Annotated in this window: 63 protein-coding genes (1 of these 63 running past the window's edge); 26 read left to right on the top strand and 37 right to left on the bottom strand. The window is 64.1% G+C overall.

Annotated features, from left to right (window positions below; genetic code table 11):
* Positions 1–323: 323 nt before the first annotated feature.
* Together dapB and dapA are read right to left on the bottom strand one after the other, a co-directional pair.
* Positions 324–1,073: a 4-hydroxy-tetrahydrodipicolinate reductase gene (gene dapB / locus NDI54_RS14925; RefSeq protein WP_310897233.1), complete on the bottom strand. Its 750-nt coding sequence runs from the start codon at positions 1,071–1,073 to the stop codon at positions 324–326.
* Positions 1,070–1,990, bottom strand: a complete 921-nt coding sequence (dapA, locus tag NDI54_RS14920; protein ID WP_310897232.1) for a 4-hydroxy-tetrahydrodipicolinate synthase — start codon at positions 1,988–1,990, stop codon at positions 1,070–1,072. The genes dapB and dapA overlap by 4 nt, the downstream gene beginning before the upstream one ends.
* Positions 1,991–2,439: 449 nt before the next feature.
* Between dapA and NDI54_RS14915 the strand changes: the two genes are divergently transcribed.
* Complete coding sequence (locus NDI54_RS14915; RefSeq protein ID WP_310897231.1) at positions 2,440–2,937, top strand: LabA-like NYN domain-containing protein; 498 nt, start codon at positions 2,440–2,442, stop codon at positions 2,935–2,937.
* A gap of 138 nt (positions 2,938–3,075) precedes the next feature.
* On the opposite strand, the gene NDI54_RS14910 is transcribed toward NDI54_RS14915, so the two are convergent.
* The gene (locus tag NDI54_RS14910; protein ID WP_310897230.1) at positions 3,076–3,258 is read right to left on the bottom strand and encodes a hypothetical protein; all 183 of its coding nucleotides are present in this window, start codon (positions 3,256–3,258) and stop codon (positions 3,076–3,078) included.
* A gap of 591 nt (positions 3,259–3,849) precedes the next feature.
* On the opposite strand from NDI54_RS14910, the gene NDI54_RS14905 reads away from it, so the two are divergent.
* A complete protein-coding gene (locus NDI54_RS14905; protein ID WP_310897229.1) occupies positions 3,850–4,317 on the top strand; it encodes a PUA domain-containing protein in 468 nt (155 codons plus the stop codon).
* Between the two features lie 36 nt (positions 4,318–4,353).
* The gene (locus tag NDI54_RS14900) at positions 4,354–4,806 is read left to right on the top strand and encodes a hypothetical protein (RefSeq protein ID WP_310897228.1); all 453 of its coding nucleotides are present in this window, start codon (positions 4,354–4,356) and stop codon (positions 4,804–4,806) included.
* Here NDI54_RS14900 and NDI54_RS14895 read toward each other — a convergent pair whose 3' ends face one another.
* On the bottom strand, positions 4,807–5,757 hold the full coding sequence (locus NDI54_RS14895; RefSeq protein WP_310897227.1) for an AEC family transporter: 951 nt from the start codon (positions 5,755–5,757) through the stop codon (positions 4,807–4,809).
* A 146-nt stretch (positions 5,758–5,903) separates the two neighbouring features.
* Between NDI54_RS14895 and NDI54_RS14890 the strand changes: the two genes are divergently transcribed.
* The 4 genes from NDI54_RS14890 (at position 5,904) to NDI54_RS14875 (ending at position 7,692) form a co-directional block, all read left to right on the top strand.
* Positions 5,904–6,299, top strand: a complete 396-nt coding sequence (locus NDI54_RS14890) for a nascent polypeptide-associated complex protein (protein WP_310897226.1) — start codon at positions 5,904–5,906, stop codon at positions 6,297–6,299.
* A gap of 1 nt (position 6,300) precedes the next feature.
* On the top strand, positions 6,301–7,023 hold the full coding sequence (locus tag NDI54_RS14885) for a methyltransferase domain-containing protein (protein WP_310897225.1): 723 nt from the start codon (positions 6,301–6,303) through the stop codon (positions 7,021–7,023).
* 76 nt (positions 7,024–7,099) lie between these two features.
* Positions 7,100–7,309 carry a hypothetical protein gene (locus NDI54_RS14880; protein ID WP_310897224.1) on the top strand — a complete coding sequence of 70 codons (210 nt, stop codon included), beginning with the start codon at positions 7,100–7,102 and terminating at the stop codon, positions 7,307–7,309.
* Positions 7,310–7,311: 2 nt separating this feature from the next.
* Positions 7,312–7,692 carry a hypothetical protein gene (locus NDI54_RS14875; RefSeq protein ID WP_310897223.1) on the top strand — a complete coding sequence of 127 codons (381 nt, stop codon included), beginning with the start codon at positions 7,312–7,314 and terminating at the stop codon, positions 7,690–7,692.
* Here NDI54_RS14875 and NDI54_RS14870 read toward each other — a convergent pair.
* The 3 genes from NDI54_RS14870 to NDI54_RS14860 form a co-directional block, all read right to left on the bottom strand.
* On the bottom strand, positions 7,673–8,284 hold the full coding sequence (locus tag NDI54_RS14870) for a hypothetical protein (protein ID WP_310897222.1): 612 nt from the start codon (positions 8,282–8,284) through the stop codon (positions 7,673–7,675). The two genes, NDI54_RS14875 and NDI54_RS14870, sit on opposite strands and share 20 nt — an antisense overlap.
* 9 nt (positions 8,285–8,293) lie before the next feature.
* Positions 8,294–8,620, bottom strand: a complete 327-nt coding sequence (locus NDI54_RS14865) for a transcription factor S (protein ID WP_310897221.1) — start codon at positions 8,618–8,620, stop codon at positions 8,294–8,296.
* Between the two features lie 106 nt (positions 8,621–8,726).
* Complete coding sequence (locus NDI54_RS14860; RefSeq protein WP_310897220.1) at positions 8,727–9,833, bottom strand: DUF7139 domain-containing protein; 1,107 nt, start codon at positions 9,831–9,833, stop codon at positions 8,727–8,729.
* 156 nt (positions 9,834–9,989) lie between these two features.
* Here NDI54_RS14860 and NDI54_RS14855 point away from each other — a divergent pair, with 156 nt between their 5' ends.
* The gene (locus NDI54_RS14855) at positions 9,990–10,277 is read left to right on the top strand and encodes a DUF5789 family protein (RefSeq protein WP_310897219.1); all 288 of its coding nucleotides are present in this window, start codon (positions 9,990–9,992) and stop codon (positions 10,275–10,277) included.
* 444 nt (positions 10,278–10,721) lie between these two features.
* Here NDI54_RS14855 and NDI54_RS14850 read toward each other — a convergent pair whose 3' ends face one another.
* From NDI54_RS14850 to NDI54_RS14815, 8 genes are all read right to left on the bottom strand, one after another.
* Positions 10,722–10,886 (bottom strand): hypothetical protein, encoded by a 165-nt coding sequence (locus NDI54_RS14850; protein WP_310897218.1) that lies wholly within the window; start codon positions 10,884–10,886, stop codon positions 10,722–10,724.
* Between the two features lie 89 nt (positions 10,887–10,975).
* Positions 10,976–11,140, bottom strand: coding sequence for a hypothetical protein (locus tag NDI54_RS14845; protein ID WP_310897217.1), 165 nt, complete (start codon positions 11,138–11,140; stop codon positions 10,976–10,978).
* A gap of 101 nt (positions 11,141–11,241) precedes the next feature.
* Positions 11,242–12,012, bottom strand: a complete 771-nt coding sequence (locus NDI54_RS14840) for a creatininase family protein (protein ID WP_310897216.1) — start codon at positions 12,010–12,012, stop codon at positions 11,242–11,244.
* A gap of 61 nt (positions 12,013–12,073) precedes the next feature.
* The gene (locus NDI54_RS14835; protein ID WP_310897215.1) at positions 12,074–13,798 is read right to left on the bottom strand and encodes a glycoside hydrolase family 13 protein; all 1,725 of its coding nucleotides are present in this window, start codon (positions 13,796–13,798) and stop codon (positions 12,074–12,076) included.
* Positions 13,799–13,803: 5 nt separating this feature from the next.
* Complete coding sequence (locus NDI54_RS14830) at positions 13,804–15,507, bottom strand: alpha-glucosidase (protein WP_310897214.1); 1,704 nt, start codon at positions 15,505–15,507, stop codon at positions 13,804–13,806.
* Positions 15,508–15,594: 87 nt separating this feature from the next.
* Positions 15,595–16,677 (bottom strand): M24 family metallopeptidase, encoded by a 1,083-nt coding sequence (locus NDI54_RS14825; protein ID WP_310897213.1) that lies wholly within the window; start codon positions 16,675–16,677, stop codon positions 15,595–15,597.
* A gap of 131 nt (positions 16,678–16,808) precedes the next feature.
* The gene (locus tag NDI54_RS14820) at positions 16,809–17,768 is read right to left on the bottom strand and encodes a nucleoside hydrolase (RefSeq protein ID WP_310897212.1); all 960 of its coding nucleotides are present in this window, start codon (positions 17,766–17,768) and stop codon (positions 16,809–16,811) included.
* 127 nt (positions 17,769–17,895) lie between these two features.
* Positions 17,896–18,957 (bottom strand): polymer-forming cytoskeletal protein, encoded by a 1,062-nt coding sequence (locus NDI54_RS14815; protein ID WP_310897211.1) that lies wholly within the window; start codon positions 18,955–18,957, stop codon positions 17,896–17,898.
* A gap of 196 nt (positions 18,958–19,153) precedes the next feature.
* On the opposite strand from NDI54_RS14815, the gene NDI54_RS14810 reads away from it, so the two are divergent.
* Positions 19,154–19,999: a DUF7537 family lipoprotein gene (locus NDI54_RS14810; protein WP_310897210.1), complete on the top strand. Its 846-nt coding sequence runs from the start codon at positions 19,154–19,156 to the stop codon at positions 19,997–19,999.
* Positions 20,000–20,022: 23 nt separating this feature from the next.
* On the opposite strand, the gene NDI54_RS14805 is transcribed toward NDI54_RS14810, so the two are convergent.
* Positions 20,023–21,477, bottom strand: coding sequence for an alpha,alpha-trehalose-phosphate synthase (UDP-forming) (locus tag NDI54_RS14805; RefSeq protein WP_310897209.1), 1,455 nt, complete (start codon positions 21,475–21,477; stop codon positions 20,023–20,025).
* A gap of 339 nt (positions 21,478–21,816) precedes the next feature.
* On the opposite strand from NDI54_RS14805, the gene NDI54_RS14800 reads away from it, so the two are divergent.
* On the top strand, positions 21,817–22,509 hold the full coding sequence (locus tag NDI54_RS14800) for a 6-hydroxymethylpterin diphosphokinase MptE-like protein (protein WP_310897208.1): 693 nt from the start codon (positions 21,817–21,819) through the stop codon (positions 22,507–22,509).
* 15 nt (positions 22,510–22,524) lie between these two features.
* Here the strand turns inward: NDI54_RS14800 and NDI54_RS14795 are convergent, their stop codons facing one another.
* Complete coding sequence (locus NDI54_RS14795; protein WP_310897207.1) at positions 22,525–23,523, bottom strand: TIGR04024 family LLM class F420-dependent oxidoreductase; 999 nt, start codon at positions 23,521–23,523, stop codon at positions 22,525–22,527.
* A 252-nt stretch (positions 23,524–23,775) separates the two neighbouring features.
* On the opposite strand from NDI54_RS14795, the gene NDI54_RS14790 reads away from it, so the two are divergent.
* Positions 23,776–24,108 (top strand): DMT family transporter, encoded by a 333-nt coding sequence (locus NDI54_RS14790; RefSeq protein WP_406600191.1) that lies wholly within the window; start codon positions 23,776–23,778, stop codon positions 24,106–24,108.
* Positions 24,109–24,194: 86 nt separating this feature from the next.
* Here NDI54_RS14790 and NDI54_RS14785 read toward each other — a convergent pair whose 3' ends face one another.
* Together NDI54_RS14785 and NDI54_RS14780 are read right to left on the bottom strand one after the other, a co-directional pair.
* The gene (locus NDI54_RS14785) at positions 24,195–24,521 is read right to left on the bottom strand and encodes a DUF5615 family PIN-like protein (protein ID WP_310897309.1); all 327 of its coding nucleotides are present in this window, start codon (positions 24,519–24,521) and stop codon (positions 24,195–24,197) included.
* A 13-nt stretch (positions 24,522–24,534) separates the two neighbouring features.
* Positions 24,535–24,816, bottom strand: a complete 282-nt coding sequence (locus NDI54_RS14780; RefSeq protein ID WP_310897205.1) for a DUF433 domain-containing protein — start codon at positions 24,814–24,816, stop codon at positions 24,535–24,537.
* A gap of 117 nt (positions 24,817–24,933) precedes the next feature.
* Between NDI54_RS14780 and NDI54_RS14775 the strand changes: the two genes are divergently transcribed.
* The gene (locus NDI54_RS14775; protein WP_310897204.1) at positions 24,934–25,614 is read left to right on the top strand and encodes a haloacid dehalogenase type II; all 681 of its coding nucleotides are present in this window, start codon (positions 24,934–24,936) and stop codon (positions 25,612–25,614) included.
* A gap of 120 nt (positions 25,615–25,734) precedes the next feature.
* Here the strand turns inward: NDI54_RS14775 and NDI54_RS14770 are convergent, their stop codons facing one another.
* Positions 25,735–26,388: a potassium channel family protein gene (locus NDI54_RS14770; RefSeq protein WP_310897203.1), complete on the bottom strand. Its 654-nt coding sequence runs from the start codon at positions 26,386–26,388 to the stop codon at positions 25,735–25,737.
* 212 nt (positions 26,389–26,600) lie between these two features.
* Between NDI54_RS14770 and NDI54_RS14765 the strand changes: the two genes are divergently transcribed.
* On the top strand, positions 26,601–28,055 hold the full coding sequence (locus NDI54_RS14765) for an APC family permease (RefSeq protein ID WP_310897202.1): 1,455 nt from the start codon (positions 26,601–26,603) through the stop codon (positions 28,053–28,055).
* A 3-nt stretch (positions 28,056–28,058) separates the two neighbouring features.
* Complete coding sequence (locus NDI54_RS14760; RefSeq protein ID WP_310897201.1) at positions 28,059–28,712, top strand: TrkA family potassium uptake protein; 654 nt, start codon at positions 28,059–28,061, stop codon at positions 28,710–28,712.
* A gap of 130 nt (positions 28,713–28,842) precedes the next feature.
* Here the strand turns inward: NDI54_RS14760 and NDI54_RS14755 are convergent, their stop codons facing one another.
* Positions 28,843–30,000, bottom strand: coding sequence for a dihydropteroate synthase (locus NDI54_RS14755; RefSeq protein WP_310897200.1), 1,158 nt, complete (start codon positions 29,998–30,000; stop codon positions 28,843–28,845).
* Positions 30,001–30,122: 122 nt separating this feature from the next.
* On the opposite strand from NDI54_RS14755, the gene NDI54_RS14750 reads away from it, so the two are divergent.
* Together NDI54_RS14750 and NDI54_RS14745 are read left to right on the top strand one after the other, a co-directional pair.
* A complete protein-coding gene (locus tag NDI54_RS14750; RefSeq protein ID WP_310897199.1) occupies positions 30,123–31,310 on the top strand; it encodes a sensor histidine kinase in 1,188 nt (395 codons plus the stop codon).
* A 68-nt stretch (positions 31,311–31,378) separates the two neighbouring features.
* Positions 31,379–32,395 (top strand): phosphotransferase family protein, encoded by a 1,017-nt coding sequence (locus NDI54_RS14745; RefSeq protein WP_310897198.1) that lies wholly within the window; start codon positions 31,379–31,381, stop codon positions 32,393–32,395.
* Here the strand turns inward: NDI54_RS14745 and NDI54_RS14740 are convergent.
* The gene (locus NDI54_RS14740) at positions 32,392–33,270 is read right to left on the bottom strand and encodes a carbohydrate kinase family protein (protein WP_310897197.1); all 879 of its coding nucleotides are present in this window, start codon (positions 33,268–33,270) and stop codon (positions 32,392–32,394) included. The two genes, NDI54_RS14745 and NDI54_RS14740, sit on opposite strands and share 4 nt — an antisense overlap.
* Before the next feature lie 168 nt (positions 33,271–33,438).
* Here NDI54_RS14740 and NDI54_RS14735 point away from each other — a divergent pair, with 168 nt between their 5' ends.
* From NDI54_RS14735 to NDI54_RS14725, 3 genes are read left to right on the top strand one after another with little or no spacing between them, the layout of a single operon-like run.
* On the top strand, positions 33,439–34,932 hold the full coding sequence (locus tag NDI54_RS14735; protein WP_310897308.1) for a COG1361 family protein: 1,494 nt from the start codon (positions 33,439–33,441) through the stop codon (positions 34,930–34,932).
* Complete coding sequence (locus tag NDI54_RS14730; protein WP_310897196.1) at positions 34,929–35,612, top strand: ABC transporter ATP-binding protein; 684 nt, start codon at positions 34,929–34,931, stop codon at positions 35,610–35,612. The genes NDI54_RS14735 and NDI54_RS14730 overlap by 4 nt, the downstream gene beginning before the upstream one ends.
* Entirely contained in the window at positions 35,602–36,735 is a 1,134-nt protein-coding gene (locus NDI54_RS14725; protein ID WP_310897195.1) for an ABC transporter permease, read from the top strand. The genes NDI54_RS14730 and NDI54_RS14725 overlap by 11 nt, the downstream gene beginning before the upstream one ends.
* Here the strand turns inward: NDI54_RS14725 and NDI54_RS14720 are convergent.
* The 12 genes from NDI54_RS14720 to NDI54_RS14665 form a co-directional block, all read right to left on the bottom strand.
* Positions 36,732–37,244, bottom strand: coding sequence for an HTH domain-containing protein (locus NDI54_RS14720; RefSeq protein WP_310897194.1), 513 nt, complete (start codon positions 37,242–37,244; stop codon positions 36,732–36,734). The genes NDI54_RS14725 and NDI54_RS14720 overlap by 4 nt on opposite strands.
* Positions 37,245–37,875: 631 nt before the next feature.
* Positions 37,876–38,949 carry a methionine synthase gene (locus NDI54_RS14715; RefSeq protein WP_310897193.1) on the bottom strand — a complete coding sequence of 358 codons (1,074 nt, stop codon included), beginning with the start codon at positions 38,947–38,949 and terminating at the stop codon, positions 37,876–37,878.
* 4 nt (positions 38,950–38,953) lie between these two features.
* On the bottom strand, positions 38,954–39,952 hold the full coding sequence (locus NDI54_RS14710) for a 5-methyltetrahydropteroyltriglutamate--homocysteine methyltransferase (RefSeq protein WP_310897192.1): 999 nt from the start codon (positions 39,950–39,952) through the stop codon (positions 38,954–38,956).
* Between the two features lie 62 nt (positions 39,953–40,014).
* Complete coding sequence (locus NDI54_RS14705; protein WP_310897191.1) at positions 40,015–40,647, bottom strand: HemK2/MTQ2 family protein methyltransferase; 633 nt, start codon at positions 40,645–40,647, stop codon at positions 40,015–40,017.
* A gap of 1 nt (position 40,648) precedes the next feature.
* Complete coding sequence (locus NDI54_RS14700; protein ID WP_310897190.1) at positions 40,649–41,506, bottom strand: 16S ribosomal RNA methyltransferase A; 858 nt, start codon at positions 41,504–41,506, stop codon at positions 40,649–40,651.
* A gap of 38 nt (positions 41,507–41,544) precedes the next feature.
* Entirely contained in the window at positions 41,545–42,117 is a 573-nt protein-coding gene (locus tag NDI54_RS14695; protein WP_310897189.1) for a DUF655 domain-containing protein, read from the bottom strand.
* Between the two features lie 164 nt (positions 42,118–42,281).
* Entirely contained in the window at positions 42,282–42,638 is a 357-nt protein-coding gene (locus NDI54_RS14690) for an RNA polymerase Rpb4 family protein (protein ID WP_310897188.1), read from the bottom strand.
* Positions 42,635–42,925 (bottom strand): 50S ribosomal protein L21e, encoded by a 291-nt coding sequence (locus NDI54_RS14685; RefSeq protein WP_310897187.1) that lies wholly within the window; start codon positions 42,923–42,925, stop codon positions 42,635–42,637. The genes NDI54_RS14690 and NDI54_RS14685 overlap by 4 nt, the downstream gene beginning before the upstream one ends.
* 113 nt (positions 42,926–43,038) lie before the next feature.
* On the bottom strand, positions 43,039–43,305 hold the full coding sequence (locus NDI54_RS14680) for an elongation factor 1-beta (RefSeq protein ID WP_137682410.1): 267 nt from the start codon (positions 43,303–43,305) through the stop codon (positions 43,039–43,041).
* A 2-nt stretch (positions 43,306–43,307) separates the two neighbouring features.
* Positions 43,308–43,487, bottom strand: coding sequence for an HVO_2753 family zinc finger protein (locus tag NDI54_RS14675; protein WP_137682409.1), 180 nt, complete (start codon positions 43,485–43,487; stop codon positions 43,308–43,310).
* Positions 43,488–43,561: 74 nt separating this feature from the next.
* Positions 43,562–44,161 (bottom strand): DUF2391 domain-containing protein, encoded by a 600-nt coding sequence (locus NDI54_RS14670; protein WP_310897186.1) that lies wholly within the window; start codon positions 44,159–44,161, stop codon positions 43,562–43,564.
* On the bottom strand, positions 44,158–45,030 hold the full coding sequence (locus NDI54_RS14665; protein WP_310897185.1) for a 3-hydroxyacyl-CoA dehydrogenase family protein: 873 nt from the start codon (positions 45,028–45,030) through the stop codon (positions 44,158–44,160). The genes NDI54_RS14670 and NDI54_RS14665 overlap by 4 nt, the downstream gene beginning before the upstream one ends.
* A 141-nt stretch (positions 45,031–45,171) precedes the next feature.
* On the opposite strand from NDI54_RS14665, the gene NDI54_RS14660 reads away from it, so the two are divergent.
* Both NDI54_RS14660 and NDI54_RS14655 read left to right on the top strand, forming a co-directional pair.
* Positions 45,172–46,140 (top strand): sugar phosphate isomerase/epimerase family protein, encoded by a 969-nt coding sequence (locus tag NDI54_RS14660; RefSeq protein ID WP_310897184.1) that lies wholly within the window; start codon positions 45,172–45,174, stop codon positions 46,138–46,140.
* A gap of 94 nt (positions 46,141–46,234) precedes the next feature.
* Positions 46,235–46,948, top strand: coding sequence for a TIGR00266 family protein (locus NDI54_RS14655; RefSeq protein WP_310897183.1), 714 nt, complete (start codon positions 46,235–46,237; stop codon positions 46,946–46,948).
* A 34-nt stretch (positions 46,949–46,982) separates the two neighbouring features.
* Here the strand turns inward: NDI54_RS14655 and NDI54_RS14650 are convergent, their stop codons facing one another.
* A complete protein-coding gene (locus tag NDI54_RS14650; protein WP_310897182.1) occupies positions 46,983–47,363 on the bottom strand; it encodes a CBS domain-containing protein in 381 nt (126 codons plus the stop codon).
* Between the two features lie 102 nt (positions 47,364–47,465).
* Between NDI54_RS14650 and NDI54_RS14645 the strand changes: the two genes are divergently transcribed.
* Positions 47,466–48,575, top strand: coding sequence for a Gfo/Idh/MocA family protein (locus NDI54_RS14645; RefSeq protein WP_310897181.1), 1,110 nt, complete (start codon positions 47,466–47,468; stop codon positions 48,573–48,575).
* A 45-nt stretch (positions 48,576–48,620) separates the two neighbouring features.
* Positions 48,621–49,802 (top strand): redox-regulated ATPase YchF, encoded by a 1,182-nt coding sequence (locus tag NDI54_RS14640; protein WP_310897180.1) that lies wholly within the window; start codon positions 48,621–48,623, stop codon positions 49,800–49,802.
* A 30-nt stretch (positions 49,803–49,832) separates the two neighbouring features.
* Here NDI54_RS14640 and NDI54_RS14635 read toward each other — a convergent pair whose 3' ends face one another.
* Positions 49,833–50,759, bottom strand: coding sequence for a hypothetical protein (locus NDI54_RS14635; RefSeq protein WP_310897179.1), 927 nt, complete (start codon positions 50,757–50,759; stop codon positions 49,833–49,835).
* 77 nt (positions 50,760–50,836) lie between these two features.
* Here NDI54_RS14635 and hisD point away from each other — a divergent pair, with 77 nt between their 5' ends.
* Together hisD and NDI54_RS14625 are read left to right on the top strand one after the other, a co-directional pair.
* Positions 50,837–52,108: a histidinol dehydrogenase gene (hisD, locus tag NDI54_RS14630; protein WP_310897178.1), complete on the top strand. Its 1,272-nt coding sequence runs from the start codon at positions 50,837–50,839 to the stop codon at positions 52,106–52,108.
* 96 nt (positions 52,109–52,204) lie between these two features.
* Entirely contained in the window at positions 52,205–52,579 is a 375-nt protein-coding gene (locus tag NDI54_RS14625; RefSeq protein ID WP_310897177.1) for a HesB/IscA family protein, read from the top strand.
* On the opposite strand, the gene NDI54_RS14620 is transcribed toward NDI54_RS14625, so the two are convergent.
* Positions 52,580–52,780: a dodecin gene (locus NDI54_RS14620; RefSeq protein ID WP_004593332.1), complete on the bottom strand. Its 201-nt coding sequence runs from the start codon at positions 52,778–52,780 to the stop codon at positions 52,580–52,582. It lies immediately after the preceding gene.
* Positions 52,781–53,392: 612 nt separating this feature from the next.
* Between NDI54_RS14620 and NDI54_RS14615 the strand changes: the two genes are divergently transcribed.
* A protein-coding gene (locus NDI54_RS14615; RefSeq protein WP_310897176.1) for a DUF7282 domain-containing protein crosses the window boundary here: on the top strand, positions 53,393–54,428 show its 5' portion. It continues 410 nt past the right edge of the window; 1,036 of the gene's 1,446 nt are visible here — the first part of the coding sequence; its start codon is at positions 53,393–53,395; its stop codon lies beyond the right edge, outside the window.

Below are 54,428 nucleotides of genomic sequence, written 5' to 3'. Positions count from 1 at the left end.
CCGGTTACCACGCCGGGGGCTTACCTATCGGGGGTTCGAGTTGGCTATGCTACTGTGACTCATTCCGCTGGTCGCGGCCCGCTCTTAGTCTGACCCGCGGCCGGGGATGTAGCCGCATTCGTGGCACATGCTGATTCGTGGGGCCGTTGCTTCGAATTCACTGGAACATCGCGGGCAGTCGGTCGCCGGCAATTGTACGTTTTGGTTCGTAGCCATACGAGAGAATCAGCAATTCCAACAGATAAGGCTACCCGTAATATTGAGAGAGGTGTTCGTGAGTGTATTATCGCATATTAATTTTCGCCGGATTCTGATTCGCGCTCTCAGGCGTCGACAACGTCACCGAAAGCGTACCAGCCGGCGTCGCGGCCGACGAGCCACGTCGCCGCGTCCAGCGCGCCGGCGGCGAACACACCGCGGTCCTCGGCCCGGTGGGACAGCGAGAGGACTTCGTCGTTGCCTGCTAGCACGAGTTCGTGTTCGCCGCGAATGTCGCCGGCCCGGCGGGCGAACACGCCGATTTCGTCCTCCTCGCGTGGGGCGTGTCCTTCCCGGCCGTACACTGGTTCCACGTCACGCTCCTCCTGAATGACCGCAAGGATGCTGTTGGCGGTGCCCGACGGCGCGTCGACCTTCCGGTTGTGGTGGGTCTCCATCAGTTCAAGGTCGTAGTCTTCGAGCGTCCCGACGGCCTCCCGGACGAGTCGCTGGAGGACCTGAATCCCCTGGGAGAAGTTGGCCGCCTTCAGCAGTGGAATCGAATCGCTGGCGTCGTTCAGGCGGGCCATCCCGTCCTCGTCGAAGCCGGTGGTTCCGACGACCATCGGGACGCCCGCCTCGACACAGGCCTCGGCGACAGTCAGTGCACCGTCGGGGATGGCGAAATCGACCACGGCGTCCACGTCGTACTCCCGGAGCGCCGCGGCGGCATCGGCCGGGTGGACGACCGGGACGCCGTCGACCGTGTCCGTATCGCTGGTCGCAAATCCGACCACGACTTCGCTGTCGGTGGCGGCCTCGATGACGGCCCCGCCCATCTGCCCGGTGACGCCGTTGACCGCCACCCGCGTCATCGCTCGGCCTCCGCGTACTCGTCTTCGAGGTCCTCGGTTTCGAGGCTCGCCAGCACGTCACGCAGGTGGTCGAGGTGTTCGTCAGACAGCCGAGTCAGCGGCGAGCGGAGGTACGCCGGCCCGTAGCCCCGAATCCGCATTGCCTCCTTGACTGGGATGGGGTTCGTCTCGACGAACAGCGCGCGGAACAGTGGGCCGAGTTCGTGATGGATCTGGCGGGCGCGCTCGAAGTCGCCCGACAGCGCCGCACCGACCATCGCGCAGGTGCGCTCCGGTTCGATGTTGGCCGAGACGGAGATACAGCCGGCCCCGCCGACCGACAGCATCGGCAGCGTCATGCCGTCGTCGCCGGACAGCACCGCGAAGTCCTCGTCCCGGGTGCGTTCGATGATCTCGGAGATCTGGTTCATGTCGCCGCTCGCGGCCTTGTAGGCCCGGATGTTCGGGTGCGAAGCGAGTTCGACTGCCGTCTCGGGCTCGATGTTCTGGCCCGTCCGCGAGGGGACGTTGTAGACGATCTGTGGCAGGTCGACGGCATCGGCCAGCGTCGTGTAGTGGTCGATGAACCCCTGCTGTTCGGGCTTGTTGTAGTACGGCGAGATGAGCAACAGGGCGTCAGCGCCCGCCTCAGCGGAGCGCTGGGACAGTTCCAGCGCTTCCTTGGTGTTGTTCGAGCCCGAGCCGGCGATGACCGGCACGTCGTCGACGGCGTCGATGACCGCCTCGACGGCCTCGATGTGTTCGTCGTGGGAGAGCGTCGCCGATTCGCCGGTCGAGCCGACGGGGACGAGGCCGTCAACGCCAGCGGATTCGAGCCGTTGTGCGTCCTCTTGGAGTGTTTCGAAGTCGATACTGCCGTCCTGATGGAACGGCGTGCACATCGCCGGGAACACGCCGCGGAAGTCGATTGCTGTCATTGCTGAGTGTGTGGTGTCGCTGTGGGTTAGGTTGTCCGGTCGGAGTCGGTACGGTCGCCGGCCGATGCCAGCGGCTGTTGTCTGTCAGGTGATCCGACCCGGGACGGAGTCGCCACGTCCGCCACGAGCCACTAAAACGTCGGTTTGCGTTTCGCGCGGACGACGCACTCACCGGGTGGCCACGGGGCAGTTCCGGACTGGCAGCGCCGTCGCATGGTCGAGATACCTCGTGTGACCGACTTAGCTTTTGTGTTCCCGCTGTGGCATATCGCTACCAGCAACGAAATCTGGACGTGAGGCCTGTCACATCGACACCATAGCAGTCCGTCTCAGGATCCCGAAACACCAGCGGTAGTGTGCCCGCAGGAACAGTTGCCTGAATTATAGTTATGCCTATATTCCACTTTTATATCCCGAAAGCATATTCCGGCCGATAGCCAACACCTGATATGACAGTTTCCCAGCCGGGACAGCGTGTGGCCGTACTGGCCGACGCGCAAAACCTCTATCACACTGCCCGGAGTCTCTACTCGCGGAACATCGACTACGACGCACTGCTGCAAGAGGCCGTCGACGACCGCGAACTGACCCGCGCTATCGCCTACGTCATCCGAGCGGATTCGCCCGAAGAAGAGACCTTTTTCGAAGCGCTGGTCGACATTGGCTTCGAGACGCGCATCAAAGACATCAAAACGTTTCAGGACGGGTCGAAGAAGGCCGACTGGGACGTGGGGATGAGCCTCGATGCCGTCTCGCTGGCGAATCACGTCGACACGGTGGTGCTCTGCACCGGCGACGGGGACTTCGCTCGCGTCTGTCGGTACCTCCGCCACGAGGGCTGTCGCGTCGAAGCGATGGGCTTCGAGGAGTCGTCCTCGGAGGACCTCAAAGCGGCCGTCGACGGGTTCATCGACATGAGTGACGACTCCGACCGGTTCCTCCTGTAGCGCGCCACTGCTGGGCGGTCGCTTTCTCCCGTGCCTACCTTCGGCCTGACTGTTTCGCAGAATCAGCTATTTTCGGTTGGCAGACGCACGGCTGGCCGTGTGTTGTGTGTCGGCAAAACAGTAGAACGCTAGCAGCGGTTAGACCGGGCGACCGCCTTCGGACGTTCCAATGAGGAGCGCCCCCGCAGCCATCCCCAGCGCTGCCAGCGCCCCGGCGGCGGCCGGGATGCCGATGTCGATTGCGCCTGTGCCAAGAATGAGCACGGTGCTGACTGCCAGCAGCACAGCGCCCAGAATCACTTTTCGCGTGTCCGTAGCCATATCACCCTTCTCTTGGGAGTCATCCGGTATAAATTTCCCCAAAACCACCCGAAACGAATGTGTTACACACCACCAACCCACACACAAATCCCTCCGAGACCGCGCCGGTCCGGCCCAGCCGAACGGGTTTCGCGGTCCACCTGCATAACTGAAGCAGCATATACATCCGCCCGTAGGGCTCCCCTTCAGTTGGGTCACACAGGTGACGTGTCGTCGCTTGCTGATGAAACACGTCGTGTCGGGATACCCTCACGGCTGACCGTCACGGGACAGCCGTGAGACGGAGACCCACCGCAGTTCCAGGCATCGTGGGCGATCCGTGACTGTGAAACGGACAGAGGCACACGCCCCGCATACTCGGGACGGGGCAATCGACGGAGCGAACCAATGGCATTCCGGTTCATGCTCCGTCATCTGGCACTCACAGCGCCGAGCCGTTGATTCGGTTCGGCCGGGGGGAGTGGCATTCCGGATCGTTTGATTCTCTGGCTCGTCTGTGGTTCAAGTAACACGGTCGGGCACAGTTCTCATTTCAGACACTGCGGGGACAGAACCGAAAGGCGGTTTATCACCCGGCATCGAACACGGGCCATGAGTGACGACGAGTTCCGTGGGCTCAGGCGCGCGGCCGACTACCAGTTCGGCGGCGGTGGCGGGACGGCGCTGTTCGCCGGCTCCGACGCCCTCGACGTAACACACACGAGTTCTGGCCGCCCGCGCCAGATCCACACCGCGGACGGCCGCGTCGCCACGTACGGCGACGACGGACGGTTCCGACTCGGCCTCGCCGGTGGGAGCCGACTCCTCGATGCCTTTGACGCACCGCGCCACCGTGTGGTCGTCGGCGACGAGAGCGAGCCGTTCATCCGCGAGGGCCGCAACGCCTTCGCGAAGTTCGTGCAGTCAGCCGACAGCGCCCTCCGACCGGGCGACGAGGCCCTCGTCGTCCACGCGGACGGCTATCTGCTCGCCGTCGGTCGGGCGGAACTGCCCGGCAGCGGCATGGACGACTTCGAAACGGGAATGGCCGTGAAGGTCCGGCAGGGCGCAGAGGACTGACAGAAAGCACTTGCCGCTCCCTTCGAGACGGACGATATGCGCCGCCGCACGTTCCTCGCCGCGCTTGCGCTCTCCCCAATCACCGGCTGTGCCGCGCCCAGCCAATCTGCCACGACATCGAGCGAGACGCCAGCAACATCCCCGACCACCACAGCGAAATCGTCGACAACGCCGACGGTGACGCCGCCCCCAGACGACCCGATTCTGTTCGTCGTCCACAACCCTACAGAGAGCGACCTGACCGTCTCCGTTACCCTCACGCACGACGGGACTTCGTTGATCGATGAGACGGTGGCGCTAGCGGCTGACGAAGCCGTGGAGTACGACCCCGGGATCCACACGCCCGGTGCGTACACGCTAACCGTCGCTGTCGACGGCGGGCCAACGAAGACCCGCGATCTCCCTATCGAGCGGTTCGACGTTGGGGCGGGGTCGAACCACTACGTAGAGATCTACGCGGACGAGATCCAGATCTTTGCGGAGGAGTAGTCACAGCACCAGCCCGGACTGCAAGAGCCAGACCAACACTGTGACCGTCACCGCGCTGGCGACGGTCGTCAGGAACACCGCCGCGCTGACGAGTTCGCCCGGTGAGTTCTCTCCAGTCTGGTGACTGAACGCGCCGACGAGGATGAGCGTCGTCACGCCGGTCGGCGTCGCAAGCAACAGGACGACCACCCGGGCGACCGTCTCGTTCTGGAAGCCGACGACGAGCACTGCGGCGAACGCGACCACCGGGGCCAACAGGAGTTTCATCGCGCTGGCGATGCCAACCGACCGGAAATCGCTGTCGCCGTCGACGTTCGACAGCTGAATCCCGAGAATGAGCAACATCACCGGAATCGAGGCATTGCCAAGCAGTTCGAGGGTCTGCATCACCGTCGATTCCGTGGGCGGCACTGCGCCGACCCATCGGAGCGCGAGCGCGACGACGACGGCGTAGACGAGTGGGACGCCGAACACACGGCGCATGTCCGCGAGCGGGCTGCTGCCGCTGCCCCGGGCGGCGATGTAGATGCCGACGGTGTAGAGCAACACGCCCTGTAGCGCGGTCACGAGGACGGCCGTACTGCGCCCGGTCGGACCGAAGGCGAAATCCGCCAGCGGGATGCCGAAGTTCCCGGTGTTGGGAAAGATACAGACGAGGACGAACGCGCCAAGCAGGGGTTCCGAATGTCCCGTGAGGCGGCCCACGCCCTCCGCGAGAAGGAGCATCGCCGCGGTGAACAGACCGACAGCGAAGACGACGCTCAGGATCGTACTGCCGGCCAGTGTCGACGTGGTCAGGCTGTGGACGACGAGCGCGGGCGCGAGGACGTACACCGTGATGGTGTTGAGCGCGTCTGGGTCCGTGCCTTTGACCCGGCCGAGCGCGAAGCCGGCCGCGGCGACCACGACGACCGGGAGGATGGCCGTGGCGAAGATAGACAGCAGTGACACGGCGGGGATGGACGGCCGAGCCTTAGAATCGTTACGAAGCACCGCGGGTGTGCCGGTTTCGACCGCACGACAGCTTTGGACCGCACCGAGCGCCGGCCCGAGCCCGGGTCGCTACGCTTTTCTGCCCTGCCCCGCCAGTCTTACGTATGTTTGGCGGAGGCGGCGGGATGAACCCGCGCAAGATGAAGCAGATGATGGAACAGATGGGCATCGACATGGACGACATCGATGCACAGGAAGTAATTATCCGCACACCGGACGAGGAACTCGTCTTCGACGACGCGGAGGTCCAGCTGATGGAAGCCCAGGGCCAGAAAACGTACCAGGTCGTCGGTGACCCCGAAAGCCGCGAACTCGGCTCCGGCGAGGGCTCGACCGCGGCGGCCGAGGACGATACCGACGAAAGCGGCAGCGACTCGGGCGTCGACGAGGACGACGTTGAACTCGTCGCCATGCGGGCCGGCGTCGACGAAGACACCGCGCGAGAGGCGCTGGAAGCCAACGACGGCGACCTCGCGGACGCGGTCGACGAACTGGAGTAACGTGGCGTATCTCTTCGTCCACGAGGACCGCGAGTACCTGCTGGACCCCGGCGAGCGGTTCGAATCCGATCTCGGCATTCTGGAGGTGCCCGAGGACGTGGAACCGGGCGACGTTGTCGAGACGCATCTGGGTACCGGTTTCACCGTCCGCCGGCTCCGCGGGCCGGACCTGTTTACCCACCTCGAACGGACCGGCGCGCCGATGATGCCCCGCGACGTTGGACTGGTCGTCGGCAAGACCGGGGTGGCCGCCGCGGACCGCGTCCTCGATGCCGGCACCGGGACCGGCATCCTCAGCGCGTACATGGGCCGCATCGGCGCTGACGTGGTGACCTACGAGCAGGACCCCGACTTCGCCGAGGTGGCGCGACAGAACATGGAAATCGCCGGCGTCGCGGACACTGTCGAGGTCCGGACCGGCGACATCACCGACGATCTCGACGCCCTCTCGGGCTTTGACGTGCTGACCCTCGACACCGAGGACGCCCCCACCGTGGTCGAGCGAACGCCCACGCTGCTGGAGCGGGGCGGATCGCTAGCGGTGTACTCCCCGTTCGTGGAGAACACGCGCGAGGTCGTAGCGACGGCCACCGAGGTCGGGCTCGACGGCGTCGAGACGCTCGACACCATCCAGCGGGAGATGGACTTCGACGACCGGGGGTCCCGCCCCTCGACCGGCGGCGTCGGCCACACCGGCTATCTGACGTTCGCGCGTCGGCCCTGAACTGACAGACTGCGGCGACCGACCCCTTTTCATTGGGTGCTGGTTTGATATGTCCCTGGCCCATCAATTCGAACGCATGAGTGAAACAGAAACGCCGTCGGAGACGACAACCTGGCCCGACCTCGCAATCGGACTGTACGACCGATTGACCGGACGTAACGCCGAAATAACGTACGACTTCGACGACATGGAAGTCGATGTCCCGAGCAAGGCCGGCGAGGACGCCGAACACGCCCGCTGGCGGGTCGACGGGACGCTCACTATCACGACACGCGACAACGACTGACAGTGGTCATCACGGCGAAGACGGTCGGTGATCTGTTCGACCTGCTCGAGCGAAAACCGGACCTCCTCGTCGACGCCGACCTGACGGTCGAGCGGGACGGGATCGCGTTCACCGTCCGCGGGTACGACGACCTCGTCGCCGTCGATCTGCCCTCTTTCGGGGCCGCATTTGCCCTCTGGCGGGATCGATCGGTCACGGGAACCGACGCCGCCACGGCACTTGCCGCCGCCGGGCTGACTGCCGAACTCCGGGTTCGCGGAGCGCCCGTCGCTCGGCTCGGGGAAGATGCTGTCCCGAGCAGGCTCGCAAAACGACTGGGTCTCGGCCCGATAGAACTGTTCGTTGACGGCGCGCTTCTGGCACTTACGCCACAGCGCGAATGAGGTCCAGCAGTTCGGCCCGGTAGTCCGACGGCGTTTGCCGGAGCGTTTCCGGCGGCTCCTCGATATTCAGGAGCGTCGCAAGGGACTGGTCGGGGTACGCCCCGGCAGCGATACGGAACCCCCTGCCGTGCCAGACGCCGACCCAGCCAGTGATCGACAGCGTCGCGTCGACCGCTTCCAGGTCGAGTTCGGCGCTGTATGTCCGGAGCCGGGCGCGGTCGCCGCTGTCCACGCGGACTCGCTCTCTCCGTCCGCGTTCGATGGACTCAAACCCTCTGTCGGCCAGTTCGTCGGCGAAGGCCGACTGGGCCTCCGACCGGACCGTCGGTAGAATCATCGCCGGCCCGATACCCGGTGCCAGCGGCGGCGTAAACGACAGTGCAGTCGCGAAGAAGAACCGCCACTGGTGGTCGAACCCAACCGCGTCCCGGACGGCCTCGCGTGTCTCGGCCGCGTCGTACACCTTCGTCGCGCCCTCGACGCGAGCCGTCGGCAGCTTGAAGACGGTTTCGACGCTCTCGTCGACGAGCTCCCAGCCGCCGTCGCGCAGTCGGTCCGTAGGTACGTCCGGGAACGCGGGATCAGCGGGCACGGTCCGGCCTCAGTGGTCGTCCTCGCGCCACTTGTGCTCGCACTCGGTACAGGTGAAAAAGCGCGTCTCGGATTCGTCAGCCGCGCGGATCTGCTTCATCTCGTAGAAGGCGCGCTCGTTGCCACACTCGGGACAGCGGGCACCCGTCGTCGGCCCCATGTCCTCGGCGTCAACCTCGGAGGTGTCGACGATTTCCGACTCCTCCTGGCCCTGCGTGGTGACGGCCATCTCCTGTTCGGCCTCGGCGTTCCGAGCTTTCTCGTACCCGCAGCTGCCACAGACCCAGCTTTCGTCCTCCGTTTTCATCATCGAACCGCATTCGTCGCAAAACTCCATTGTAGTACCACCGTTTGCCTGCCGACCGTGTTAAACGCCCGGGTTCGCCGTCGCCGTCATAACAGTCTGGTCCTGTGTGGGAGCGACGAACCGCAAAACCGCAGCCTCAGTCGTTGCGGACCCACGCCGAACAGGCGTCCATATCGTCCATCACCTCGCCGTGCAACGAGCAGTACGGCTCGATGTCGTCGTCCTGCATCACGTACTGGAAGTGCCGGCAGTTGCCGCAGTAGGTGTCCGGTTCGCCCTGATGGACCGCCGTCTCGGTAATCGTGTCGTGGCCAGTCGTCGCCGTCCCGCCGTCAGTCGACGTGGACGCTTCCGGGCCGGCCTCAGCTATCGCCGGGTCGAGCGCGTTCTCGGAGGGACCGGAGCGCCCCGTCCCGTTCGAGGACGTGTTCCCCCGGCCGGTGCCCGAGCGAGCCGACGTATCGGCGGCCGCTCGACGGTCCGATTGACGCCCCGTCGCCGTTCCGCTATCGGACTGTCGCTGTGACTGTGTGGTGCGGTCAGACCGCTTGTCACTCGCCCGCTGGCGACCGCGGCCCGCGGCCGATTGTGCCCCACCCGAGCGCTGTCCGGTTCCGCCGTCGCTGACAGCGCCGTTGTCGGGCGTCCCCGGCCGGTTCGTCTGAGTCTCGACCCCGCCGTCCGGGTCCTGTCCGAAAAAGCCGATGCCGCCCAGCCCCGGAATCGACCGGGCTTCCTCGACGAGGCGGATCGTCCCCTCCTCCGTCACTTCCATGCGCGCCGTCCCGCCGGGATCGTTCCGCGTCTTGAACGTCGCGAGCGACGCGAACAGACACCAGAACGTCGTCACGATGCCAGCGAAGTAGATGATGCCGGTCAGCAGCGCCAACAGCGGGTCGCTGCTGGTCCAGTTGTAGGGGTACAGCGACTGGAACAGGCCGACGCCACCCATCGCGACGCCCGTTCCGCCGAGCGCCGTCAGCCGAATCCGGCGACTCGCCGGCAACACCGCGAACACGCCGAGGATGACCGCCGGCAGCCCGAGTCCGGCGATGATTCCGGCGAGCCGCCTGGCGGCGTAGGCGTCCAGCCCGTATGTGGTGCCGACATCCGTCGTCGCGAGCGTGATCGCCCCGACGAGTCCGGCGGCACCCGCCAGAAACAGGGCTGTCCCGACGAGTTGCTGGCGACGCGATGCGACGCGCCCAACCTCCCCTTCGTACACGTCGGTGAGACTAGTCATGCACTATACTACCGTTACATCAGATAAAACTACCCGTCAGACAGCCGCATGACGCGGGCACGCGCGAGCAGAGCGCGCAGAGGCTCGTTGTCGTGACGCCTCTGGCACGCGAGCGGTTCCGAAAGCACTAATCGGACCCGCGGGCACAGTTCGGGTATGAGCGACGACGAAAGCGAAGAAGCCGAAGAGCCGGCCGTCGAACTCGGTGACGGCTCCAACGTGGCCGGTGCGCCGCTGGCCCGCGTCTCGGCCCGGCTCACCTGGGGCATCGAACATAGCACTATCGTGGACCGCGAGGGAGACACGACGATCCGCACGCCTGACGGCCCACAGGCGCTCGCAACGGTGCTTGAGGACGTTGATGTGCCATACTTCTCCGACCGCCAGGAATTCGAGAGCGCAGTCCGAGCTGTCATCGGGACCGGCCCGATCCCGACCGAATGAGCGGCTAGCGGACTTCTATCGGTGCCGGCAGAGCCATACTGGCAAGTCTAACCGCAGACAGCGTCCCATCGAAATGTGATTCAGTGACTTATTCGGAGTGCTGAACATCGCGTGTGAACCACAGGCTTTGACACCGTCTGTTGCGGAAACAGCGTGTGTTCCATCGTAGTGGCCTGTCATGGAAAGAGCGAATTGCGTTCGCTGTCTGGGGAATCGGGGTAATCGTCGTCCTCCGCCTTCTGTACGACGTATTCGGGGTAGAAGGGCGCGAATTAGCTATCGCGGCTATGGTTCTGTTCTTCGGTTCGTTCTACGGCGTGTTCATGCCTGTCTGGCGGCGGGTCTCCGACGAGTGACTCGAGACACAGAGACTGTGTGAATACCCGAAGCGACGCAGTTTAGAATGCTATCGCACCGGCGGAAAACACGGGATTGGAAGCGGTGTTACCGCATATTTTCAAGCGCATATACCGTATCGGAGATCAGCCACTCCGTCTCACAGTCGGTGTGTTCGATGCTGAGCGCGTTGAACGTCTCTCGTCCGTCGTCAACTGTGATCTCGAACGCTCGGCTACGCAGCGACTCCGGCTGGGGACGCGGTGGGGACACACGTACCTCTCATAGAGTGGGACCGATAAACGAGTCGATTCGGGGCGAGAGGGCTGGAACGGACCGATTGGCCGCCGTCTGTCGATTTGTTAGGATTCGACTTGATCGGTCACTTCGGCTCTACCGCGGCGCTTGCCAAAGAGGTACGCGGCAACGATGAGCGCGAGGGGGACGACCAGGAACAGCCCCATCATGATGAGAAGGATGACCAGTTCGACGGCTCCAGGCATACCGGGAAACAGGAGGAGGACCATACCCCACCTACACCGCCCTGTCGCAAAAATCCAACCCACAGCCGGTCAGTGTCAGTACAGATACCTCCAAACGGGACCGGGGTCACACCGGCGGTCCTGCGCTAGACGTGTGGCTCCGGTAGCAGATCCTCGAACGCCTGGGCGTCCAGCCACTCACAGAGCCTGACGAGCTGTTCGGTCGCGGCCTCGAACATCTCCGCGCCCTTCTCGGCCGAGGCGTCGGTCTGGTCGCCCAGGACTCCGTTGCCGGTGTTGTCGGCAGCGTCGTAGAAGGTCCGCGAACCGAACCTCTCCGTGTTTGCCGCTTCGACACTCGGGACCCCACCATCGCGTGCGTCTTCGAGGCGGTCGTCGTGAACCAGCTCTGACCGCAGGTGTTGTATCATGGCCGTTTCTTTCGGCCCGCCGTGGGGACCGTTTTGCTCGAACAGGTCGTCAACGAGCTCCGGGATGCTCTCGTCCCACATCCACTCGATGGCGTACAGCACCTCGTCGTCGCGGAGCCGACGACCGACTTCCCGGAGGTGTTCGATGTTCCCGCCGTGGGCGTTCACGTAGATGACGCGGTCGATACCGTGGTACGCCAGGTTCCGGGTAAAGGACTCGACGTAATCCCGAAACACCGGCGCGTCGACCCACATCGTCCCGTTGAACTGTCTGTGGTGGGGACTCACGCCGACGTTGATCGTCGGCGTACAGAGATACCCCGTCCTGTCGGCGGCCTCCCGAGCGAAGGCCTCCCCGATGAGATGGTCCGTCGCCAGCGGGAGATGCGGTCCGTGTTGCTCGGTCGACCCGAGCGGGACGAGCGCCAGCGACTCGGTTTCGAAATACTCGCCGAGGTCCGGCCAGGTCTCGTCGGCAAGGTACATACGAGGTGGTGGTGACGGGCGCGTCTTGAATCTGTGCTTCTCCCCATCCTGTGCCACAGCCTCAGTCGAACAGCTCGTAAACGCGAGCCTCGTACGGCGCGAGCGTTACCGTCCCCGGGTCCGGATCGGTGCGGTCGTAATTACACGCCAGCAGCGTCGCATCGTCGGACTCGACCGGGAGATCGAAGGTTTCCGTCACGTCGTCGAAGTGTAGGACGACGAGGATCCGCTCGGTCCGCTCGTCCGTCACAAGCGACCGGGTGTAGGCGAAGACGGTCTCGTGGTCGGGCAGCAGGTCCGTGTAGTCCCCATACACCAGCACGTCGCGGTCGGCGCGCAACTGGATGAGCCGCTGGTAGTAGCTGTAGACGGAGTCCGCGTCCGCCCGCTGGTCGGCGGCGTTAATCGTTTCGTAGTTCGAATTGACCTGAATCCAGGGCTCGCCGTCGGTGAAGCCGGCGTTGCGCGAGTCGTCCCACTGCATCGGTGTCCGGGCGTTGTCGCGGGTCCGGTAGCCGACGATGTCTTTCACGTCGTCGTAGCTCTCGACGCCGTCCCGGTCGAGCAGTTCCCGCGCGTGGTTGATGGCGTCCACGTCCCGGAGGTCGTCCATCGTCTCCCAGTCGGCGTTGGTCATCCCGAGTTCCTGGCCCTGGTAGATGTAGGGCGTCCCGCGGAGCGTGAGGATGAACGTCCCGAGCAGCTTCGCGGATTCCTGGCGGTAGTTTTCGGGGTCGCCGTAGCGCGAGACGCTCCGGGGCTGGTCGTGGTTCTCCCAGTAGAGCGTGTTCCACCCGTCCGCCGCCAGTCCGTTCTGCCAGCGGTCGGTGATACGTTTCAGCTCCGGCAGGCTCCAGTCGCCGACGCTCCAGCGCTCCCCGTCGTCGTAGTCCAGTTTCGTGTGCTGGAAGTGAAACGCCATGTCCAGCGGGCCGTCAGCGCCGGCGTACTCGCGGGCCGACTCGACGGTCAGTTGGGGCATTTCGCCGACGGTCATCACGTCGTAGTTCGATAGCACGTCCTCGTCCATGGCGTCGAGATACGACGACAGCTCCGGCCCGTTGATGAACTGCTCGGCCCCGACCCACTCGCTGTCGGGGTCGCCGTCGGGCAGGCCCTCGACTTTCGATAGAAGGTTGATGACATCCATCCGGAAGCCGTCGATGCCCTTCTCCAGCCACCACTCGATGGCGTCGAAGATATCCTGCCGAACGGCGTCGTTGCGCCAGTTCAGATCCGGCTGTGAGGTGTCGTACAGGTGGAGGAAGTACTCGCCCCGTTCCGTGTCGTACTCCCAGGCGGAGCCACCGAAAAAGGACTCCCAGTTGTTCGGCGGCGTTCGATTGCCGTCCTCGTCCGTGCCGCCCTCCCGCCAGATGTAGTACTCGTCGTACTCCGGGTCGCGCTGGCGGGACTGCTGGAACCATTCGTGCTGGTCCGAGGTGTGATTGACGACGAGATCCATGACGAGTCGCATGTCCCGGTCGTGGACTTCCGTCAAGAGCGCTTCCCAGTCGGCCATCGTTCCGAACTCGTCGTAGATGGCCTGATAATCGCTGATGTCGTAGCCGTTGTCCTTCTGGGGAGAGTCATACACCGGATTGAGCCAGATAACATCGACGCCGAGGTCGGCGACGTAGTCCAGCCGTTCGATGATCCCCTGCAGGTCGCCGATACCATCCCCGTCGCTGTCGTTGAAACTCCGGGGGTAGATCTGGTAGACGACCGCCTCTTTCCACCAGGCGCTGTCCAGTTCGTCGTCGGCAACAAATTGCGTTGTCGTCATTGTATTCAGGAAAGGTCATAGAGGCGCGCTTCGTAGGGCTGGAGGTCGAGGTCGATGCTGTCGTGGCTCTCCGAGGATGCGTCGGACGCATCCAGTTCGTTCCCGAACAGGAGCGCGGCGTCGGTGTCGACCGGAACCGAGACGCCTGTTTCCGTCGGCGAAACGTTCAGTACGACGAGCACATCGTCAACGTCAACTGACGGCTCATCAAGCGTCCGCCGGTAGGCGTACACCGTCTCGTGGTCGGGCAACAGCAGTTCGTACTCGCCGTAGACCAGTACGTCCAGGTCGCTCCGCAGGTCGATGAGCTCGCGGTAGTACGAAAGGATTCCGTCCTCGGCCGTTTCGGCCGCAGCGACGTTGATGTCCTCGTAGTTCGGGTTGACCTTTATCCAGGGGTCGCCGTCGGTGAAGCCGGCGTTGTGAGAGTCGTCCCACTGCATCGGCGTCCGGGCGTTGTCCCGGGAGCGGAACTCGACGACCTCGCGGGCCTCGTCGTAGTCCTCGATGTCGCCCGATTCCAGCGCGAGTGCAACGCGGTTCTTCGCGTCCGCGTCGCGCATCTCCTCGAAAGACGCCCACGGGCAGTTCGTCATCCCGATCTCGTCACCCTGGAACAGGAACGGCGTCCCCTGGTGGGTGAGCAGGAACGTCGCCAGCAGTTTCGCCGACGCCTCACGGTACTCCTCGTCGTCGCCGAACCGGGAAACGATTCTGGGCTGGTCGTGGTTGCCCAGATAGACGGTGTTCCACCCGTCGAGGTCGGTCTGCCACTCGGCCATCACCGACTTCAGGTCGGGCAGCGACCAGTCCTCGATTGACCACCAGCCGTCCTGCTGGTCGAGTTGCATGTGCTGGAAGTGAAACGCCATGTCCAGCGGTCCGTCGGCGCTGACGTAGTCGCCGGCGATGTCGACATCGATGGCGACGCACTCGCCGACCGTCATCGCGTCGTAATCGTCGAACGTCTCGGCGGCCATTTCGTTCAGGAACTCCTGCGTTCGCGGCCCGTTGGCGAACTGTTCGACGCCGACCGGGTCCGAATCCGGGTCGCCGTCGGGGAGTCCCTCCGGCTTGGAAATCAGGTTGATGACATCCATCCGAAAGCCGTCGATGCCCTTCTCCAGCCACCAGTCGATCATCTCGTAGATGTCCGACCGGATCTCGGGGTTCTCCCAGTTCAGGTCCGGCTGTTTCTCGTGGAACAGGTGGAGGTACTGCGATTCGCCCTTCTCGTCGTACTCCCAGGCGGACCCGCCGAAGAAGGAGCCCCAGTTGTTCGGTGGCGTGGGGTCGCCGTATTCGTCGGTTTCGCCCTCGCGCCAGATGTAGTAGTCGCGGTAGCCGTCTTCCCCTCGGCGCGAGCGCTGGAACCACTCGTGCTCGTCTGAGGTGTGGTTGACCACGAGGTCCATGACGAGCCGCATGTCCCGGGCGTGAATCTCGTCCAGTAGTTCCTCCCAGTCATCGAGCGTCCCGTACGCCTCGTGGATGGCGCGGTAGTCGCTGATGTCGTAGCCGTTGTCGGCCTGCGGTGACTGATACACCGGATTGAGCCAGATAACGTCCACGCCGAGACTCGCCACGTAGTCCAGTCGCTCGATGATGCCCTGCAGGTCGCCGACTCCGTCCCCGTCGCTGTCGTTGAAGCTCTGTGGGTAAATCTGGTAGACGACCGCCTCCTTCCACCAGGCGCGCGCTGCGGTCATACACAGGGGTAGCCTGACGTTTTCCTTAAACCTACGGGTTCGTACAATACCCGTTGTAAATTTTCTACGCGGGCAGGGTGCGCGTCGCTACAGTTCCAGCACGGTGTGTCGCGGAAGTTCGAGGTCGTACCCGACCGCCGACACCGTCTCAGTCGGCCAGTCGCCGGTCGTCGACAGCAGTTCGACCTCGCTCTCGGAGACGAGGTGCGTGTCCTCGCTTTTCGCGCCCTCGATGGTCGGGTTCCAGGCGTAGCCCTGGGGCAGCACGACCTCGGCCTCGTGGCCGGGCGTGGCGATCCACTCGCGGCCGGCGAAGCCCGCAGCGCCGCCCTGGTGGTGGTTTCGCCACTCGCCCTCCCAGCCGACCTCTGCGTAGGCGTCCTGGATGGCGGCGAACACGTCGCCCGCTGTGCCGCCCTCCCGACCGACTGCCCGTGTCGCGGCCAGCGCTGAGGTTTCTACTCTGGTGGCCTTTCGGGTTCGCTCCGCGAACCACTCCGGCGGATCAAACGCGACCGAGCGGGTGGTACTGACGTGCAGGCCGTTCCGCTGAGCGGTCACCGACATGAGCGCGTAGTCGCCCAGTTCGGTGTCCGTCGAGGTGTAGTGTCTGTACGACTGCGCGCGCTCGGCGCTGCCGACGAGTACGACTGGCGTGGCGATGTCTTGGCTTTCGAGTTCACGGCGCAGCCCCGCAGTCACGTCGAGTTCGGTGTGGGACGGCTCCACGTTCCGCGCGACGGTCTCGACTGCTTCCGCGGTGTCCCGGCCGAGTTCACGGTACTGCTCGATCTGCGCGTCGGTCAGGGGCTGTCGGAGCTGCGTGGCGTCGACCGATTCGAAGCCGGCTACGTCGAAGTCCGCCGCCGCCGGGGTCGGACTCGCTTCCGCGACGGCCCCAGACAGGGACTCGGCGTGCCAGTCGAAGGTCTCGATATCGACAGTACCATCGAGTTCCTCTTCGAGCAGCCGCGGCGCTTCGATGTTGTCGGTGACGACTCGAATCTCGTCGCCGTCGTAGCCCGCGGCAGCGACGCCGACCTCGCCCTCCCGGTCGACGACGTTGTCACCGCCGCCAGTGAGCCACGCGAAGGAGTTGGGTCGGGCGAACCAGACGGCTTCGAGTTCTGCTGTCTGGAGGTACTGGTCGAGACGGTCTGTGAGCGTCATGCTCCGGACATGACACGGGTCCGTAGTAAAATCCAAGGAGAGCATTCGACAGCAGGGACGGCTATGACAGCCCACCGGAAGATGGTATCTGCGGCTCGTCACCGTTCACAGATGGGCGTCCGGCGTCCCACTTACTCTGAGAGGCCAGCGTCAGGGTCCCGGGATCGGAGCAGCGAGTACATGACTGACTGGAAGGATTCGCTGTCGACCGATTCCACGACGTGCGTGTTCGGTTCCCCGTCGGTCACGCCGTTGACATCGACGCTGGTGTATCCACGGGTGAGGCCCTCGCGGTCGTCCACCGCGACGTGATACGTCGATTCCGCTTCGCGGAGTTCCGGGTACGCCAGCAACGCGGCGGTGACGCTGTCCGGAAGTGCCGTCCATCCAGGGTCGTCGGGACCATCGCTGTTGAACGCCCGGGCCTGCTCGGTCACCGATTCGAAGAACGACGCCAGTTCAGTGTCGAACGTCGAGACGGTTTCGAACTCGGATGGCCCGAACACGGCGTCCCGGAGACACAGGCCCCAGTCGACGAGCGTCACCTCGAAGGCGTCGAACACGCGTTTGGCGGCGTCAGGATCGACCCAGAGATTGAACTCCGCGGCGGGGGTGACGTTCCCTTCGCAGTTGACGTTCCCGCCCATCACCCACACCTCGTCGACGAGGTCTGGAAGCTCGGGTTCGCGGGCGTACGCCAGCGCAAGATTGGTGAGCGGGCCGATACAGAGCAGCGTGATTTCCCCTGGGTTCGCTCGACAGCGCTCGACGATCTCGTCGGGGCCGAATCCTGCCGCCGACTCGACGCCGGTGTCGGGGAACACGTCGCCCCCGAGGCCGTCCTCGCCGTGGATATACGTCGCGTGTTCGAACTCCTTGACAAGCGGCTGTCTCGCGCCTTCGTAGACGGGCACATCGCGGGAGCCAGCGAGACCGAGTGTGTACTTTGCGTTCTCGACCTCCCGGTCAAAGGGGACGTTCCCGGCAACGACTGTGACCGCCTCGACGGCGAGCCGGTCACTGAGACAGGCCAGCAAGATCGCCTGGGTGTCGTCGCCCGCTGTGTCCGTGTCGATGATGACGCGTCGCATACCCCAGCATCTCGACCCCGAGCAAAGACGTTCCGGGTCACAACTGTGTGCCACAGCTGGCCGAAAGGCAAACCAAGCGCTGCCGTCCGGTGGACTCTCGATCCAGAGAAAGACCGCTAGTGGCCGGCTACTCCGTTGCTTCGGCCGTATCGTCCGTGCCCGCGGACTCTTCGGCCTCGGTTTCGCCAGCGTCAGCGTCGTTCGCATCGGCAGTGTCCCCGTCGTCGGTGGCAGCGTCGTCCGTACTGTCGTCGCGCTGTGTCGTGGATGGCTCCGTAGTGTCAGTGTCCCCTTCGAGGGATTCGGCCATCTCGGCCATCGCGACCGCGGACTCGTCGGGCCGGTCAAGCACCGTCTCGGTGTGCATCCGCATCTCCTCGCTGGTGCGGATCGTCCCGTCGACCGTCGCGTTCTCGTGGAGTTCGACGACCGTCCCCGAGATGTCGCCCCAGATCTTCGCCCCTGGACCGACGCGGACGGTGCCGCTGCGAGTCGTCACGTCCCCTTTGATCTCCGTGCCTCGGCCGACCACGATATCGTCTTTCGCGCGGAGGCTCCCGAAGACGACCGTGTCACGGCCGATTTCGAGTGATTTCGCGCGGATGTTGCCGTGGAGCCGGCAGTCGTCGCCGACCGTCGCCGGCGTCGAGACGCGCCAGGCGTCGTCCGAGACGCTCGCACCGCGTGGAATGAGCACCGGGTCGTGCTCGTCGCTTCCGTCGTCTAACATTTCGTTGATTACTTCCTCGGCCGCGTCCTCCTCGCCGATTCGGAGGAGCTGCGAGAGGTAGACGAACAGGAAGACGATGGTCGGCATCGGATTCCGAATGACGATCCAGCCGTTCGCCTCGAACCCGTTCTCGATGTCCACGTCGTCGCCGATGTCCAGGTCGCCGGCAACGCGGAGTTCGCCGCCGATGTGTACCCGTTCGCCGATGTAGGCGTCCTCGCCGACCAGCACGTTGTCCGCCACGTCACACCACATGTCCAGCCGACAGTCACCTTCGGCTTCGATGTGGCCGCCAAAGCGGACCCGCTCGTCGGCGATGACCGTCCGCCCGCGCACGCCGAACTCCACGGTCGACTGGCCGCCGACGATGACATCACCGTCGGTTACCAGGTCGTGTTCCTCGACGGTCGTCCCGTCAGGAATGTCGAGTTCGGACAGCGGGTCGGAGCCGAGAGGCACGGGTTACCTAGCGGTTTCGTTGGTCTTAAACCCTCATGGAGCGCATGACGGGCGTCTGACGCTGGTCGGACGGGGCGGCACGTTACGGATGGCTGCTGCTTCAGACTCAATGAGCAGTCCGGCAAACCAGCCGACAGCGGGAACGTGACAGCTGAACGGCCATAACGAACTACTTCTCTGATACAGTGGCTCCGGTATGCCATTCGAACGCCGCCATCTCTCGGTTGCACTCGTGCTTTTACTCGCAGCTTCCGCCGGCTGTACCGGGCTGCTCGGCACAGAGGCGGATACGGGCGGAACAGACGCCGAAGTAACGACGGCGCCTGCGGACGCCAACGGCCCCGCGCCCGGGTCGTCCGGGTTTGACGCGGCGGCCATCGAGCGCGGCCACTTCGAGACGCTGTCGAACGCCTCGTTCACGACCTTGCTGTCGTTCCAACTCTCGACGGTCCGCGAGGGCGAGAACCGGTCGGTGTTCATCAATCGGACGGTCGCCATCGACCGCGAGAGCGAGCGGTCGCTGTCGACGGGCGAACTGGTCCAGGCCAGCGGTGACACGCTGGCGACGACGACCTACACAGCCAACGGGGCCACAGCCGAGCGCCGGATTCTCACCCGCGGTGACGAGGAGTTGACGGACTACCGCTCCGCAACACCGCCGTACGACGGCCAGGTCCAGCCCGTCAACGAGAGCAGCGTCATCGACCGCGCACTGCTGCAGTCGCTGGGGTCGGACATCAACTGGATCTACGCCGGAACCGAGACGGTCGACGGTGACAGCGTCTCGCGGTTCGAAGCGACCGGAAGCAACGTCACCGGTTTCGCAGCCGACGATGCCGTCTCGACAAACATCTCGGCTAACGGGACGACACAGTCGGCCAGCGCGACCGTCCTCGTCGACGAAGACGGCGTCGTCCGGTTGTTCCAGTACAGCGTGACGACTGAGCGGGACGGCCGCCCGGTGACGGTGACGCTGTCGCTCTCCGTCTCGCAGGTCGACGATACCACGGTCGCGGAACCGGACTGGCTATCGGAGGCATAGGCCGCGACGGTCGGACAGTACGATCATTTGAGGGCGCTGAACTGCCTTGCGACCCACGCTGAACTGTCGAGCGCCGCGACGCTGTCTTGGAGCCGTTCCAGTCGGTCGCGTGCGTCCGCTGCGTCGAGTTCCAGCGCCGCCTCGACCGCGTCGGCAATCCCGGCGATGTCGTGTGGGTTGACCGTCAGCGCGCCGTCGAGATGCGTCGCCGCGCCGGCCAGGTCGCTCAACACGAGCGCGCCGTCGCCGTCGACGCAGGCCGTCGGATACTCGTGCGCGACGAGGTTCATCCCGTCGCGGTGGGGCGTCACGACCGCGACTGCTGCCGCCCGGTAGAGGCCGGCGAGCGTCTCGTTGTCCAGCTGGGCCTCGGTGTAGACGATTGGTTGCCAGTCGTCAGTTCCGAAACGGTCGTTGACGCGCTCGACGGCGTCCAGCACGTCCGACCGGTACCGGCGATAGGCGGCGATTCCCTCCCGCGTTCGGCTCGCCTTCTGGACGTAGGTAAACGCTCCGCGCAGGTCTGGCCGTCGCTCCCAGAGGTGTGCCAGCGCTTCGATTCGCTCGGGGATGCCCTTCGAGTAGTCGAGCCGTTCGACGCCGAGCGCGAGCCGAATCGACGGGTTCGACCGGCTGTCGCCCAGCACGGCGTCTCGGATGGCGGCCACGTCAGCGGCCCGAGCCCGGTCCCGAACCGCTTCGACATCGACGCCGAGCGGGTTCGCGACTGCCCGCGTCTCGCTACCGTTGTACGTCACGCCGCCGGTGTCGATGTCGACGGTCGCTGCCGGGAACGCGCTGTCGACACAGCGCAGGAACTGCTCGGCGTAGGCCGCCGTGTGGAAGCCGATCACGTCACAGGCCAGCAGTCCGTCGAGGAGCGCGTCGCTGTGGGGACAGTGGCTGAACACCGACGGTGCAGGCCAGGGGATGTGCCAGAACTGCAACAGCGTCGCGTCCGGTCGCCGCTCCCGGACCAGTCTGGGGGCCAGGGCCAGGTGGTAGTCCTGAAACCAGACCGGCTGACCCGCGTCGGCGACCGTATCGACGGCTTCGGCGAACTGCTCGTTGACAGCACGATACTGCTCCCAGTAGGCAGGCTCGGCCCACATCCGACCCGTGTCTTCGTGACAGAGCGGCCACAGCACCTGGTTGGCGTAGCCGTAGTAGTAGCCCTGCACCGCCGCCTCCGAGAGCGGGACGCGTTTCAGGTCGTATACTGGGTCAGATGGCGGAACCCCGACGATGCCGTCCTCGGCGACGGCCATATCGGCGTCGCCGCTGGCCCAGGCGACCCAGGTGCCGCCCCGTGACTGCATCACCGGGTCGAGCGCGCTTGTCAGCCCGCCCGCCGCAGACTGGACCCGTATCTCCCCCTCGTCGTCTCGCTCGTGGCTGTACGGTTCGCGGTTCGAGACGACTACGAGCGAGTCCGGAACTGCACCGTCTCGCACGTCCGCCGATAGCTCCGGACCCATTTGCCCCCGGTACGGACCGCCCCGCCTTGAGACTGTCGTGGGGTGCTGAATCCTGTGGCCAGCGTAACAAGTCGTCTCAGACTGTGAGGGCCGTCTCTGTGTCTGACGGTAAGAGAAAACTTATACCGGAGGCCTCGAAAGACACGGGTGAAAGCCGGAAGGGCACCCGGGTAGGGGTACACGGACGTGCCATTTCGGCTCAACTCGGTTTATCTGGACACCAATCGGATAGCGACAGCTACGTCGTGTGGCGGTTCGAGACGAATCCGGCAGCCGCTACTCCTCCTGCGGACAGGTGAACAAGACAAAAGCACGTCCACGGCGTGGTCGGTGACAGGTATGGAGTTTCGCACCTGGGAGCCAGTGTACGAGGCTATCCTCGATGACTTCGGCTATCCCCGCGACGGCGACGAACGGGCCCGTGACCGGTTCGTCGACCTGCTCGGCGACGCCGAGACGTACGACCCGGACGACCTCGGACTCGACGGCGCGACCGTCGCCGTCGCCGGGGCTGGCCCGTCGCTTGAAGCCGAGGCCGGCCGGGCAGCCGACGCCGACGTGGTTCTTGCGGCGTCGACGGCCACCGACCGCCTCCGGGCGGAAGGCGTCGCCGTCGACTGCATGGTCACGGACCTCGACAAGAACGCCGACACCGGGCGGGACCTGACCACCGACGGGACGCCGGTCGTTGTTCACGCCCACGGCGACAACATCCCGGCACTGGAGACACACGGGCCAGCCTACGACAGCGAGTTCGTCGTGCCGACGACGCAGGCGGCCCCCGCCCCGCCGGTTCGCAACTACGGCGGCTTCACCGACGGCGACCGCGCCGCGTTCCTCGCGGACCACTTCGGCGCTGACTCACTGGTGTTCCCCGGCTGGGACTTCGACGACCCGTCCGTGACCGAGGAAAAAGCCCGAAAACTCCGGTGGGCCGAACGCCTCCTCTCCTGGCTGGAACAGCGTCGCGGCGAGCGCTTCGACGTGCTCGACGGGCGACGCGACGCCATCGAACCGGTCGGCGGCGACTGACTTCAGTCGCCGGATTCAGGGCGCTAATACGTCGATTGTCCTGTCGATGGTCGCGCGGTCCGCGGCGCGCGGGAACGAGATGTTGACGGCGTCCACGCCGTCGATGGCCTCGAACCGCGCCAGGCGGTCGCGACACTCGTCGGGCGTGCCGGCGACGGCGATACTGTCAAGCAGGTCGTCGCCGATGGACTCGGAAGCGGCCTCCTTATTACCCGAGCCCCACTGCTCTGCGATCTCGTATGCGGTGTCCTCGTACCCCTGGCGGGCCAGCGCGTCGCGGTAGAACGTCCCCATGCCGCCGATGTAGAACGCGACGTGTTGGCGGGCCAGTTCGCGTGCCTGCTCCCGGTCATCCATCACACAGCATGGCAGGGACAGCGTCACCCGCTGGTCGGCCCGGTCGCGGTCGCCGAGGTCCGCCCCGTGTTCGAAATCTTCCAGTCGATCCCGGAGGCCGTCAGCGGTCAGCATCAGCGCGTGCCAGCCGTCGGCGAAGCGCCCGGCCAGTTCGACCGATTTCGGGCCGAGTCCGCCGGCGTCGACGGGCGGCGCGGGTTCTGGCGGTTCACAGCGAAGTCGGAACCCCGACAGCGAGAAGATGTCCCCGTCGTACTCGACCGACTCGCCGGAGAGTACCAGCTTCATGATTTCGACGGCTTCCCGCGTGTACTTGAGCGGTTGCTCGAACTCCCTGCCGTGCCAGCCCTCGATGACGATGGGGCCGGACGGGCCGACACCGGCGCGGAAGCGGCCGTCCGAGACTTCGTGTAGCGTCGCCGCGGTCTGGCCCAGCAGCGCCGGCGACCGCGAGTAGACGTTCAAGATAGAGGACCCGAGACCGACTGTCGACGTGCGCTCGGCGATGCTTGTCAGTGTTGTCACCGCGTCCCGCCCCCACGTCTCCGGAAGCCAGACCCGGTCGTAGCCGCTGTCCTCGGCCTGCTGGCTCATTTCGACCAGCGTGTCGACTGACGGCTGTGCAGCGACCGGGAGATACATGTCCCGCGCCGTCATCTGTCGTCCTCCGTCCAGCGAGCAGCGACCGAACCGGTTCCGGGCAGGACCTGAAACGAATGTTCCGCTGTCATGGCTCGCAGTGGGGTCGCTGCCGGGATAAAGCCACATGCGAGGGGGAGTCCGGCCCGTTGTCCGGGGTTTATTCACTCGCCCGGTGGACGGCCGTACACGGAGCACCCAGGATACAGCAGCCGAGCCACCGCAGGCGAAATGTCTAATATCTGTCCACAAGTGTCGCCGAATGTACCCGTGAATCCGTACGCCCTCCTCGGAGCCGCTATCGTATCCGAACTGCTCGGGACAACGTCGCTCAAACTCTCAGAGGGGTTCTCCAGGCCGGTTCCCAGCCTCGGCGTCGTCGTCGGCTATGGCCTGGCGTTCTATCTGGTGTCGCTGACACTGGAGGACCTCCCTCTCGGCGTCGTCTACGGTACCTGGGCCGCCTTAGGGATCGTCGGCGTGGCCGCCATCGGCATCGTCGTGTTCGATGAACCTATTGACGTTCCCGGCGTCGTCGGCATCCTGCTCATCGTCGCCGGCGTGTATTGCGTGAACGTCCTCTCCGAGATGTCCGCGCACTGATCAACCGAACTGTGACCCACTCGTGGCAATTGGGTTATCGCGCCGGTAGCGCTACGGAATCACTCGGATACAGTACCCCCCGGTCGCTACAGCCAGTTCGGGCTGACGTACTCCAGTGTGATATTGGTCTGATCCAGATATTGAGAGAGTTCGTGGACGATATCTCCGACCTCTCTGGCCGAGAGTGTCTGGTCTTTCTGAAAGAGGACGCCGTTTGTGTCGTCAACACTCATTTCGGTAAAGAAATCGTCGTCTTGGGTGAGAATGAGCCGGCGCTCCGAAACAGCGTAGGCGGCAATCGAGGGGTCGTCACTGCCGACGCCGAGTTCGGGCACGTCACGAACCCATTCGACATCGTGATCGAGCTTTCTGAGATACGTGACAGTCGCCCGCTCGACGTTTTCATCGGCCAGTATCCGAAACCCCTCAGTCCGTGATATCGTCGGGGTCGGTCGTCAAGTGCTCGTAATCCTCGACTGCTGACTGTCGGTCGTGCTCGATGGCACGCATCTCCTCGGGGTTGTCGTGATAATACGTCAGTGCTCGGTAGACATCTGCGACATCGATGTCGTGTCGGTCAGCAACGGTGCGCGGGTCGAGCCCCCGTTCCTCCACCTGCGCCCTGATGAATTGGACGGTGATCCGCCGGCCTTCCAGATGTGGCTCGTCATGGAGTTCGCGGACGATACGCCGTGCCATCTGGCTCATACTCTTCTGTTGTGCGTCCCCTTACTTGAACATCTGGTCGAATCCGCTGTGGTTCCTGCCAGCTGAGCGACCGACCCAGCGACCGGCTATATGAGTCACCCGGTTCTACAGGGGCCTATGCCGTTCGACCCGGACCGCGTGACGACAATCACGTTTGACTCGTACAGTACCATCGTCGATGTCGAGGCGGCCCAGAAAGCCCTCGCCGACCGGGTTGACGACCCCCGGCCCGTCTCCCGGCTCTGGCGCTCCCGCTCGCTCGCCTACACCTTCCTCGCCAACCAGATCGACGCCTACAAGCCATTTTACGAGATGAACCGCGACGCCTTGCAGTACGCGCTGGACGCCCACGGCGTCGATATCACGACGGAGGAACGCGACGAGATCCTCGCGGTCTACCACGAACTCGACGTGTTCGACGACGTTCGCGACGGTATGAACAAACTCTACGACGCGGGCTACGACCTCTATGTCGTCTCGAACGGCAACCCCGAGATGCTGGAATCGATGGTCGACTTCGCCGGCATCGGCGGCTTGCTCGAAGACACGGTCAGCGCCGACGAAATTCAGATGTTCAAGCCGGCGGCGGAACTGTACCAGCACGCGGCGGAGCGAACGGCGACTCCAATCGAGGAGATCGCCCACGTCACCGCGGGCTATTTCGACGTGTACGGCGCGATGCACGCCGGGATGCAGGGCGTGTGGGTCAACCGCGACGGCGGCCCGTGGGACGCCTTCGCTGGCGAGCCGGACCGAACCATCGAGTCGTTCCACGACCTGCACGACGAACTGGTCTGAAAAGCGGACGTAACACAGCCGATGTGTCCGGTTCGGTTGCTTCGCCGGTCGAGCGTTACCCCGTCTGAACAAATAGTACGAGCTAACGGACGGAACTCTGACAACGGACCGAACAGATTACTACCCGCGCAGGAGATTCAACACTTCATCGACCACATTGGTTTCGACGGCGAGAATATAGCGCTCGTCAGGTTCCAAAACCGTCTCGGGTCCTGCAAGTGCTGTTCGGTCCGCTGTCGAAATCAGCAGGCTGCCGGCCGGAAGAGCGATCTCATCGAGGCGACGCCCTGCAACGGGGGCCGATGGGGCGACACTCACCTCGATGATATCGAGGTCAGCAGTCGGATAGACGAGCGTTCGGATGTCCTTGCCGGTCAGTATATCAGCCGCGTGGTCGCCACCGAGATACTCGGGTAGCAGCGTCGCATCCACCACCTCGTCATACTCCTGATCAGTCCCCGTTTCCGCTCTCGCGATGGTCCGAATCGACGGAGCGTACTGTTGGGCCTCCATACAAATTGCGAGGTTGGTGCCCGGTTCGTCAGTAAGCGCCGCGATGGCGTCGGCATCGGCTAGGTCGGCCTGCTTTAGAATCGACGGGCGTGTGGCGTCCCCGTGGATAACGGGACCGATGTACGCATCGGACAACGTCTCAACACGCTCCTCGTCGGATTCGATTAGCAGTACGTCGTGACCCTGTTCCGCGAGATTCTCGGCGGTCTGTTTCCCGACACGGCCGCCACCGGCGATGACGAAGCGCTTTGTCCGGCCCATTGTAGTATTGTTGAAAACACGTCATCTTCAATGCCCCGGCGATTCTAACGGGTCGAAAATACCACCTATTGTGCCGGAGACCGGCTATGATACGCTTTTAAGAAATCCAATCACCGTTCTTACAATAGAAGAACTTCCCTCGGTAATTAAATGGATCGCAGAAAGTGCATACGGCGTACGATGGATGGCACACCGAATAAAAACGGGACACAATGAGTAAGAGCCAAACTCGGTCACCCGAGGCCGAACTGGGGTTGCTTGACGCGACGATGATCGGGATGGGTGCGATGATCGGGGCGGGTATTTTCGTGCTGACAGGACTGGCCGCCGAAATCGCTGGTCCAGCCGCGATACTCGTCTTCGCATTGAACGGCGTCGTTACGGCGTTCACCGGACTTTCGTATGCGGAACTCGCCGCATCGATTCCGAAAAGCGGCGGTGGATACGCCTTCGTCCGGGAGATATTCGACGACTTCGCCTCGTTCATCATGGGCTGGATGCTCTGGTTTGCCTACATGATTGCGGGGGCGCTGTACGCACTGGGCTTTGCACCGAACTTTCTCGAATTGCTGCACGTCTACGGTGTGGTTCCGCCACCGGAGCAGGTCGGTGCTGTTGCGGTTCCAGTCGTTGATGCAACGCTCCCGCTTGCCTTTCTACTGGCGTTCGTGGCGGTACTCGGCCTCGTGGCGCTCAACGCCGTCTCGACGGCCGCCAGTGGGAGTGTCGAAACGATCTTCACCATCATCAAAGTCTCTATTCTGGTGGTGTTCGTCGCGTTCGGGCTCGCATCACCGATGTTCTCCGGCGCCGAATTCCAGCCGCTATTTCCGCAGGGAAGCGGAGCCGCCGCGGTCCTCCCGGCAATGGGGCTCACCTTCATCGCCTTCGAGGGATACGACCTCATCACTACCGTCACGGAGGAAGTACAGAACCCGCGCGAAAACATCCCGAAAGCGATTTTCATCAGTCTCGCCGTGACGGTTGTCGTCTATCTCGCAGTTGTGACGGTCGCTGTCGGCACGCTCGGGGCTCAAGGACTCGCCGACGCCGGCGAGGCAGGCATCGCCACGGCAGCGACATCGTTCATGCCGACCGGATTGCCGATCATCCAGAACGGCGGCGCACTCATCGTCTTTGGAGCCGTGTTCTCGACACTCACCGCCCTCAACGCGGTCGTCATCGCGTCCTCACGCGTGGCATTCTCGATGGGTCGTGAAGGGCAGTTACTCCCTTCGATTGGACAGATTCACCACCGCTATGGGACGCCGTTCGTCGCAATCCTCGCCAGCGCGGTCGTGATGCTTGGCTCGGTCGCACTGCCGACCCAGAGCGCCGGCAACATGTCGAGCCTGTTCTTTCTGCTCTCGTTCATCATTGTCAACGTCGCCGTCATCAGACTCCGCAGGGAGCGACCGAACATGAATCGACCGTACGAGATGCCGTTCTACCCGGCGCCACCGATAATCGGTATCGGACTCAATCTGCTTTTGACGGGAGTGCTGATAGAGTTCCTGCTCCGAACGGATCCGTTGGCGCTGGCACTCAGCACGGCCTGGATTCTGCTCGGCGCGCTTGCGTATTTCGCTCTCAACCAGGCAAAGAAGCGGTCGGAAAGCGAACCGGCGACTGACAACACCGACATAACACCAGGAGCTGAAGATTAACCTATGACTAGCACCCTCGACATCATCATCGCAGGCGGTGGACGCGTCGGCTTCCAAACAGCCGAGATACTCGCCGACCACGGCCACGATGTGACGATTATCGAACGCGATGAGCGGATGGTATCGGAGATCGCCGATCAGTGGATGGCGACGGTTATTCAGGGTGACGCAACGAATCCGGATATCATCGCACAGGCAGGTATCGAGCGAGCGGACGTTGTTGCCGCGCTTACCGGTGAGACCGGACTGAATCTCGCAGTCTGTTTAGCCGCTGCGGAGTTGACGCCTGACATCCGGACAGTAGCGCGTATCGACCGCACAGGCGGGGAGGCATACACCCGGTTTGTCGACGCGGTCGTCTTCCCGGAACGGGCCGGTTCGAGGGTGGCAGCCAACGAAATCCTGGGGAGTGATGTCCAGACGCTTGCCGACGTGACGGGCACCCTCGATATCATGCTCATCCGCGTCGCTGACGGCGCCCCGGCCGCCGGGAAACCCCTCTCAGACGTACGCTTTCCCGAGGGGACCCTCGTTGTGTCCGACGATAACGGTGAACGGATCGCTCGTGCGGACACGACCCTGCGACCAGGCAGCAGATACGTCATTGCTGTCGAACCCAATGTCGTCGATGAGGTACTGAATCTGATGCGCGGCTAGTGACCCATGGTCGGTCCTGTTCCATCGTAGAGAGAAGCGCGTGCTCGTTCCGATGAACAGCCACCGACGGTCAGTATTGTTGCACCGGGCTGTGTGAAAATTTGTCGCTGTCGTCCGGACCAGCCGCCCCCTACACGCGCCGGGACAGCGACGTTCGGAGTTCGCCGGCGAGTTCCCGATGGCCGTCTTCGGCGAGGCTGTCGGTGACGACCTTCAGCGCGGCCGCGGAGCCGCCGACGTAGAGCCCGCCGCTGTCTTTCTCGACCAGTACCACGTCGGTCACCTCGGCGACGGCTCGGAGGCTCGCGCGGGCGTCGTCGGTCAGGTCGCCGAGCAGGAACGTCAGCGTCGCGCCGTCGTCGGTCTCGCCGGCGACCGTCTCGCCGAGGGCCTGATTGCGAGCCACCTCGCGCAGCGTCACGTCGGTCAGTTCCGCGACAGTGGGGCCGGACGCAGTTTCGGCGCGGGTCGTTCGCTCGTCGCCGAGCGCGTCGGCGACCTTGACCGCGTCGTAGGTCTCGCGGGTGTCGTGGGTACGGATGATGTGTGAGCCGCGTTCGGCTTCCATCGTCGCCGCAGCCAGCGAAACGGCAAGCTGATTCTCCGTCTCGGGCTGGTCGGCCAGGTCGCCCAGGAAGTCCTCGCGGTTGGTCGCGGTCAGCATCGGCCGGCCGAAGGCGCGAAACTCTCGGAGGCGGCGGAACATCTCCCAGTTGTCCGCGAACTCCTTGCCGTCGTACCAGCCGCCGAACGCGGGGTCGATGATGGTTTTGTCGGTAAAGCCGTCCCGCTGGAGCGCCTCGAAGATATCGTCGATGGTCTTCAGCGCGCCGGGGCGGGCCAGGTCCGGTGGGCTGGCCATCTTCACGACCGGCATATCGTGGTCCTCCACGACGCCTTTCATGTCCGGGTCGGCGAAGCCACACACGTCGTTGATGAGGTCGAAGCCGTATCCGATGGCTTCCTCGGCGACCTCGGCGTACCGAGTTTCGAGCGAGAGGGGCACGTCGGCGTCGAGTTCGTCGACAAGCGGCGCGACCTCTTCGAGCCGGTCTTTCTCCATCTCGACTGGCTTGGACTCGTATTTGGGATTGGCCGACTGGAGTCCGACATCGATGATGTCCGCGCCGGCCGGGAGGAGGTTCTCCTCGATGGCGTCGGCGGCCTCCTCGGGGTCCAGATACACGCTCGGCTTGTACCCGGAGTTCGAACTCATGTTCAGCACGCTCATGACGCGAGTCGGGTGGCCGTCGCCAACCGGGAGGCCGTCGATTTCGACCGTACGCATACCGCTTCGTGAGGACTGTGGATACAAAGACCCCGCGACATCGGCGGGGCGCACTCCCACGTTCACTTTCAGTGATACCGGATCACCTGACTTTATGTACTATCTTGCATGAATTATACGGGATGGGTGGGGAGTCACTGGTCGCGTTCGACCTCGATTCATTCGAGAATGTAACACAGCGGTTGATGGCCGCGGAGTCCGAGAGGGAAATCTGTGAAATAGCGATTTCGGAGATCCCGTCGGTATTCGATGTCGCTCTCGGTGCGCTGTGGCTGTACGACAGCGACGCCTCGGAACTCCAGCTGGCGGCGTCGACAGAGCGAGCGGACGAAGTGTTCGACTGGTCGGTCACCTACCGTCCAGGTAACAGCCTCTCCTGGGAGGCGTTCGAACAGGACGAGGTGCGGACGTACTCCGAACTCGACGCCGAACGGAGCCAGTACAACGCGGATTCGCCCGTCAGCAGCGAGATCATCCTCCCCATCGACGACTACGGCGTCATCAACATCGGCTCGCTCGCTGCGGTCGAGTTCGACGACGAGACGATCCGGCTCGCCCGGATGTACGCGACACATGTTCAGGCCGCGTTGCAGAAAGCCGAGCGCGAGCACGACCTCCGCGTCCAGCGCGACCGGATGGAGCGGTTCATCGGTGTCGTCTCCCACGACCTGCGGAACCCCATCCACGTCGTCAAGGGACGGCTCGAACTCGCACGCCAGACCGGCGAGCTATCCCATCTCGAAGACGCGGAAGCGGGGGTCGCTCGTATGGAAACGCTCATCGACGACCTGCTGACGCTCGCCAGAGAAGGGTACACCGTCGACGAGCGAACTGTCGTTGCCCTCGGGACCCTCGCGGAACGGACCTGGGGGATGGCCAGGACGGGCGATGCGACGCTGACCGTCGAGGCGTCGATACCGGTGTTCGGCGACGAGACCCGGCTCAAACAGGTGTTCGAGAATCTCTTTCGGAACGCGGCGGACCACGCAGGCGAGGACGTGACCGTCTGGGTCGGCCCGATTGTCGAGGACGACACAGCCGAGACAGGGACCGTCGGTGAGCAAGACACCGACCGAGTGACGGGTTTCTACGTCGCCGACGACGGGCCCGGACTCTCGCCGGACAAACTGGCGGACGTGCTGTCGGTCGACCGGCTATCAACCGGAGACAGCGGCCTCGGCCTCTCTATCGTCGCACAGATCACCGACGCCCACGGCTGGGACCTCTCGGTGACCGAGAGCAGGGCCGGCGGCGCACGCTTCGAAATAACGGACGGCACCAAACCGGTCTCGCCGTTCCACTCCTGGTGACGCGGGCAGCGTCGCTGTCGCCGACGGGATTGACAGATTTATTTGCACGCCGCCGAAACGGTACCTCAGTGCAGACTCCGGAACAGGCTATCGAAGCCGTGCTGAACGAGTCGGGCCCGGACTACGAGGGGTTCCGGTTCGAGACGCCGGGCGGGGGTCACCAGAGCGATGTCTACATGGTGACGCTGCGTCACAACGGCGAGGGGTACGAGGTGGTGGTGAAGTTCAAGCCGCCGGGCGATGTCCCGTTCGCCGTCGAGCCCTGCCTCCACGATTTCGTCGCCAGTCGGACCGATGTCCCCGTTCCACGCATCCTCGTCTACGAGGACGACCCCGACGCCGACGTGCCGCCGTATTTCGTCACCGAGCGCATCCACGGCGAGAACCTGGCCGAGGAGTTCGCCGGCCTCTCGACCGCGGACCGCGAGCGGGTGCTAGCACAGGCCGGCCGGATCCTCGGCGATATGCACTCCGAGATCGGGTTCGAGGCGTTCGGTCGGCTCAAGCTCCACGACGACCGAATCATCGTGCAAGACTGGATGGGCAACTGGCGGGAATATTTCGAGACTCTCACCAGGTCCCACCTCGCACACCTCGAGGGAACGCCCTTCGAGGATCTGACCGAGCGAGCACGGGACTGCATCGAGCCGGCCCTGGAGATGGTGCCGGAAGACGGTGTCCCCCGTCTGGTACACGACGACTTCCGGCCGGCGAACCTGATGTTCGACCCGTCGGCGGAGGAGCCGATTACGGCCGTCCTCGACTGGCAGGACGTGCTCGCGGCGCTGCCCGAGTACAACCTCGCACAGACGGAATTCCTCTTCATCGACTCGTCGTTTCAGGACCCGGAACTGCGTGACTCGCTCCGGACGGTGTTCCGCGAGGGGTATCAGGAGATGCGCCCGATGGCGTTTGACGAGGGGTACGAGCGGCGACGGCCCCTGTATCAGCTCTCGACGCTCCTGTGGCGGATGGCCGGCTTCGAGGCCGTCTTCGCCGACGAATCGGGTCTGGCTGTCGCTCGCGCCGAAGCCCAGTACCGGCAGCAGTTCGAGCGACTCGTCGAGGAGATCAAGGCGGATTAGGGCGTCTCAGGGGGTTGCCCGCCGTCGACCAGTTTCCATACTGATTCCCAGTCGAGCGACGCCTGTGCGCCGGTCGACCGGGTTGCGAGCGCGCCACACGCGTTGGCGACGGCGAGCGCCCGCTTCGGGTCGCTCCCCTGTGCGCTGGCGAGAATATAGCCGGCGGCAAAGGCGTCCCCCGCGCCCGCAGTGTCAACCGGTTCGACGGGATATCCCGAATTTGTGATCGTCCGCTCGTCCGTGTACGCCGTCGCGCCACAGTTCCCGTGTTTGACGACGACTGTCGGCACTGTCTCGAAAAGCCCGCTGTCCCTGGCGTGGTCGGCCTCCGGGTCGTTACAGAACAGGATATCGGCATGTCGGAGCACCGCAGCGTAATCCCGAAACGGGAGCCGACGGCCGGGATCGAAGCTCACTGGAATATCCGCAGTTGCGGCGTCGCGTGCGAGGGCCGCGGCCGTTCCGGGGTCTTGGCCTGTCAGGTGGAGGTGATCCGCTTCGGCCAGCGTTTCCGCCGGGAGATCCGACGGCTCGAACGCCTCGTTGGCCCCGTCGTTTCCAAGCACCACAACATCGCCGGTCTCGTCCACGATAAGGTACTTCACCGCCGTTGACGCGTCCGCCTCGACCAGCAGCGTCTCGACGCCTATCGCCGCCAGTTCGCGCCGAGCCATGGTCCCGTGGTCGTCTGGACCGACGCTACCGAAGACTAGCGGGTTGGCGTCGAGTCCGGCAAGCGCGACGGCCACGTTCGCCGCGCTCCCACCGCTAGACTGTGACCGGTCGGTAATGCGCCCCTCGCCGTCGGGCTTCGGGAGGTGGTCGACGTGGAGCGTCACGTCCCAGTTGACGTGGCCGGCACAGATGACACGCATGTTCACCGCTGGGAGGGGCGCTGTGATAGCAGTTTCCCACCGGGGCATATACAGTATATTTAACATTGACCGGGACGGACCGGCGCACATGGTAACGGTCCCCGATAGCGTCCTCCCGATGAGTGGTTGGGCTGGCAGACGACTACGGCAGGTAGAGGTGATCGCATGATGCGCCGCGGTGTGATTGCACTCGCTTGTCTGGTCGTCGTCGGCTCGCTTCCGCTCTCGGTAGCTGGCGCAAGCGCCAACGCGTCGATTTCGAACGTCGAGGTGTCGCCGTCGTCACCGGCACCGGGCGAAACCGTGACGTTCGAGACGACGGTGCGAAACCTCGAGAACAGCGACGCCCCGCTCGCAATCAACGATATTGCGATCCGAAAAGCGGGTGGGAGCGGTATCACGGAGTACGAACGCGTCTCGGATCTGGGTTCGATTTCGCCGGGCAGCACGCTCGAAGTGCCCCTGACTGCCTCGTTTGAATCGTCCGGAACGAAGGACCTCCGTGTCATCGTGTACGGTCTCGACCGCGGGAACGGCGACAACATCCAACTCAGATACCCGGTGAAACTGAACGTGCAGGAGCGGCACCCGCAGATGGATATCTCGGTCAACGACTCCGTCGCCGGCATCGAATCCAGCGGCGAAGTCACGGTCGCAAACGGCCTCGACTCTCGGATAACGAACGTCGAAGTCGTCGTTGCGGGAGACGGCGTCGAGATGACCCAGAGCCGAACGGTCGAATCCAGCATCGCGGAGAACGGGTCGATCACTGCCCCGTTCCGATTCCGGCCCGACTCCGCCGGCGAGCACTCGCTGACCGCGACACTCAGATACACGATTGCTGGCGACACCACGCGTAACACGACCCGAACGACGGATATCGAGTCGGATCCGCTCCGCAACAGTGTCGAACTCGACACCACCGCAGTCGGTAGCGGCACCGACCGCGCACTGCGAGTCGCCGTCTCAAACGGGGCCAACGCCCCGATCACGGACGTTATGGTCGCGGCAGACTCGGAAAACGCGACGTTCCAGCGCGTGCTACTTGAGAACGTCTCAGCCAGTACGACTCGCCAGGTGCGGCTGAACGCTACCATGGAGGAACCGCGTGCAGATGCCACTGTCTCGGCCAACTACGACCTCGGGTCTGAGACACAGCAGACCAGTACCGAAACGACGATCCGGTCGGTTCCAGGGACGATAGATCTCACCGGCCTCGATGTCATCAGACAGGGCGGCAGGCTCCAGATCTCGGGGAGTGCAAGCAACGTCGGATCGACGGACGCCGATAGCGTCCTCGTCAGCGTCGTCAATACCGAAACGGTAACGCCGGCCACGCCGAACCGCGATTACTTCGTCGGCACGGTCCCGGACAGCGACTTCGTCTCCTTCAGCGTGTACGCCCGCACGGAGGGCAACGCCACGTCGGTGCCACTGGAGGTAACGTACCTCGTTGACGACACGCGCAAGACACAGCGGTTCGATGTGGCTATCAATCAGATGGGCGGCTCGGCACAGCAACCGGATCAGGACAGCAACAACGAGGGCGGAGACCAGAACAGCATGCTGCCGGTGTTCGTCGCCGGCGGGCTGGCACTGCTGGTCGTCGTCGGTGTCCTCGTGCGCCGGTACCGCCGCGGTGACGACGATATCGAGGTATGACGGTCATCGACGCACAGGGACTGGTCAAGCGCTACCGCACCGGCGGCCAGACCCTGTACGCACTGGCGGGCATCGATTTCGCTCTCGAGCCCGGCGAGTTCGTCTCGATCATGGGACCCAGCGGGAGTGGCAAGACGACGTTGCTAAACATCCTTGGGCTGCTGGACACGCCGACGGAAGGAACCGTGCTGCTGGAAGGGCAGGACGTGACCGGACTCGGTGACAGCAAACGGACCTCACTCCGCAAACAGACGATCGGGTTCGTGTTCCAGCATTTCTACCTCCTGCCGACGCTGACTGCCGTCGAGAACGTCGAGGTCCCGCTGCTGTTGGACAGCGATCCGGGGGTCACGAAACGGGCTCGAACGCTCCTGGAGCGGCTCGGACTCGGTGAGCGACTCGACCACAAGCCAGACGAACTCTCCGGCGGCCAGAAGCAACGCGTCGCCATCGCGCGCTCGCTCATCAACAGTCCGAAGGTCGTGCTCGCCGACGAGCCGACGGGCAACCTCGACAGCGAGACCGGGCGGCAGATACTCGACGAGTTCCGCCGCATCGCCGACGAGGACGACGTGGCCATCGTCGCGGTCACCCACGACGAACTGGTCAACGAATACGTCGACCGGACCGTCCATCTGGTCGACGGCACCATCGGGAGGGAACGGAAGAATGGCGGGTAGGTTCTTCCCGGCCGCGCTGATGGCGCGGCGCAACCTCACGCGGACGAAGATGCGCTCGCTGCTGGCCTCGCTGGGTATCGTCATCGGCGTCGTCGCCATCGCCTCACTGGGGATGTTCGGCGTTGCCCTTCAGTACTCCTTTACCCAGAATCTCGGTGATGTCGGGAACCAGCTCACGGTGTACCCGAACTCGGGCGAGAACGTCACCGAACTCACCGAGCGCGATATCCGTGCGATTCGCCGCGAGGCGAGTGCGACAGCAACCGTCGCACCGGTGATGACGCGTGTCGAACCGGTGTCGTACAATCGGGACGATCCGGTCCGGGAAACCATCTATGGCGTCGAGAATCCGGGCGAGTTGTACGAGGCCCAGGAGGGCCGGGTCTCGCCGTTCCGAACCGGGGCGCTCGTCGGGTCGAGTGTCGCGGAGGAACACGACCTGCACCCGGGGAGTCAGCTCACTGTCAACGGTACCAACGTCCGTGTGCAGGCAGTGCTCGAAGAAGGCGAGCCGTTCTCCTCGACGAACCCCGACAACCGGGTTATCATGTCGACGAACTCGTTCAGCCAGCGCGGCTACTCGGAAGTGTACGTCATCGAGTCCACCGGTACGGCGGCCAACGAAACGGCCATGGGGATCCGCAATTCGCTCAACGAGCGCGAGGAACGGGTGTTCGTTCAAGAACTGGGCTCTCTCGTCGACACCATCGAACAGCAGTTCCAGATCATCAACACCGTCCTCGCCGGCATCGCGTCGATTTCGCTGCTGGTGGCCGGCATCTCCATCCTCAACGTGATGTTGATGTCCACCGTCGAGCGCCGGGAAGAAATCGGCGTTCTCAGAGCGGTCGGCTACCAGAAGCGAGACGTTCTCAAAGTGATGCTGATGGAGGCGACGCTGCTCGGGTTCCTCGGCGGCATCGCCGGTGTCGTTCTGAGTATCGGTGCCGGGCTCGCGATCAACCACTATGCCGTCGGTGACGCGATGGCCGTCTTCAGGCTGCCAAACGCCTGGTACGTCGGCGCGGCGTTCACCTTTGGGGTGCTGACGAGCATCGTCAGCGGGCTGTATCCGGCTTGGAAAGCAGCGAGCGAAGAACCGGTCGACGCACTGCGCGGTTAAACGAGCGCCTCGACACCCGGCTCTAGCAGCGGTTCGGTCCGGTCGACCGACAGCGAATCGAACTGTGCGAGCCAGTGTTTGTCACCGCGCTCGAAGGCCTCCAGCGCGTCACCGACCGTGTAGGTCCGGTCCTCGTCCGAGCACGGGAACACGCCCTCCAGGTCGTCGCCGTCGTAAATCGCCAGCGAAACGACCGGGAACACGACCACGTCGTCGATGCGGTCCATCCCGACGTAGCTTCGGGTCCGCCGCTCGAACGCCGGGGTGAGCGAGTGGCCGTTCCGGTCCGCCCAGTCCTGAAACTCCTCGTAGGTCTTGATGGCTTCCGACCGCTTGTCCTCTGCCATCGTCCTGATCCGCTGCCACTCGCCGGCGACCATCGACTCGCTGAACACACCGTTTGCCTCCAGTCGCTTGACCCGATTGAGCACCTGCTGCTGTGCGTCGAACGTACCGTAGGTATCGCCCCGAAGATACAGTTCCGCCCGAAGGTGTGTGTCCTCTGTCATAGGTTCTCGTCGCTAGCTTCTCCAGAGACCCTCAAAACTCTTTCCCAGAATTGCGTGCTAACATACAGCATCCTTTCCTTTGTAGGAAACGCTGCTATACGGAGCTCTATACCCTCAATATAGGGTATTTACCTGACTATGGAAGGACCTTATACTATTAGTATTTTAATAGGATTTTTCACCCACGGTCGATTATACGTTCGATGATTGTCGAATAAATTTGCGGTTTGTTCCGTCCGGTTTCAACCGGGCGTTCGCAGAATTATAAGATTACATATATTTGGTGGATCGGGGCCTTGCTGGTCAAGTACCCCCGTTACGACCACCGCTCCTCTCGCTGGTCCCGGTTCTGAAAGGCCCGCGAGATACCGGTTCGGGGCTCGAGTACCGTGCCTAGCTGTTACTTTTGCCGCTTCAGGCACCGTCGCGCCCGAGAATTTTCGATAGCTGCCGAAGTTATGCGCCACCGGTGTCACAAAATTGGAATCGAGACGGGTTCTCGCTTCCGGTCAAATCGCGTTGCTTGCGGTTTCACCGCTCGCTATTCGAGACTCCGAGCAGAGCGAGGGGTCTCGCTGCTCACGGCTCCGCCGTTCGCGTTCCGAGGTCGCTCGCCTTGCTCGCGACCTCGCTAATCGTCCGCGTGCGCTTCCGCACCACTCGCAACGACATCGATTTCGCCAGCATCAAGCTCTTCCTCGATTTCACGGGCTGCCTGCACCATGTTCTCCATCTTGCCGTAGGCGACCTCACGCGGCAGGAGCTTCACGCCACAGTCCGGCGAGACGGTGAGTCGCTCCGGGGGCACGACTTCGAGGCCTTTCTTGATGTTCTCCTTGATTTCTTCGACGGACTCGACCTCCGCGGTGTGGGCGTCCAGTACGCCCATGGCGAAGTCCTTCGTGAACTCGTGGTCTTTGAACACGTCGAGCTGGTCGTAGTCGCCGTTGGCGAGTTCCAGGTCGTACTCGTGGACCGGGTAGTCCAGGATCTCGGGGTAGATCCGCGAATAGTCGCCGTAACAGACGTGCAGGCCGAGACGCACGTCGTCGGGGATTTCGTCGACGATGCGTTCCAGGCACTCGCCGACGATAGCGTGGTCGTCCGGGGTCGTGGCCAGCGCGGGCTCGTCAATCTGGATGTAGCGAGCGCCGGCGTCGACCAGCGCCTCGATTTCCTCGTTGACGAGGTCCGCAAGCTCGTACGCCAGCTGCTCCTCGCTGTCGTACACTTCGTTGAACGACCAGTTCGCCAGCGTGTAGGGACCCGTAATCGGGACCTTGACCGGGCGCTCGGCGACCTCGTCGGTGAACTCGAACTCCTCGACGAGCCACTGCTCGCCGTATTCGACCTCGTCGGCGACGCTGGGCTTGTCGAAGTAGTTGTGGCCCCACACCTTCACGCGGCCGTTGAACTCGTAGCCGTCGATCCGGTGGGCGAAGTACTCGACCATCTCGTTGCGGCGCATCTCGCCGTCACAGATGACATCGAGGCCCGCGCGCTCGTGTTCGTGGGTGATGAGCCGCGAGGCGTCGTCTTTCGATTCCTCCCACTCGTCCTCGCCGAAGTCGGCGTCCTCGTCCTCGAACAGCTCACGGGCACGGTCGTGCCACTTGGGCTTGGGGTAGGAGCCGACGACGGTCGTCAGCAGGAAGTGGTCGTTCGGGTGATCCGCCGGTTTGAACTGGTCTCGTGGTCCTGTCATCGTTTTATGCCTCCGCCGCCTCCAGATCCGCGGCGTTTGCGAGTGCTTTGAGCTTGTCTTCGAACTTGTTCACCGGGAGATAGAACGTTTCCGTGTTCGCCGTCGCGTAGACGGTGTCGAAGGCGGTGTTGGTCTGCTGTTCGAACCAGTCGATGCGGTCCCGGATCGTCTCGGGCGCTTCGACGAGCGTGTTCTGGCCGTCGACGACGCCGAGCGCAACGTCGTCCTTGGTGCCGTACTCCTGGACGTTGTAGACGGTCTGGTCGTGGTTCGAGACGAGGTCGAAGCCGATGGCGTCCACGCCGGCGTCCATTAGGTGCGCGTAGGTCTTCTCCTCGATTGCGCCCCAGTAGGTGTGGGCGACGACCTCGGCGTCGGCGGCCGAGGCGACGGCGTCGATTGCGTCCGCGGCGCGCTCGTCCTCGCCGTCGGCCGGTGCGTTCTCGACCAGCGACGGTTCGAGCAGGAACAGCGTCTCAACGTCGGGGAAGGACTTCACTTCCTCGACGAGGAAGTCCGCGATGGCGTCGAGGAACTCGGCGTCGTCGCCGTAGTACTCGTCGGTTGCCAGGTCGGCAAGCGAGTACGGGCCGGGGAGGACGGCCTGCAGCCCCGAGTCCACGTGGTCGGCTGCGGCACCAAGATCCGCGGCCACGTCGCCGCCGTCCGCGCCGAGGTCGCCCTGCACGACCGGCTCTCGGTAGAAGTTGTTGTTGTCGTAGTAGCGGACGATGCCTTTCGTCTCCACGCTATCGTGGACCGCGAGCGGGTGCGCGAGCATGTCGTCCCAGCGGAACTGGCCCTCGACGACGCGGTCGAGTCCAGCGTCCTGCTGAATGGAGATGACTTCTTCCCGCGCTTTGTCGTAGGCCGCGACGATCTCATCGGACTCGTCGCCCGAGATGAGGTCTGTCTTCTGGTGACCCTTCAGATCTGCCAGTTCGTCCTTGGCCCAGTCCGGGAGCGGAAAGAGCCCAGGGGTCGTGGCGATTACCTGTGTCATTGGCCTGGAGTAGGAAATGACGGGCTTTAATATTTCCTATTCCACTTAATGCCTGGAAGTAATTATTTTCGGTAAAAGCGCAGGACGACGAGCGCTTCGTAGGGATGTTTCTCGCTTGCAAGCTGTTCGCTCGCCAGCCCGTGTTCGCTCGCGTACGCTCGGACCGCTTCGGGGTCCGTGAGACTGCTGACGAGCATGAGTGCCTCCCCACCCGGGGCGAGTACGCGCTCGACTGTTTCGAGGAACGGGTCGACGAGGCGGCGGCCGTCGTCGCCGCCCGACAGCGCGTGTTCCATCCAGTCGTCCCATTCCTGTTCAGGCGGCGTCGGCAAGTAGGGCGGATTGAACGCCACGAGGTCGAACGTGTCCGTTCGGAACGGCTCGACGAGGTCGCCACGGACGACCGGGACGCCGTTACCGGCCGCCTCTCGACAGGCCAGCGGGCTCACGTCGACGCCGACCGCCCGTGCACCCGCCTCCGCGAGCATCGCGGCGACGTAACCCGACCCCGTCCCCACGTCAAGGACAGTATCGCCCGCGTCGACTCGCTCACGGGCCGTCCGCGCCAGCAGGTCCGAGTCCTCCGCGGGCTGATACACTGATTCCACGTCCCGCTGGTCGGCCAGCGAGGGGCGTTCAGTGCCATTCTCGTCGCCCGAATCTCCCGGTCCTCCGGCGTCAGACTCCTCGCCCATCTCAGGCCTCCGGCTCGCCGACCTCGTAGGCGAGCGTCGCCAGCGTGGCGAAATCGGCCGGCGTGAGCTTCCCGGCGCGGGCGCTCATCAGGTCCTCGTCGGCGGCCTCGACAACGGCGTCGGGGTCGCCCAGCCCGGAGATGTGGGCCGTGTTGCGGACAGCGTTGCGCATCGTCTTCCGGCGCTGAGTGAACACCGCCTTCAGGAAGTCCATGAAGAACTCGTCGCTGGGGACGGTGTAGTCGGGCTCCCGTGGCGTCGTCCGGACCAGTGCGCTCGTGACGCGCGGCTGCGGGTCGAACGCCGCCGGGGGCACCGTCTCGACAACCTCCACGTCGGCGTAGTGGCCCGCCGTCACCGACAGCCGGCCGTAGTCGTCCGTCGCCGGGTCGGCGGCCATCCGCTCGGCGAACTCCTGCTGAAACATCAACAGGAGCGGGCGCTGCTCCGGGAGGAGTCGAAAGGCGATCTCCGAGGACGCACCGTAGGGCAGGTTCGAGATACTGGCAGTGAAATCCGGCACGTCGATCTCAAGTGCGTCACCCTCGACGACGGTGAGCCGGTCCGCCGCTATCTCGTCGGCGAACTCCTCGCGGAGATGGGCGGCGAAGTCCGGGTCCCGTTCGACTGCGGTCACCGTCTCGGCCACAGAGAGCAAGCGGTCCGTCAGCGCGCCCGGTCCAGCGCCGATCTCAAGCACGTGCGAGAGGTCAACGTCCGCGTCTGTTGCGTACTCGGGAATGCGGTCCAGCACCCGGTCGTCGATGAGGAAGTGCTGGTCCTTCCGGGTATCGGCCCGTTTCCCAGCCCGTCGGACGAGCGCGTCGGGGTCCCGAGTCCCTGTCTCTGTCGTGGTCATTAGCGGGCCGTAACGGGTCGCGGTAGAAAAGGGTCGCCTTACGAGGACTGCTCCTCACGCCGGACGAACAGCCGGTACTTCAGGTCGTCGTCCTGTAGCTCTTCGAGGATCCGCTCGACGAGCGTCTCCTTGGGACTATGGAGCCCGCTGACGCGCTCTTCGAGGTCCTCGAAGCTCTCGAAGGGCTTTCGCTTGCGCTCGTCGAGGATCGTGTTCCGGAGCTTCTTCCCGATGCCCGGCAGGAGATTCAGCTGGTGGAGGCGCAGCGTGATGGGCTGGGCGTCATTGTAGAAGTCGACGAACCGCTGTTCGTTCGCCTCGACGATCTCCTCGACGGCGTAGTCGAGTTCCGAGCGCGCGCCGCTGGGAATGTCCTCGAACTCCACTTCCGTCACGCGGCCGAACTCCGTCAGGTCCACGCGGTCGCCGAACGCGATGTCCTCGGTCCCGTCGTCGAGTTCGAGCTCGTAAATGTAGAACTCCTCGATGTCGAGGGCGTACGCAAGCGGCTCCTTCTGGTGTTGTGGCCGGTCGTCTCCAGGCCGCCCGTGCGGGAGGACATCGAGGACAGCCGCCGCCATAGTGTCGCCGCCGCTCTCCGATTCAGTCATGTCAGGCAGTACGAGCAGAGCACACTTAATGGCGGTGGATGGCTGAGACCGCTTCACGGGACGGCACCGCTGCCGGTCGAAACGCGCCGCCGTACAGCGTGGTGGCCACTGCCCAATAGCAAAGAGCAAAAACGGTACACAGCCGAACCGACGGATGGCCGTCGTTATGCGTACTGCTTGACGATGTTGAGAATCTCGTCGAGTTCGTCGCCGTCGAGCGTGTAGCGCTCCTGGGCGAACACGGCACGGAGCTCATCCCGGTCAAGCGGCCGCAGGTTCGCGATCTTGTAGGCCGTCGGCGTGTCGACCTTCTCGAGCTGTTCGAGGTCCTCGACCAGTTGGAGCGACTCCTCGGGTTCGAGGACGGCAAAGCGGTTGACGTGCTCGATGGCCCGCTTGAGCTCGTAGCGCATCTCGCGGTCCTCCTCGGCCGCGCGCTCCATTTCGAGGTCTTCGAGTATCTCCTTGGTCTCTGCGACCGTCAGGAACTCCTCACTGACTTTTTCTTTAAATATCGTCATTCTTGCCGGCGCAGGTGCGCAGCGGTGACGATGATGGTCTTTGCCTTGCCACCGTCGACGATGTCGACCTTGTACGCGTCACCCTGCGTCCCTTCGACCGTGCCGGTCTGGCCGTCGAACCGCGGGTGGAAGCGCCCGTTCGGCACGGACGGGTCGATCTTCAGGTGGACTTTCTCGCCGGTCTCGAACTCTTCGACGGCGCGCTGTGGCGGCGACGTGCCGCGGTCGCGGGGCTTGTTCTTGAGCTTGTCTCGTGTTCCTTCGAGAGGTCCGTTTGAACTAGGCATTCTTGGTCCCCGATAATCCGGTCGCCCTAATAAAACGTGCGTTCCGCGGCCGCCACTGGTCACGCTCTTGCAGTCGCTATCTGTCCGAGTGGAAAACGACAGCGGCGAGTCGATTACAGGCGACCGGTGCTCTCGACGGAGACCGACTCGACATCCTCGACGTTTGCGAAGGCCTCTTCGACGGCTTCCGTGCCGCCGGTGTCGTCGGGGACGATGACCGTCGGCGTCAGCGCGACGAGGCCGAAGGCAACGTCTTCGCGCTCGAACCCGTTGATCTTCGTTCCTTCCGGAAGCACGCCCTCGAGACGCTCCTGCAGGTCGTCGAGGTCGACTTCGGGACTTTCCGGCATGACCTTGATCTTGGCAGCGACTTTCCCCATTGTTATGGCCCCATGAATCCGCAGTCAGGGCACTTGTAGAGGTTGCTCTGCTTCCGGCAGGTGGCACAGCGGTAGATCTGCTGACCACAGTCAGGGCACTTGAACGCGGCGGCGTTCGTGCCGGCGATGTTGATGCCACACGAGACGCACTTGCGCGCCCGTTTCTGTTGGCTCTCGCTCATACCTCCCCGTATCCGACCGCGGCTTTTAACGATTGCCAAACGCGGCCGCCACCGCGAGATGGTCTGTCATGGCCCTAGTTCCCGGGGAGAATGTCCCCGAGGGCAGCGCCGATTGCCATCGGAACGAATGCCACGGCACAGATACAGGCCGACTCGTAGACGACCGCGGGGTCCAACGACCACTCGACCAACCCCCAGCCGGTAAGGAGCGCAACGGAGACGACCAGCGCCGTTCCGGTGACGCCGACAAGCCGACGCGGAATGAGCCCGAAAATCGGGTTCGCCACCCGCACGTCCTGGAAGTCGGCGACGTACAGGATCGAAATGACCAGTCCGATGGCGATGACAATCGTCGCAGCGAGATACAGCGGGTGCTGGGCGATGTGGCGGCCGGCGTCGATTGTCCCGCCCTCGACGGCCATCGGAATCCCGAACAACAGCGAGCCCAGCAGCGCCTCCGCGAGGTCGGACCGACCGAACCCCCAGACGACCCGGCCAAATGTGGCGGGCTCGTGGTCCTGTGAGTCTGCGGCCGCACGCATCGCGTCCCGGACCTGCTGTCGCTCGTCCTCGGAGTCGACGAGCTGTTCTAACTCTTCGAGTTCGTCGAACAGGGTCGCGAACTCGTCGTCCTCGTCGCCCAGTTCGACCGGTGAGTCGCGCTGTTTGCTCATCGGTGGTCCAGGTCGCTGTCCCGCGTCGGTACTTCGGGGTCCGGGTCGGCTCCGGTCGTCGGCGTCCCGTCCTCCCAGACGTAGAACCCCTCACCGGTGACGACCCCGAGCTGTCCGTCCTCGACTTTTTGGCGGAGCAGCGCCGGCGGCTCGAACCGCTCGTCCAGCCGGTCGGCGAGGTCCGCAAGCGCTGCCAGCACCGTCTCCAGCCCGTGCCGGTCGGCGCGGATGAGCGGGCCGTCGCGGTCTGATCCCTCGCGCTCGAACGTCCGGTCGATATCTCGAACGGCGGCGACGCCGTCCTCCACCATCCGGATCGCTTCCGCGATGGTAGCGAGTTCGAGACGCAACGCGGCAAAGCCCGGCGTGTCGCTGACGACGATCGGCGTCGCGTCTAGACTCTCCACGAAGTCGGCGGTTCGGTCGCGGGTCGTCGCCGTGGTCTGTTCGGCGATGACGACCTCGACAATGTCGCCATCCGGCGGGTCGACGAGGTTGAGGCCGACTGCCCGGTCAGGACTCCGCAGGCCGGTGGCGACGGCAGTCACCGACAGCGACGTGTCACTGACGGCGATGAGCGTGTCTGCCTCGACCATCGTCTCCGTTTCGGCGACCAGTTCCCGGTGGCTGTCCGTATCGCCTTCGGTCGCGTCGATGACGACACCGACGCCACTGACGGCGCTTTCGAGGCCAGTCGTTCCGTCGACACCCGCCGACGTGTCTCCGCCGAGCGCCTGTTTGATCTCGTCGACGCAGTCCATCACGTCGGTCGCGTCCGTCCCGCGAAGGCGTACCGCGTGGCCTGCACGGACACATCGCTGTGCGAGATCCCGCCCCCGCTGTCCGGTTCCGAGTACGGCCACAGTCATGACAGTACCACCGCGCTCCCGGGGTTAATCATTTACGCCGGCCACCGTCCGTGGCCACACAGCCGTCGGTACTTCCTCCGGTGTCGGACTGACGCCGATATCGGCAGTACGCTTTTTTCACCACCGGCTGTATCGCCGGTCATGGACATCGGTGTACTGACAGTTCCACTGGGCGGACAGTCCCTCGACGATGCACTGGCGTACCTCGACGATCTGGGCGTGGATGCGGTCGAACTGGGGTGTGGCGGCTTCCCTGGCGACGACCACCTCGACCGGGAGGCGTATCTCGACAACGAAGAGAAACAGGCCGAACTGCAGGCGCTGTTAGACGAACACGACCTCCGGGTGAGCGCGCTGGCGACCCACAACAACCCGCTCCATCCCGACGACGACCGCGCCGCCGAGGCCGACCGGGAGCTCCGCGAGGCGATTCGTCTGGCCGACCAGCTTGACGTGAACACCGTCACGGGATTCTCGGGCCTACCCGCGGGCGGTCCCAATGATGACGTTCCGAACTGGATCACCGCCCCGTGGCCGACCGAACACGCCGACGCCCACGAGTACCAGTGGCGCGTCGCCGACGAGTACTGGTCGGACCTCGCGGCCCACGCGGGCGCACACGATGTGGATGTTGCCATCGAGATGCATCCGAACATGCTGGTGTACGAGCCCCGCGGCCTGCTGGAACTCCGTCGGCGGACGAACGACCGCATCGGCGCGAACTTCGACCCATCCCATCTGTACTGGCAGGGTATCGACGTGACCGAGGCCATCCGCCTGCTCGGCGAGGACGACGCTATCCACCACTTCCATGCCAAGGACACGAAGGTGTACGAGTCGAACGCCCGAGAGAAAGGCGTGCTGGACACCGCACCGTACACGGACGAGCCGGACCGGTCGTGGCTGTTCCGCTCTATCGGCTACGGCCACGGCGAGTCCCACTGGAAGGACGTGGTGTCGACGCTGCGGATGGTCGGCTACGACGGCGCGCTCTCCATCGAACACGAGGACTCGCTCACCAGCGCCCGCGAGGGCTTGGAGAAGGCCGTCGACGTACTCGACCGCGCCGTCTTCGAGACCCAGTCCGGCGACGCCTACTGGGCAGAATAGTCGATACGACCAACGACGCGGCTTTTCCCGGCACTTACGCTTATATACTGTTTGTGAGATAATACAACTGGACCACCGTATCCAGTGACACGTTATGGACATCGAACTCACGCACAAGCCCTCGTACACGCACGTCCGCGTCGACCTCGACAGTGGCGAATCCATCCTCGCCGAACCCGGCGCGATGGTCAGCCACTCGCCGACCATCGAAATCGAAACGACGACGAGCCGGGACGGCCTCCTCAGCTCCGCGAAGTCGATGCTGGGCGGCGAGTCGCTGCTCGCAAACGAGTTCACCGCCGAGGGCGGCCCCGGCACCGTCACCCTCGCGCCGCCGACGCCCGGCGACGTGCATCACCACGAACTCGCCGGCGAGACGCTGTACGCCGTCGACGGGGCGTTCCTCGCAGCCGACCCGAGTATCGACATCGACTCGGAGTTCGGCGGAATCAAGTCGATGCTGGCCGGCGCGAGCATCACGCCGCTGGCGCTAAAAGGGACCGGGAACGTCCTCATCGAGGCCTTCGGCGGGCTGGAAACCGTCGAACTCGACGCCGGCGAGTCCTATACCATCGACAACGACCACGTCGTCGCCTGGGCGGAGTCAGTCACCTTCGACGCCCACCGCGTTGGCGGGCTGAAGTCGACGCTGCTCAGCGGCGAGGGGCTCGTGATGGACTTCACCGGCCCCGGCACGGTCTGGTATCAGACGCGCGGCCTCGACTCGTTCACCTCGGCTATTGCCGACGCGCTGCCCGGGACGGGTGACAACGACGGCGACGCGTCCGGGCTGGACGACTTCATCTGAAAAGCCGGGGACGAATCGGCAGGGGACACTCCTTTCAGGAGAGCGCCTGCGTGATGTCTGTCGAGGACACCATGCCGACGTAGTCCTGATGTTCGTCGATGACCGGGAGGTGTTTGATGTCGTAGGTCGTCATCATCGCGGCGGCCTCGCCCAGTTCGAGCGAGGTTGTCACGCGCTCGACCGGCGCGGTCATCACGTCGCCAACAGTCGCCGACGAGAGGTCCTTTCCGGCCGCGACGGCGTCGACGATGTCGGTAGTCGTGATGATGCCGGCCTGTGCCCCCGGAACGAAGATGCCGTTGATGTTCTGCTCCCGCATCTGCGTCGCTGCCGATTTCACGGTTTCGTCGGCGGAAATCGTCTCTAACGGCGTCGACATGATATCCTCGATACGGACGGACGTTTCAGTTGCCATGGGGTGTCAACGCAGGCATCCGGTTTTGTCTTTTCCCTCGGCCCAGCCCGCCGCCCTGCCGTCACCCTGAGCGTTATTTCGCCCCCGGGTGAACAGCCGCGTATGACACTGGATATCGGCATGCTCGGCTATCGATTTATGGGCAAGGCCCACGCAAATGCGCTGGACCGCCTACCCATGTTCTTCCCGGAAGCGCCGGCCGTCAACAAGGACGTACTCGTCGGCCGCGACGAGGACGCGCTGACCGAGGCGGCCGACCGGCTCGGCTTCGACCGGATTGCGACGGACTGGCAGGACATCGTCGACGAGGTGGACGTGTTCTACAACCTCGGGCCGAACCACGTCCACGCCGAGCCGTCCATCGCGGCGCTGGAGGCCGGGACACCCACGTTCTGTGAGAAACCGCTCGCGCCGACGCTGGATACGGCCGAGGAAATGGCCCAGGCCGCTGCCGACGCCGGCGTGCCCGCGGGCGCGGCGTTCAACTACCGCTTCGTCCCGGCAATCCAGTACGCGAAGGGGCTCATCGACGACGGCGAACTCGGCGAGATTCGCCACTTCCGCGGGCAGTACCTCCAGGATTGGCTGGTCGATCCAGCGGCCCCGTGGTCCTGGCGCAACGACGCGGAGATGGCCGGCAGCGGGGCGCTCGGCGACCTCGGCTCCCACACTGTCGATCTGGCCCGATTCCTGCTTGGCGACACCGCCGGCGAGATAACCGACGTGAGCGGCCATCTCCGAACGTTCACCGAGGAACGACCCGTGGAGGGCAGCGACGAGACGCGCCCGGTGACTGTCGACGACGCCTACAGCGCCCAGATCGCGTTCGAGAACGGTGCAATGGGAACGTTAGAGGCCTCTCGGGTCGCCAACGGACACAAGAACGCCCACACCATCGAAATCGAGGGATCGAAGGGTGCGATCAAGTTCGACCTCGAACGGCTGAACGAACTGGAGGTGCTCACCGAAGGCGACCGCGGCTTCCAGCAGGTACTCATCACCGACGAAGACGACCCCTACGTCGACCACTGGTGGCCCCCCGGTCACGTCATCGGCTGGGAGCACACGTTCGTCCACGAGAACTTCGAGTTCCTCACGGCCGTGGCCGAGGGCGGCGAACAGGAGCCGTCCTTCGCCGACGGCCTGGCTGCACAGCGGGTCCTCGACGCTATCGAACGAAGCGACGAGCGCGGCGAGCGGGTCAACCTGTAGGGCCGAACCGAAACCCCCTTTCGGCGGCCACTGGTAGATTCTGGCATGCTCTCTATCGCGCTGGCCGGCAAACCGAACGCCGGCAAGTCTACTTTCTACACGGCGGCGACGATGGCCGAGGTCGATGTCGGGAACTACCCGTTCACCACCATCGACGCCAACCGCGGGGTCAGCCACGTCAGAACCGACTGCCCCTGTCTCGACCGTGAGGAACGCTGTGGCGACGACAACTGCCGGGACGGCAAGCGCTACGTCCCGGTAGAACTCATCGACGTGGCCGGTCTCGTCCCCGGTGCCCACGAGGGCCGCGGCCTCGGAAACCAGTTTCTCGACGAGCTGTCGACCGCCGACGTAATCCTCAACGTCGTCGACGCATCCGGCGGCACCGACGCCGAGGGCGAACCGGTCGAAGTCGGCGACCACGACCCCGTCGAAGACGTGCACTTCATCGAGGCGGAGATGGACCTGTGGCTCGCCAGCATCGTCGAGCGCAACTGGGAGTCAATCGAGCGCCAGTCCCGCTCGCCGGACTTCAAGCTCGACGAATCGCTCGTGGACATGCTGGCCGGCGTCGGGGCTTCCGAACTCGACGTGGCGCGGACGCTCCGTGATCTGGAGTACCCCGAGGATCCCATCGCCTGGACCGACGAGCACCGCGAGGCGCTGGCGACAGAGATCCGCCAGCGGACGAAGCCCCTCGTCGTCGTCGCGAACAAGGCCGACATCGCCCCGGAAGGGAACATCGAGGCCCTGCAGGAAGCCGCCGACGTGGTCGTGCCTGCCACGGCCGACGGCGAACTCGCGCTGCGAAACGCCGCACAGGCCGGCGTCATCGACTACGACCCGGGCGACCCGGACTTCGATATCGTCGGCGACGTGAGCGACCAGCAACGCGAGGGGCTGCACCGCATCCGCGACGTTATGGACGAGTGGGGTGGCACCGGCGTTCAGGGCGCGATGGACACCGCCGTCTACGACCTGCTTGACCACCTGACTGCCTATCCGGTCCAGAACGAGACCCACTGGACCGACGGCCAGGAGAACGTCCTCCCCGACGCATTCCTGCTTCGCCGCGGGGCGACGCCGAAAGACCTCGCCTACGCCGTCCACTCGGACATCGGCGACGGCTACATCCACGCCGTCGACGCCCGCGAGAACCGGCGTATCAGCGACGAGACGGAACTCGAAGAAGGGGCGGTCATCAAAATCGTCAGCGACGCGAACTGAGGTGTCCGGCCCGCGACCGCTCTCTTGCTCTTACTCCGGCAGCAAGTCCCGCAGCGTCGCCCGAATGTCCTCGCTCCCGGGGCTCTGTGGCACCTGTCCGAGCACGTCCCGTCCGAGCCGGTCCGTCGCCGCCCCGACCGAACGGTCATCAAGCAGCGTCCCGTACTTCAGCGCCAGTCGCGGCGACACGTCGAACAGGAGATCGCGCTTGCCGATGAGTGAGTGAGTTATCGACAGAATTTCGACGGCACGGTCGACGTACTGCTGTCTGGCGTCATCGTCGCCGTAGCCATCGAGAGCGGCCAGCAAGAACGCCTCCAGTTCGGCCTCGCGGTCGTGCAGCGCCGGCGGGTCCGAGAGCATCGTCGTCCCGTCTGGCCGCTCCGGGAGCATGCTCCGGCGGGGCGCATACGAGAGGACCGCACCAGTGGTGGGCGTCGTCGCGGCGGGTAGCGGCACTGCCAACCGCTTCGAAGGGTTCGTATCGGTGAAGACGACGTGGAGGTTCGACGGCTCGCCGCTTACTGGTTCGTCCCAGCCATCGGGGGTGTGCGTGTACCCCCGTCGGAGCGCTTCCTGTAGCGTGCGCGGAATCCGCCCGCCCTCGCCCTGCAGTTCCAGATGGAGGACGACGGGACCGTCGCCGCTCTCGTCAATAACGGACCACAGGGCCGGGAGCGCGTCCGCAGCACCGGCCGAGAGTTCGTAGCAGGTCGCGTCTCGTTCTGCAGCCAGCAGCCGGGCGAGCGTGCTGCCTCGCCAGCCGGTCAGGTCGGCCAGGTAGAACCACGGAAGGCCGTATATGGGGCCGATTGCGGCGTCGCCGGCCGCCGGATCGATAGTTGCTGGAACTGTCTCTAGATAGCTCTCGATGGTCTCCAGTTCGGGCGCGAAATACTCGGTCGTCGCCGAAGGGAGGGCGGTCGTCCGGCGACGGTGGTCGTCGACTGAGGCCATAGGCGGTGTAGGCCCGAGCGTCGGAAAACGCTGACGAGAAGGGAAACCCGTTTTTTGCCCCGTCCCGAACCCGGTGTATGAACGTACGGACAATAGCCGATCTCGGCCCGGACGAGCGGGCCGCTTTCTTCGACCGCGACGCCGGTGTCGACGCCGTCAGAGACGACGTGCGCGATATCGTCTCGCAGGTACAGACGGAGGGCGACGTGGCGCTTCGGCGCTTCGCCGAGGAGTTCGACGACGTATCGGTGGGCAACATCGACATCACGGACGCCGCCGAGCGGGCCTACGAGGAAATCGACGACGAGGTCCGGGACGCCATCGAGGACGCCGCGGCGAACATCCGCGCGTTCCACGAGCGACAGGTCCCCGAGGACTGGCGCGACAACTTCGAGGGCAGAGAACTCGGCCGTCGCTACCGCCCGCTCGACAGCGCTGGCGTGTACGCGCCCGGTGGGACGGCAGCCTACCCCTCCAGCGCGCTGATGGGCGTCATCCCCGCCAAGGTCGCCGGCGTCGAGCACGTCGCCGTCGCCACCCCGCCGGCCGAGGCGGTCAACCCCGTGACGCTGGCGGCCATCCACGTCGCTGGGGCCGACGCCGTCTATCAGGTCGGGGGCGCACAGGCCATCGCGGCGCTGGCCTACGGGACCGAAACCGTCAGCGCGACGGACATCGTCGTCGGTCCCGGCAACCGCTGGGTCACCGCGGCGAAAGCCGAAGTCCGCGGGGACGTGGCTATCGACTTCCTGGCCGGCCCCTCCGAAATCATGGTCGTCGCCGACGGCGACGCGGACCCAGAACTGGTCGCTGCCGACCTCGTCGCCCAGGCCGAACACGACGAGAACGCCTCGGTCGTCGCCGTCACCGACGACGAAGACCTCGCAGAACAGGTCGTAGCCGCCATCGACGAACAGGCCGACGGCCGTGAGCGCGAGGCCGTTATTCGCGCCGCACTGGACAACGATGCCTCCGGCATCCTCCTCGCGCGCTCGATGAGCGAAGCCGTCCTCTTTGCCGAGGAGTACGCCGCTGAACACCTCTCGATTCAGGCTGACGACGACGAATCGCTCCTCGAACGGATCCCCTCTGCCGGGTCCGTGTTCCTCGGCCCGTACAGTCCGGTCGCCGCGGGCGACTACGCCACCGGCACGAACCACGTCCTGCCGACCGGCGGCAACGCGCGGATCACCGGCGGCCTCTCCGTTGACACGTTCGTCCGGTCAACGACGGTCCAGCGTCTCTCGGCGGATTCGCTGGACGACATTGCGGATACGATTACGACGCTCGCGGAAGCTGAGGGGCTGGAAGCCCACGCCGAGAGCGTCCGAAAACGGTTCGAGGAGTAACGGTCCGGGGGTTTCTGGCTACTCGAATCAGCGGTTCTTTGTCTTGGGATCCCTGTGGGCGTCACTGTTAACACGTTCGGGCGTCCACGTAACTGTATGAGTAGCACAGCGGACGACGGCGACCCCGAACTCGGGGGCGAAGACGTGGCCGTCACCGAGCAGGCGGCGGCGGAGGCACTGGACCTCCTCGAAAGCGAGGGGATGGACATCGCGGAGTCCGGGCTTCGCTTATACGTCCAACAGGGCGGCTGTGCCGGCCTCTCCTACGGGATGCGGTTCGAGCACGAGCCCGAAGACGACGACGAGATCTTCGAGCGCAACGGCCTGCGCGTGTTCGTCGACGACGCCAGCATCGACTACATTGAAGGGTCGGTACTGGACTACGAGGGCGGCCTGCAGGGGGCCGGGTTCCACGTTCAGAACCCGAACGTGGTCAGTGAATGCGGCTGTGGCGAGTCCTTCCGGACGTAGCTACTCTTCGAGTTCGAACGCCACGACGACTTCTGCCTGGTACTCCCGACCCTCGACGCCGGCGATCTCGACGCCGAGCTCCTCGACCTCGACCCATTTGAGGTTGTCTAGTGTTGCCTCTGCGCGCTCGATGGCGTCGTCAGCGGCTTTGTCGAAGCTTTCCGAACTCGTCCCGATGAGCGTGATTTTCTTGAATACCATAGGTGAATGCACCGTGTTGCGTCTGGGCAGTCCCCGCTGTCAAGTGCGGCTGCCCCGTCTGGATCGTCTATTCGAAAACTGATATAAGTTAGCGAGGAAATCACGGATAGATCGCGTGCCAGTTGCCCACAGTAGTTTTGTTTCGGTTCGTGCCTATCTCAAGGATGGCAGCCACCGATTTTTGATTTGTATCACAACTGTCACACCCACAGCTAGCCGACATACTCGTGTGAGTCCCGCTCGGACGACTCGACGAGTACGCGGCGGGTGATGCCGAACCCAAACCCATAATTTATATTCCATTTATGGCCATCTATCTATTTAAACTACACATTTAATTGACATTCTGGGGCGGTATACTCTCAATACAGCATCGTAGCAGCACTATAGAAGGGATTGAACGCCATCTCCAAGACCGTGTCGGGTATTGCCGGTGTTGCGATGGACAGGTCGGTTCAGTAAACTTACTCGGTGATTGTCACTGGCCGAGAGTCGTACCGGACCTACCGCTGTGGTAGCAGCTAGCTACGTTCGGTAATCCAAATGAACTGCTATGTCAGTGCGTGAAGCATTATCGCATTATTAGACGGTGTGACACTTCTTCCAAGTGAAATGCACACACAGAGCAGGAAACTCACAGCAGTCTCGATGGTACTGCTGTTGCTAGTATCGTCTACAATCGCGTTCGGATTGGCCAGCGGCGCGTCCCTGCAACAGGCGGGGAACGCGGGGAACGCCGCAGCCGCGACGGTCACGTTCTCCGACCAAACGACGGCGGGAAACACTGTCACCGTCGACTCGGTGAACGTCTCTGACGGCGGCTTCGTCGCAATACACGACAGCAGCCTGCTCGAGGGTAACGTCGTCGGGAGCGTGATCGGCGTGAGTGAGTACCTCGAACCGGGCGAGTACGAGAACGTTGAAATCACGCTGTTCGATGTCCCCGGTGCGGAGTTCGACAGCGACGAACTGTCGGAAAACGACACGCTGATCGCGATGCCACACGAGGACACCAACGCCAACGGGACGTACGACTTCGTCGCCACGGACGGCGCGGCCGACGGCCCCTACGTGGTTGACGGGGCGGCAGTCACCGACGCGGCCAACGTCACTGTCGAACGCGATGGTGCTGTGGAGGGCGAATCTTACACCGTGTCGAACTTCTCGGCACCGCCGAGCGTCGCACAGGGTGATACGGTGACGGTCAACGCGACGATCACGAACCCGAACACCGTGACTGACGTGCAGGAAGTGGTGTTCCGATTCGATGGCGAAGTGGTCGCACGCGACCAGATCGAACTCGCTGGCGGAGAGTCGACCACGCTCTCGTACGCCCTCAATTCCTCATCCATCGAAACTGGAAGCTACTTCCACGGCGTGTACACGCAGTCGGATGGGGCACCGGGACAGGTCCAGATCGTCGATGAGGTCCAGTCCTTCGAGGTATCGGACCTCTCGGCTCCTGACACCGTCTCCGTCGGGAGCGAGTTCACGGTGACCGCGAATGTAACCAACCCCAACGCGTTCGCCAGCGAGCAGGCCGTCGAGTTCCGACTCCAGGGCACTCTCGTTGAGGCACAGGACGTTTCCCTCGACGCCGGGGAGAGTTCGATGGTTGAGTTCCAGGTCGATGCGACCGGCGTCAGTC

Origin of the sequence: Haloarcula terrestris, from assembly GCF_031624315.1 — an archaeon.
Taxonomy (GTDB): Archaea; Halobacteriota; Halobacteria; order Halobacteriales; family Haloarculaceae; genus Haloarcula; species Haloarcula terrestris.
The sequence above is the reverse complement of the archived record's forward strand: the minus strand, read 5'-3'. Positions and strand labels throughout refer to the sequence as shown.

Bases quoted from the DNA above. Each gene is read 5' to 3' on its own strand.
- dapB (WP_310897233.1), bottom strand. From the start codon at position 1,073: ATGACGCGGGTGGCGGTCAACGGCGTCACCGGGCAGATGGGCGGGGCC.
- dapA (WP_310897232.1), bottom strand. From the start codon at position 1,990: ATGACAGCAATCGACTTCCGCGGCGTGTTCCCGGCGATGTGCACGCCG.
- NDI54_RS14915 (WP_310897231.1), top strand. From the start codon at position 2,440: ATGACAGTTTCCCAGCCGGGACAGCGTGTGGCCGTACTGGCCGACGCG.
- NDI54_RS14910 (WP_310897230.1), bottom strand. From the start codon at position 3,258: ATGGCTACGGACACGCGAAAAGTGATTCTGGGCGCTGTGCTGCTGGCA.
- NDI54_RS14905 (WP_310897229.1), top strand. From the start codon at position 3,850: ATGAGTGACGACGAGTTCCGTGGGCTCAGGCGCGCGGCCGACTACCAG.
- NDI54_RS14900 (WP_310897228.1), top strand. From the start codon at position 4,354: ATGCGCCGCCGCACGTTCCTCGCCGCGCTTGCGCTCTCCCCAATCACC.
- NDI54_RS14890 (WP_310897226.1), top strand. From the start codon at position 5,904: ATGTTTGGCGGAGGCGGCGGGATGAACCCGCGCAAGATGAAGCAGATG.
- NDI54_RS14880 (WP_310897224.1), top strand. From the start codon at position 7,100: ATGAGTGAAACAGAAACGCCGTCGGAGACGACAACCTGGCCCGACCTC.
- NDI54_RS14865 (WP_310897221.1), bottom strand. From the start codon at position 8,620: ATGGAGTTTTGCGACGAATGCGGTTCGATGATGAAAACGGAGGACGAA.
- NDI54_RS14860 (WP_310897220.1), bottom strand. From the start codon at position 9,833: ATGACTAGTCTCACCGACGTGTACGAAGGGGAGGTTGGGCGCGTCGCA.
- NDI54_RS14855 (WP_310897219.1), top strand. From the start codon at position 9,990: ATGAGCGACGACGAAAGCGAAGAAGCCGAAGAGCCGGCCGTCGAACTC.
- NDI54_RS14845 (WP_310897217.1), bottom strand. From the start codon at position 11,140: ATGGTCCTCCTCCTGTTTCCCGGTATGCCTGGAGCCGTCGAACTGGTC.
- NDI54_RS14840 (WP_310897216.1), bottom strand. From the start codon at position 12,012: ATGTACCTTGCCGACGAGACCTGGCCGGACCTCGGCGAGTATTTCGAA.
- NDI54_RS14835 (WP_310897215.1), bottom strand. From the start codon at position 13,798: ATGACGACAACGCAATTTGTTGCCGACGACGAACTGGACAGCGCCTGG.
- NDI54_RS14830 (WP_310897214.1), bottom strand. From the start codon at position 15,507: ATGACCGCAGCGCGCGCCTGGTGGAAGGAGGCGGTCGTCTACCAGATT.
- NDI54_RS14825 (WP_310897213.1), bottom strand. From the start codon at position 16,677: ATGACGCTCACAGACCGTCTCGACCAGTACCTCCAGACAGCAGAACTC.
- NDI54_RS14820 (WP_310897212.1), bottom strand. From the start codon at position 17,768: ATGCGACGCGTCATCATCGACACGGACACAGCGGGCGACGACACCCAG.
- NDI54_RS14810 (WP_310897210.1), top strand. From the start codon at position 19,154: ATGCCATTCGAACGCCGCCATCTCTCGGTTGCACTCGTGCTTTTACTC.
- NDI54_RS14805 (WP_310897209.1), bottom strand. From the start codon at position 21,477: ATGGGTCCGGAGCTATCGGCGGACGTGCGAGACGGTGCAGTTCCGGAC.
- NDI54_RS14800 (WP_310897208.1), top strand. From the start codon at position 21,817: ATGGAGTTTCGCACCTGGGAGCCAGTGTACGAGGCTATCCTCGATGAC.
- NDI54_RS14795 (WP_310897207.1), bottom strand. From the start codon at position 23,523: ATGACGGCGCGGGACATGTATCTCCCGGTCGCTGCACAGCCGTCAGTC.
- NDI54_RS14780 (WP_310897205.1), bottom strand. From the start codon at position 24,816: ATGAGCCAGATGGCACGGCGTATCGTCCGCGAACTCCATGACGAGCCA.
- NDI54_RS14775 (WP_310897204.1), top strand. From the start codon at position 24,934: ATGCCGTTCGACCCGGACCGCGTGACGACAATCACGTTTGACTCGTAC.
- NDI54_RS14770 (WP_310897203.1), bottom strand. From the start codon at position 26,388: ATGGGCCGGACAAAGCGCTTCGTCATCGCCGGTGGCGGCCGTGTCGGG.
- NDI54_RS14765 (WP_310897202.1), top strand. From the start codon at position 26,601: ATGAGTAAGAGCCAAACTCGGTCACCCGAGGCCGAACTGGGGTTGCTT.
- NDI54_RS14760 (WP_310897201.1), top strand. From the start codon at position 28,059: ATGACTAGCACCCTCGACATCATCATCGCAGGCGGTGGACGCGTCGGC.
- NDI54_RS14755 (WP_310897200.1), bottom strand. From the start codon at position 30,000: ATGCGTACGGTCGAAATCGACGGCCTCCCGGTTGGCGACGGCCACCCG.
- NDI54_RS14750 (WP_310897199.1), top strand. From the start codon at position 30,123: ATGGGTGGGGAGTCACTGGTCGCGTTCGACCTCGATTCATTCGAGAAT.
- NDI54_RS14740 (WP_310897197.1), bottom strand. From the start codon at position 33,270: ATGCGTGTCATCTGTGCCGGCCACGTCAACTGGGACGTGACGCTCCAC.
- NDI54_RS14735 (WP_310897308.1), top strand. From the start codon at position 33,439: ATGCGCCGCGGTGTGATTGCACTCGCTTGTCTGGTCGTCGTCGGCTCG.
- NDI54_RS14730 (WP_310897196.1), top strand. From the start codon at position 34,929: ATGACGGTCATCGACGCACAGGGACTGGTCAAGCGCTACCGCACCGGC.
- NDI54_RS14725 (WP_310897195.1), top strand. From the start codon at position 35,602: ATGGCGGGTAGGTTCTTCCCGGCCGCGCTGATGGCGCGGCGCAACCTC.
- NDI54_RS14720 (WP_310897194.1), bottom strand. From the start codon at position 37,244: ATGACAGAGGACACACACCTTCGGGCGGAACTGTATCTTCGGGGCGAT.
- NDI54_RS14715 (WP_310897193.1), bottom strand. From the start codon at position 38,949: ATGACAGGACCACGAGACCAGTTCAAACCGGCGGATCACCCGAACGAC.
- NDI54_RS14710 (WP_310897192.1), bottom strand. From the start codon at position 39,952: ATGACACAGGTAATCGCCACGACCCCTGGGCTCTTTCCGCTCCCGGAC.
- NDI54_RS14705 (WP_310897191.1), bottom strand. From the start codon at position 40,647: ATGGGCGAGGAGTCTGACGCCGGAGGACCGGGAGATTCGGGCGACGAG.
- NDI54_RS14700 (WP_310897190.1), bottom strand. From the start codon at position 41,506: ATGACCACGACAGAGACAGGGACTCGGGACCCCGACGCGCTCGTCCGA.
- NDI54_RS14695 (WP_310897189.1), bottom strand. From the start codon at position 42,117: ATGACTGAATCGGAGAGCGGCGGCGACACTATGGCGGCGGCTGTCCTC.
- NDI54_RS14690 (WP_310897188.1), bottom strand. From the start codon at position 42,638: ATGACGATATTTAAAGAAAAAGTCAGTGAGGAGTTCCTGACGGTCGCA.
- NDI54_RS14685 (WP_310897187.1), bottom strand. From the start codon at position 42,925: ATGCCTAGTTCAAACGGACCTCTCGAAGGAACACGAGACAAGCTCAAG.
- NDI54_RS14680 (WP_137682410.1), bottom strand. From the start codon at position 43,305: ATGGGGAAAGTCGCTGCCAAGATCAAGGTCATGCCGGAAAGTCCCGAA.
- NDI54_RS14675 (WP_137682409.1), bottom strand. From the start codon at position 43,487: ATGAGCGAGAGCCAACAGAAACGGGCGCGCAAGTGCGTCTCGTGTGGC.
- NDI54_RS14670 (WP_310897186.1), bottom strand. From the start codon at position 44,161: ATGAGCAAACAGCGCGACTCACCGGTCGAACTGGGCGACGAGGACGAC.
- NDI54_RS14665 (WP_310897185.1), bottom strand. From the start codon at position 45,030: ATGACTGTGGCCGTACTCGGAACCGGACAGCGGGGGCGGGATCTCGCA.
- NDI54_RS14660 (WP_310897184.1), top strand. From the start codon at position 45,172: ATGGACATCGGTGTACTGACAGTTCCACTGGGCGGACAGTCCCTCGAC.
- NDI54_RS14655 (WP_310897183.1), top strand. From the start codon at position 46,235: ATGGACATCGAACTCACGCACAAGCCCTCGTACACGCACGTCCGCGTC.
- NDI54_RS14650 (WP_310897182.1), bottom strand. From the start codon at position 47,363: ATGGCAACTGAAACGTCCGTCCGTATCGAGGATATCATGTCGACGCCG.
- NDI54_RS14645 (WP_310897181.1), top strand. From the start codon at position 47,466: ATGACACTGGATATCGGCATGCTCGGCTATCGATTTATGGGCAAGGCC.
- NDI54_RS14640 (WP_310897180.1), top strand. From the start codon at position 48,621: ATGCTCTCTATCGCGCTGGCCGGCAAACCGAACGCCGGCAAGTCTACT.
- NDI54_RS14635 (WP_310897179.1), bottom strand. From the start codon at position 50,759: ATGGCCTCAGTCGACGACCACCGTCGCCGGACGACCGCCCTCCCTTCG.
- hisD (WP_310897178.1), top strand. From the start codon at position 50,837: ATGAACGTACGGACAATAGCCGATCTCGGCCCGGACGAGCGGGCCGCT.
- NDI54_RS14625 (WP_310897177.1), top strand. From the start codon at position 52,205: ATGAGTAGCACAGCGGACGACGGCGACCCCGAACTCGGGGGCGAAGAC.
- NDI54_RS14620 (WP_004593332.1), bottom strand. From the start codon at position 52,780: ATGGTATTCAAGAAAATCACGCTCATCGGGACGAGTTCGGAAAGCTTC.